The 57,671-nt window shown below is 49.3% G+C and carries 34 protein-coding genes (1 of these 34 running past the window's edge); 30 read left to right on the top strand and 4 right to left on the bottom strand.

The window, feature by feature from the left end:
- The 20 genes from AC0YNS_RS05900 to AC0YNS_RS05995 form a co-directional block, all read left to right on the top strand.
- A partial coding sequence (locus tag AC0YNS_RS05900; RefSeq protein WP_475780118.1) for a chitobiase/beta-hexosaminidase C-terminal domain-containing protein occupies positions 1 to 1,942 on the top strand: 1,942 nt, incomplete at its 5' end.
- A 105-nt stretch (positions 1,943 to 2,047) separates the two neighbouring features.
- The gene (locus AC0YNS_RS05905) at positions 2,048 to 6,496 is read left to right on the top strand and encodes a sugar-binding protein (RefSeq protein WP_475780119.1); all 4,449 of its coding nucleotides are present in this window, start codon (positions 2,048 to 2,050) and stop codon (positions 6,494 to 6,496) included.
- A 196-nt stretch (positions 6,497 to 6,692) separates the two neighbouring features.
- Entirely contained in the window at positions 6,693 to 8,534 is a 1,842-nt protein-coding gene (locus AC0YNS_RS05910) for a cache domain-containing sensor histidine kinase (protein ID WP_475780120.1), read from the top strand.
- The gene (locus AC0YNS_RS05915) at positions 8,512 to 10,131 is read left to right on the top strand and encodes a response regulator (RefSeq protein WP_475780121.1); all 1,620 of its coding nucleotides are present in this window, start codon (positions 8,512 to 8,514) and stop codon (positions 10,129 to 10,131) included. The genes AC0YNS_RS05910 and AC0YNS_RS05915 overlap by 23 nt, the downstream gene beginning before the upstream one ends.
- A gap of 89 nt (positions 10,132 to 10,220) precedes the next feature.
- Complete coding sequence (locus AC0YNS_RS05920) at positions 10,221 to 11,630, top strand: extracellular solute-binding protein (RefSeq protein WP_475780122.1); 1,410 nt, start codon at positions 10,221 to 10,223, stop codon at positions 11,628 to 11,630.
- Positions 11,631 to 11,665: 35 nt separating this feature from the next.
- Positions 11,666 to 12,541 carry a carbohydrate ABC transporter permease gene (locus AC0YNS_RS05925; protein WP_475780123.1) on the top strand — a complete coding sequence of 292 codons (876 nt, stop codon included), beginning with the start codon at positions 11,666 to 11,668 and terminating at the stop codon, positions 12,539 to 12,541.
- Positions 12,541 to 13,860, top strand: a complete 1,320-nt coding sequence (locus tag AC0YNS_RS05930) for a carbohydrate ABC transporter permease (protein ID WP_475780124.1) — start codon at positions 12,541 to 12,543, stop codon at positions 13,858 to 13,860. The genes AC0YNS_RS05925 and AC0YNS_RS05930 overlap by 1 nt, the downstream gene beginning before the upstream one ends.
- 174 nt (positions 13,861 to 14,034) lie before the next feature.
- Complete coding sequence (locus AC0YNS_RS05935) at positions 14,035 to 15,648, top strand: response regulator transcription factor (protein WP_475780125.1); 1,614 nt, start codon at positions 14,035 to 14,037, stop codon at positions 15,646 to 15,648.
- The gene (locus tag AC0YNS_RS05940) at positions 15,645 to 17,381 is read left to right on the top strand and encodes a sensor histidine kinase (RefSeq protein ID WP_475780126.1); all 1,737 of its coding nucleotides are present in this window, start codon (positions 15,645 to 15,647) and stop codon (positions 17,379 to 17,381) included. The genes AC0YNS_RS05935 and AC0YNS_RS05940 overlap by 4 nt, the downstream gene beginning before the upstream one ends.
- A 169-nt stretch (positions 17,382 to 17,550) precedes the next feature.
- The gene (locus tag AC0YNS_RS05945) at positions 17,551 to 18,501 is read left to right on the top strand and encodes an ABC transporter permease (RefSeq protein WP_475780127.1); all 951 of its coding nucleotides are present in this window, start codon (positions 17,551 to 17,553) and stop codon (positions 18,499 to 18,501) included.
- 9 nt (positions 18,502 to 18,510) lie between these two features.
- Entirely contained in the window at positions 18,511 to 19,410 is a 900-nt protein-coding gene (locus AC0YNS_RS05950; protein WP_475780128.1) for a carbohydrate ABC transporter permease, read from the top strand.
- 289 nt (positions 19,411 to 19,699) lie between these two features.
- Complete coding sequence (locus AC0YNS_RS05955; RefSeq protein WP_475780129.1) at positions 19,700 to 21,706, top strand: type 2 periplasmic-binding domain-containing protein; 2,007 nt, start codon at positions 19,700 to 19,702, stop codon at positions 21,704 to 21,706.
- A 147-nt stretch (positions 21,707 to 21,853) separates the two neighbouring features.
- Positions 21,854 to 26,683, top strand: a complete 4,830-nt coding sequence (locus AC0YNS_RS05960; RefSeq protein WP_475780130.1) for a CBM35 domain-containing protein — start codon at positions 21,854 to 21,856, stop codon at positions 26,681 to 26,683.
- Positions 26,684 to 26,928: 245 nt separating this feature from the next.
- Positions 26,929 to 30,144 carry a chitobiase/beta-hexosaminidase C-terminal domain-containing protein gene (locus AC0YNS_RS05965; protein WP_475780131.1) on the top strand — a complete coding sequence of 1,072 codons (3,216 nt, stop codon included), beginning with the start codon at positions 26,929 to 26,931 and terminating at the stop codon, positions 30,142 to 30,144.
- 189 nt (positions 30,145 to 30,333) lie between these two features.
- Complete coding sequence (locus AC0YNS_RS05970; RefSeq protein ID WP_475780132.1) at positions 30,334 to 31,977, top strand: glycoside hydrolase family 140 protein; 1,644 nt, start codon at positions 30,334 to 30,336, stop codon at positions 31,975 to 31,977.
- Positions 31,978 to 31,981: 4 nt separating this feature from the next.
- Positions 31,982 to 34,426 (top strand): glucosidase family protein, encoded by a 2,445-nt coding sequence (locus tag AC0YNS_RS05975; RefSeq protein ID WP_475780133.1) that lies wholly within the window; start codon positions 31,982 to 31,984, stop codon positions 34,424 to 34,426.
- Positions 34,427 to 34,707: 281 nt separating this feature from the next.
- The gene (locus AC0YNS_RS05980; RefSeq protein WP_475780134.1) at positions 34,708 to 36,015 is read left to right on the top strand and encodes a glycoside hydrolase family 140 protein; all 1,308 of its coding nucleotides are present in this window, start codon (positions 34,708 to 34,710) and stop codon (positions 36,013 to 36,015) included.
- A 42-nt stretch (positions 36,016 to 36,057) separates the two neighbouring features.
- A complete protein-coding gene (locus AC0YNS_RS05985) occupies positions 36,058 to 38,178 on the top strand; it encodes a hypothetical protein (RefSeq protein ID WP_475780135.1) in 2,121 nt (706 codons plus the stop codon).
- Positions 38,179 to 38,327: 149 nt separating this feature from the next.
- Positions 38,328 to 38,924, top strand: coding sequence for a TetR/AcrR family transcriptional regulator (locus tag AC0YNS_RS05990; RefSeq protein WP_475780136.1), 597 nt, complete (start codon positions 38,328 to 38,330; stop codon positions 38,922 to 38,924).
- 21 nt (positions 38,925 to 38,945) lie between these two features.
- Positions 38,946 to 39,395, top strand: a complete 450-nt coding sequence (locus AC0YNS_RS05995; protein WP_475780137.1) for a DoxX family protein — start codon at positions 38,946 to 38,948, stop codon at positions 39,393 to 39,395.
- Here AC0YNS_RS05995 and AC0YNS_RS06000 read toward each other — a convergent pair whose 3' ends face one another.
- Positions 39,396 to 40,049 carry a cupin domain-containing protein gene (locus AC0YNS_RS06000; RefSeq protein WP_475780138.1) on the bottom strand — a complete coding sequence of 218 codons (654 nt, stop codon included), beginning with the start codon at positions 40,047 to 40,049 and terminating at the stop codon, positions 39,396 to 39,398. It abuts the gene before it with no gap.
- A gap of 198 nt (positions 40,050 to 40,247) precedes the next feature.
- Between AC0YNS_RS06000 and AC0YNS_RS06005 the strand changes: the two genes are divergently transcribed.
- Entirely contained in the window at positions 40,248 to 41,333 is a 1,086-nt protein-coding gene (locus tag AC0YNS_RS06005; RefSeq protein ID WP_475780139.1) for an AbrB family transcriptional regulator, read from the top strand.
- Between the two features lie 38 nt (positions 41,334 to 41,371).
- Here the strand turns inward: AC0YNS_RS06005 and AC0YNS_RS06010 are convergent, their stop codons facing one another.
- Together AC0YNS_RS06010 and AC0YNS_RS06015 are read right to left on the bottom strand one after the other, a co-directional pair.
- Positions 41,372 to 42,565, bottom strand: a complete 1,194-nt coding sequence (locus AC0YNS_RS06010; protein ID WP_475780140.1) for an oxalate decarboxylase family bicupin — start codon at positions 42,563 to 42,565, stop codon at positions 41,372 to 41,374.
- A gap of 98 nt (positions 42,566 to 42,663) precedes the next feature.
- The gene (locus AC0YNS_RS06015; protein WP_475780141.1) at positions 42,664 to 43,650 is read right to left on the bottom strand and encodes a LacI family DNA-binding transcriptional regulator; all 987 of its coding nucleotides are present in this window, start codon (positions 43,648 to 43,650) and stop codon (positions 42,664 to 42,666) included.
- 277 nt (positions 43,651 to 43,927) lie between these two features.
- Here AC0YNS_RS06015 and AC0YNS_RS06020 point away from each other — a divergent pair, with 277 nt between their 5' ends.
- From AC0YNS_RS06020 to AC0YNS_RS06045, 6 genes are all read left to right on the top strand, one after another.
- Positions 43,928 to 46,378, top strand: a complete 2,451-nt coding sequence (locus tag AC0YNS_RS06020; protein ID WP_475780142.1) for a GH116 family glycosyl-hydrolase — start codon at positions 43,928 to 43,930, stop codon at positions 46,376 to 46,378.
- Between the two features lie 143 nt (positions 46,379 to 46,521).
- Positions 46,522 to 47,784 carry a DUF5050 domain-containing protein gene (locus AC0YNS_RS06025; RefSeq protein WP_475780143.1) on the top strand — a complete coding sequence of 421 codons (1,263 nt, stop codon included), beginning with the start codon at positions 46,522 to 46,524 and terminating at the stop codon, positions 47,782 to 47,784.
- A 151-nt stretch (positions 47,785 to 47,935) separates the two neighbouring features.
- Positions 47,936 to 48,610 carry an NAD-dependent epimerase/dehydratase family protein gene (locus AC0YNS_RS06030; RefSeq protein WP_475780144.1) on the top strand — a complete coding sequence of 225 codons (675 nt, stop codon included), beginning with the start codon at positions 47,936 to 47,938 and terminating at the stop codon, positions 48,608 to 48,610.
- A 16-nt stretch (positions 48,611 to 48,626) separates the two neighbouring features.
- On the top strand, positions 48,627 to 49,388 hold the full coding sequence (locus tag AC0YNS_RS06035; protein WP_475780145.1) for a DUF5692 family protein: 762 nt from the start codon (positions 48,627 to 48,629) through the stop codon (positions 49,386 to 49,388).
- Positions 49,389 to 49,666: 278 nt separating this feature from the next.
- Positions 49,667 to 50,761 carry a GxGYxYP domain-containing protein gene (locus AC0YNS_RS06040; RefSeq protein ID WP_475780146.1) on the top strand — a complete coding sequence of 365 codons (1,095 nt, stop codon included), beginning with the start codon at positions 49,667 to 49,669 and terminating at the stop codon, positions 50,759 to 50,761.
- Positions 50,762 to 50,791: 30 nt separating this feature from the next.
- Entirely contained in the window at positions 50,792 to 52,183 is a 1,392-nt protein-coding gene (locus AC0YNS_RS06045; protein ID WP_475780147.1) for a carbohydrate-binding protein, read from the top strand.
- 51 nt (positions 52,184 to 52,234) lie between these two features.
- Here the strand turns inward: AC0YNS_RS06045 and AC0YNS_RS06050 are convergent, their stop codons facing one another.
- Positions 52,235 to 54,580, bottom strand: a complete 2,346-nt coding sequence (locus tag AC0YNS_RS06050; RefSeq protein WP_475780148.1) for a helix-turn-helix domain-containing protein — start codon at positions 54,578 to 54,580, stop codon at positions 52,235 to 52,237.
- Between the two features lie 272 nt (positions 54,581 to 54,852).
- Here AC0YNS_RS06050 and AC0YNS_RS06055 point away from each other — a divergent pair, with 272 nt between their 5' ends.
- From AC0YNS_RS06055 to AC0YNS_RS06065, 3 genes are all read left to right on the top strand, one after another.
- On the top strand, positions 54,853 to 55,770 hold the full coding sequence (locus AC0YNS_RS06055; RefSeq protein ID WP_475780149.1) for an ABC transporter permease: 918 nt from the start codon (positions 54,853 to 54,855) through the stop codon (positions 55,768 to 55,770).
- A gap of 18 nt (positions 55,771 to 55,788) precedes the next feature.
- On the top strand, positions 55,789 to 56,667 hold the full coding sequence (locus AC0YNS_RS06060; protein ID WP_475780150.1) for a carbohydrate ABC transporter permease: 879 nt from the start codon (positions 55,789 to 55,791) through the stop codon (positions 56,665 to 56,667).
- 63 nt (positions 56,668 to 56,730) lie between these two features.
- Positions 56,731 to 57,671: the 5' portion of an extracellular solute-binding protein gene (locus tag AC0YNS_RS06065; RefSeq protein WP_475780151.1), read on the top strand. The gene runs 640 nt beyond the window's last position; 941 of the gene's 1,581 nt are visible here — the first part of the coding sequence; its start codon is at positions 56,731 to 56,733; its stop codon lies off the right edge, out of view.

Below are 57,671 nucleotides of genomic sequence, written 5' to 3' on the forward strand. Positions count from 1 at the left end.
TGCAACCTACACGATTACACCTCCGGCAACTGTGGCAACACCAACTTTCTCCCCGGCCGGCGGCTCTTACACCTCCACGCAGTCAGTGACGATTACGACGTCAACATCAGGCGCAGCCATTCGTTACACGACAGACGGCAGTACGCCGACAGCAAGCTCGACACTTTACAGCGCAGCCATTAACGTAGCCTCGACACAGACGATCAAAGCGATCGCAATCAAGTCGGGCATGACAAACTCGGCAGTAGCAAGTGCAACCTACACGATTACACCTCCGGCAACTGTGGCAACACCAACTTTCTCCCCGGCCGGCGGCTCTTACACCTCCACGCAGTCAGTGACGATTACGACGTCAACATCAGGTGCGGCCATTCGTTACACGACAGACGGCAGTACGCCGACAGCAAGCTCGACGCTTTACAGCGCAGCCATTAATGTCGCCTCGACACAGACGATCAAAGCGATCGCGATCAAGTCGGGCATGACGAACTCGGCAGTAGCGAGTGCAACCTACACGATTACGACCGGAACAGGCGCGCAGAACGTCCCTGCCAAAATCCAAGCCGAAAGCTACAGTGCGAAGAACGGGGTGGGGTTGTTCACTTCGAGTGTCGGTGATGTATATGTCGGCAACACGCTGCCTGGCAATTGGATGGAGTACAATCTCAACGTCCAAACCGCCGGCTATTACAATGTTACATTCCGTGTTGCCGCTCCGAGCGACCAGCGGAAATTCGAGCTTCGCAATTCCGCAGGCACGGCCCTCGCGACAATGACGTTCAACAATACGGGCGGATGGGAAGCTTGGACGACGATTTCCGTTACGCTGAATTTTGCTTCGGGCAATCAGACGCTCCGGATCCATAGCTTGACGGAAGGCTGGAACATCGATTGGGTGGATTTTGCCTATTTGACGCCTCCTCCGGCAGGCCCGATCTCCGTCACTACATGCGGTGCCACGGCCAATGATGCTACAGATGATCTGGCTGCATTCAATGCATGCGCTGCGCAGGCGAAAGTATTCGGAAGAGTGCTCTCGATTCCGGCAGGCAATTTCAATCTCAGCGACATCATTACCTTTGACGGCGTCAGCGTGAACGGTGCGGGCAAGACCGTAACGACGTTGACCTCCACGAACCCGAATCGCGGCTCGATCGATGTCAAAGGCGACAATGTCACGATCAGCAACTTCAAGCATGTTTATGCGACTGTCGTTCCGCGTGGCGACGGCAACGACACGAAGAACAGCTTCACGCTCCGAGGCGCTACGCATTTTACGATCGATAACATTTGGGTCTATACAGCCAGTACTGCAGGCATTCTGGTTCGCGGCGGCTCCAATGGCACGATAAAGAACAGCACGGTCGAGAATACGAATGCCGATGGCATCCATATGACGAACGGCGCCTCTTTCATTACGGTGGAATCCAATCTGGTGAAAGGCGTAGGTGACGACTGTATTGCGGTGGTCAGTTACACGCCGGATGGTCCGCGGGATCATGACATAACGATCAAAAACAATGATGTCGGCTACAACTCCCAGGCTCGAGGTATATCCGTAGTTGGCGGCGCAGATGTTCTGATCGAAGATAATCTGATCAATAACACCGAAATGGCGGGTATTTATATTTCCGTCGAGGCGGAATGGAACACGGCCGATGTAGACCGCATTACGCTCAATCGCAACACGATTGATCACACCGGTCTGCGCATCGCAAACGGTCATCCGAATGTGCTCGTGTATTGCTCACAAGGCAATCTGAATTCCGTAACCTTTACCGACAACATCATCAAAAATGCGGCAAGCGGCGGGATCGGCGTATGGGGCGGAGGGTACATCGGCACGATTACCTTCAATACCAATACCGTTACGAATTCTGCCGGCGCAGCGACGACGTTCCTGGCGGGCACGATTGTGTTGAACGGAAATACAGGCTTCTAAGGATGGGAACAACGCTCTCCGCTTGGCCGCTGAGGCGGAGCGGAGAGCGACAATAGATTCCAAATACAGGGTTCAGCCGTAATCCGAATTAGGAGGGTATCAAACATGTCAGTAAGAAGGAAAACATTGCCCGTGCTGCTAAGCTTGACGCTGCTGTTTGGCTTGTTGACCACAGTTGTAGGCACGAATTCGATGGCTTATGCAGATGAAGCCTTTAACGTGCCAGGGAAAATCGAAATCGAGGATTATGCGCAAATGAGCGGGATTCAAACGGAAGCGATACCTTATGCGCCGGATGAGACTTACATTGGATGGACAGACAAAGGCGACTGGATGGATTACGATCTGAACGTAGAGCAAGACGGACGCTATCGTATCGAAATGCGGGTAGCGAGCCCGCTTACCACTTCTCAGCTGCAAATCCAAAATGCGGCGGGCGATGTAAAAGCAACTGTTAATATTCCCTATAGGGGTGAAGCGCCGGATGGTTGGTTTAACTGGACTACCGTCAGCGCAGATGTCAATCTGATGACAGGAGCTCAGAAGCTGCGGGTCTACGTCCTTAGCGCTGGCTTTAATATAGACTGGTTGGACATTACTTATCTGTCTGAGCCTATACCCGAAGAACCTACGGGTCCGACGTTACCTCCAATCGTGCCGACGCCACTTTCGAATATTCCGGGCACTTTAGAGGCGGAAAGCTTCAGTGTTGCGAGAGGTGCCGAGAAGACGACTTCCGCAGATACGGAGAATGGACAGGCTGTTACCTTCGGACATGAAGGCGATTGGATCGATTTCCCGTACATCAATGCCGATTCTGCCGGAACTTACGAGGTTTCCTTCCGAGTTGCCAGTGCAGAGGATGCGAAGCAGATGAAGCTGCTTAATGCCTTTGGCGATGAATTAGGTGCCATTAATGTTCCGAACACAGGTAGTGCGGATTCCTGGCAAACGGTAAAGGCCAACGTTGTGCTGCCTGCCGGCATCCAGACGCTGCGTGTCAGTTCACCGACAGGCGGCGCTGCGCTGGAGCAGCTGAGGTTTACGCCGATCACGTTGATTGACGGCACGGTACCGATGCCTGCGAATGCACTAAGCATTGAAACATGCGGCGCAACGCCGAATGATATGACGGATGATACGGATGCCATTAAAGCATGTATTGCACAGGCCAAAGAAGAAGGGAAGATCGTCTTCGTTCCGGCAGGCGCATTCATTTACAGCTCGATCATCCTGCTCGATGGCGTGGATTTGACGGGTACAGGTCCTAATTCCAAGCTTCACAGCACGAATCTGGCAGAACAATGTCTCCAGCTTACAGGCGAGGGCACAGATGTGAGCCATATCCAGCTGACAACCGTCACGGCTACGCAGCGATTGTCCACGGATGTGTCCGCGCGGATTTATGTGGACCCGAACGCGAACAATTACAGCATTAAGAATACGGTTATTGATGGCGCATCTTCTGCGGGCATCATAAACTTCGGGTCAAATGGCGTTATCAGCGGCAACACGGTGGTAAACACACTCGCGGACGGCATTCATATTACCGGTTTATCCCACGATATTGTTATCGAGAACAACATTGGTCGCGATAACGGCGATGATCAAATCGCAGTCGTTTCCTACGAGAAGTTTGGCAGTTGGGTGAAGAATGTGACGATTCGCCATAACGATGAAGCAGGCGGTCTCGCGCGCGGGATTACGATCTCAGGCGGCGAAGTCATGAATGTGGAGAACAATCGAATTACATCCACCGGCGGTGCGGGGATCTACCTGGCTTCCGAAGGCAATTATCAGACGTACACCGTGAAAGATACGGTTGTGAAGGGCAACACAATCGTAAACGACAGCACGAATGGCTCTGTTCCGGAGAAGGGAGGCATTCGGGTACAAGCAACGAATAAACAGCCTTCTATGCAAAATGTCACCATCGAGGACAACATGCTCTTTGGATCCAATGATACAGGTATCCTAATTGTCGGTACTGCAGAAATCGATGGTGTGGCATTTAAAAACAATGTGATCGAGAAGCCGAAAGGCTACGGTATCAACATTGTTAAAACCGTCATCGGTTCATTGAGCTTCGCTGGCAATACCGTTATTGAACCAGGGAAAGCGGCATTCTCCAATCAAGCAACCGGTGCGAACGTAATAAGCGATATGGAGAATGAGGGTCCGGACGGCGGCGGTACGGAAAACGACTATGTGGCCGTGAAAGGAAAGCCGGTTATCGATGGTCAGATCGACAAGCTGTGGCGGTATTCCACCAAACTCCAAATGGGCAACACCGATAAAGGTACAACGGGAACGGCGAAGATTGCATGGGATGAGGATGCAATCTACTATTTGTTCGAAATGACAGATACGACGCCATTTGCGAAAGCGGTTGATGAGAAGAACGATTCGGTTGAAGTGTGGGTCGACGAGCTTAACCGTAAGAACGGCGCACGCACAATTGGTGATTATCAATTGCGACTCGATATCAACGATGTTTTATCAACGGCGAGCGGCACGGACCTCACGAAAGTAGAACACGCTGTCGTAATGATCAAAGATGGATATATCGCGGAGTTTGCCGTACCGTATACGGCGCTGACGCCGGAAATCGGCAACGTTATTGGCTTTAATGCCAGCGCGAACGATGACGAAGATGGTGATGGCCTGCGCAATGATTACATCAGCTGGATCGATAAGAATTTGCCATATTGGGCAGACACCAAGGTATATAACGAGGTTGAACTGGTCGGCACGCCTGCCAGCAGGCTGCCTAAGGCTACCAAGGGCAAGCCGGTGATTGACGGCGAAGTAGATGGATTGTGGACCTATTCAAGCTCGCTTCAAATGAGCGATACGCCTAAAGGCACGACAGGCAAAGCGAAGATCGCTTGGGACGAGGATGCGCTTTATTACTTGTTTGAAATGAAAGACAGCACGCCGTTTGCGGAGGCGACCAATGAGAATAACGACTCCGTCGAAGTTTGGGTGGATGAGCTTAGCACAAGAAACGGCGCACGCACAATCGGCGATTACCAGCTTCGTGTCGATATGGAGGACGCGATTACAACCGCATCTGAACTTGATTTGAACGGTACCCAGCATGCGGTTAAGAAAACAACGGATGGCTACAACGTAGAAATCGCCGTTCCGTTCACTGCATTATCACCGCAGATCGGCAGCATTATCGGCTTCAACGCAAGTGCGAATGACGACGAGAACGGCGACGGTCATCGAGACAATTACATCAGCTGGGTAGATAAGAACCTGCCGTATTGGGCAGATACCAAGGTGTACAACGATGTGGCATTAGCAGCGGGCAGCACGCCAAATCCAGATCCGGCGCCTAGCACAGGTGGTTTATTCTGGCCGCCTTCCGCAACGATCACACAACAGGATGGAGCCGTCATCGTTGTTCCAAGCACGAATGTGAACAACGCTGCGCACTCGCTGACAGCTGCGATCAGTTTATCGGATTGGGAGAAAGCTCTTGCATCCGCTAAAGCTGGCAATTCCGCGCTTATTATTAATCTGAAGGGCAAAGATGACCTGCAGAATTATGAGCTTACTTTGCCAGCCAAGTCACTAAACGGATCCTCAGGTATTCAAGCTATCATTCAAACGAATGCAGCAACGGTTACGCTTCCCGGAAACATGTTCAAAGCAAGTGAGTTGACAGCTGCAGATGTGACAATTCAGATCAAGAAGGTGGATGCAGCAGGCCTAGCGGATCAGCTTCGTGAATCAATAGGCGCTCATCCGGTCATTTCTCTTGAAATGCAGTCAGGCAGCAAGACGGTCGCCTGGAATAATCCTGCTGAAGCCGTGACGGTGTCAATTCCTTATTCGTTAACGGCGGAAGAGCTGCAGAATCCGGAGCAAATCGTCGTTTGGTATATCGATGGCGATGGAGCCCTTCATTCGGTGCCTAATGGCAAATACGATGCGAAAGCAGGCACAGTCACTTTTACTACAACGCATTTCAGCTTGTACGCAGCTGCTTATGTGAAACCGGTGTTCACGGACATAGCCTCCTTAAGCTGGGCCAACAAGCAAATTAACGCGCTGGCGGCAAGAGGCATCGTAACGGAGAGTGAAGATGGCAGGTTCAGTCCTGCAGCAAACGTAACGCGGGGCCAATTTGCTGCAATGCTCGTCAAGGCGCTCTCGTTATCCGGCGAACCGGGCGAACAGTTCGCCGACGTGTCCAAAGATGATGCCAATGCAGAGTCGATCCTTATCGCCAGAAGCCTTGGCATTGTGCAAGGGACAGGAGCGAACCTCTTCAATCCGGATGGATTCTTGACGCGTGAGAATATGGCCGTCATGGCTGATCGAGCGCTCGAGATCGCAGGTAAACAACCTTCCGCAGCAGATGGGGCAGCACTCTTGAACGGCATGAAAGACGTGAATCAAATTGCTGCCTACGCGAAGGAAAGCATGGCACGGTTAGTTGCGGCAGGCTTCATCCAAGGCTATAATGGGCAGCTTTCGCCTAAAGTGCCGGCGACTCGCGCGCAAGCAGCGGTGTTCGTTTATAATCTGTTAATGAACTAATGGCTAGCTAAGCATGATGTAGTTTCGCTTCTAAATAGAGGTTGTCTCTCGTTCTCATCGGAAACGGTGATAATGAGGGGCAGCCTCTTCTAATTGAATTTAATCCCTTTATTGCCTAAATCTATTATAATGAGTTCATATTGTGTGAGGCTCGAAGCTCGCAATCTTGCAGGTAGTAGCATGGAGGAGGGCATTTGTGAAAGCGCCAACATTTCTGCTCGCAATCATTCGTTATTTCCAACGATCCATCTATCGTAAAATCTTAATCTCCTATTTGCTCATCATCGTGCTTACGGTGTCCTTTCTCGTTATGGATGTCTATTTCCGGACAGCCAGCGACCTCAAGCGCCAGTCAATCGAAACGACGGAATTGCTTACTCAGCAGTCGTCGGCCACGTTATCCTCTTATATGAACAATGTGAAGAGCTTTGCTTGGAACTATTTTGGCGATACGAACTTTCAGCAATTTGTTAGTCACATGGGTCAAGATCCGGAATCACTTAGTTATTACAACAGCAAGTTTATGAAGTTTGTTAATGATAATCCGATCATTTCGTATATCTATGTGAACCAATTGGAAGGTTTCGGCATACGATCAGGCCCTTCCTCGAACGACGTTACCGATATCGAGCAGGCAAGGCTGACAGCTATCGCCATTAAGCTCTCCGGCAAAGGGGCTTGGGTGCAATCGGACATGTACGATAAGTCTGAAGATGCGGTTGTGAAGACCGTTACGTTCGTGCAGGCGATTAAGAGCATATCGATTAACTCTCCGGGACCGATTATTGGCGTCATGATGTACGGGCTGTCCAAACCAGAGCTGGAAGCCTGGCTGCAGAATACAGAAGGCAGCTTCGGGACGAAATCATATGTGCTGAGTCAATCGGATGGGACCATCATACAGTCGCTAGCGAAGAACGAACCGCCGATTGGGCTTACGGCTGCGCATATGCAAGTGATTCAAGGGAAGAAGAACAGCGGTCATTTCTACATGAACGACCATGAGGGAACCAATCTCGTTGTTTATAAGAAGCTGCCGGGTACGGAATGGGTGCTTGTCTCACTTGCACCTAATAAGCTGCTGTTAAAGCCTGTCAGTGATTTTACGAAGCGGATGGCCTTAATTGTTGCCCTTAGTCTGTTAGTCTCGATGGTGCTCGCGAGTATTTTCTCATCGAGGACGGTTACGCCGTTAAAGGAGCTTAGCAAAGGGATGAAATCGATCGAGTTCGGCAATTACGATGTCAGTATTCCAATTCGAGGGATCGATGAGGTGGGTTATTTAAGCGGGTCTTTCAATCGGATGGCCAAGGAAATCAAACGGCTGATTATGAAGGTGTATGAAACGGAACTCGTAAAGAAAAATGCAGAGATAAAGTCGCTGCAGTCGCAGATCAATCCGCATTTTCTCTATAACACATTCGGCGTGATCGATAGCTTATCCAGTATGGGCGGCGATCCGAGAATTTCTTTAATCACCAGATCACTCGCGAAAATGTTTCGATATAACATCAGCGGAAACGATATCTCAACCTTGGCGGCCGAGATGGAGCAGATTCGGCTGTACTTGTCGATTCAGAAGATTCGGTTTGACAGCCGTTTAGCCTATTCGGTTTATTTGCAGGAAGGGCTTGAAGAAGTTCCGATCCCGAAGCTGCTGTTTCAGCCGTTGGTCGAGAACAGCATCTTACATGGCATCAGTAAGCGAATCGAAGGCGGCACGCTTCGGATTGAAGCGTCAAGCGAAGATCGGGAACGCATACAGATTAAAGTGTGGAACACCGGCGAACCGATCAGCGATGACAAGCAAAGGGAGCTGCGGATGCTGCTGGCATCAGACGCTAGAAGCACCGAAGCCGATTCCGAGCGTTCGTCCGTCGGGTTAATGAATGTACATAACCGGATCCGGCTACTGTATGGGGCCCAATATGGCATTAAATTCGAGAGCAGCAAGGAGCTCGGCACGTCGTTCACCCTTACCATTCACTCGACATTGCCCGAAGGAGGGAATGACTTTGAAGATTATCGTGATAGATGACGAACCGATTATTCGGCAGGGGGTCATTTATAAAATCAATCAGTCCGGTTTGCCGGTTACGGTTGTCGGCGAAGCCGGGGACGGTATATCCGGTATGGCGCTCATTCGCGCTTTAAAGCCGAATTTGGTGCTCACCGATATTCAAATGCCGGAGATGAGCGGGCTGGAATTGATCCGCCAAGCGAAGGCATTTGACTCGCAGCTGGAGTTTATTATATTGAGCGGCTATGACGAGTTTGAATATGCCAAATCAGCCATTCGATATGGAGTCAGCCATTATTTGCTCAAGCCTGCTGAAGATGAAGAATTGGTCGAAGCGATGACGCAAATGCTTCAGAAACAGGAAGAAGAGGACTGCCGGCAGAAGTCGTTCTCCGAACTGAAGCTGCTAGAGAAGTCAAGTAAGGAAATTGCAAGGCAGCAGGCACTGACGCAGTTTATCGAGCATGGAGACCGTTCGATGGATGTGGAAACGATTGCTGAACTGAGAGGGGATTGCTCCCATTTTGCCACTGTAGTATTTGTGTTCGAGCCTTTCGAATTGCCGCATTTGTCCTTCGTCGAGGGAGAAGAGAATCTGCTCTGGTACGCGCTCAGGAACATTATTACGGACATATTCGCGCGCTGCGGCATTCATGGGACATTATTTCAACATGCGCTTCATCGCAATGAGCTGGTATTTGTTCTTGGCACTAGAATTGCGACTGAGCGCACTGCCGCTGCAGGAGCGATGCAAGAAATTCTTCAGGGCATTCGCAAGTTTATGAAGCTTGAGCTTACGGTTGGCATTGGGCCTCAAGTGGATCTGATTGAGAAAGTGCAGGAGTCGTACCGCGAGGCAAAGCTGCTCATTCGTGACGCTGTCATCCACGGCAGAAGTCGAATCTATGTGTATGACGCAGCAAGACCGAAGGGGCAAATCCGTAAATCGATTATCGGCGAGGAGGATAAGCAGCTCGTAGGCCAGTGGTTGAAAGATTGGGATGTCGAGAAGCTATACCGCTGGATGGACAGGCGTGTTGGGGCAATCGTCCAGGATGCCGATTCTTCGTATATCCATCTGGAATGGTTCTGCATGGACCTTCATCTGTTGTTTCACAAAGTGGTGCTTGCCAATGCCATTGATTCGGAGTGGACAATCGGGGAAACAGAGGACCTGCTGCAATGGCTGCAAGAGGCGTCGCATTGGAGTGAAATGTTGGCGCATATGAGACGATCCGCGGCTAATATCATTGGTCATTTGACGAGAAATACAGATCTGACAGGGAAGGACACCATTGAAGCGGTTCGGATCTATATCGAATCCCATTACGCGGAGGCGGTATCCTTGCAGTCCATCTCGGATCGTTTCTTCATTCACCCCAATTATTTCTCCAAGCGGTTCAAAGAGAAGACGGGCAGCAGCTTCATCGAGTTCCTGACCTCCATTCGCATGAGAGAGGCGTCGTCACTGCTGCTGAACAGTGATCTGCTCGTACATCAGATTGCCGAACGGGTCGGATTCGAGGACCCGGCTTATTTCGGCAGCGTTTTTCGCAAGCATTTTGGCGTCTCGCCGAAGCAGTTTCGGGAAAGGGATAGCTTAACATTTTCATAATGGATGCGTAAGATATTCGCTTAAATTCTCATCACGGAGAACCTACAATTAGAAGTGTCAAGTACACAATGATCGAGGGGGAAACCAGCTTGAAGCAGGCTTCAAAGGTTACCGCGATTTCCGTCATGATGGTGGCATTTGCACTTGTGATTACCTCATGCGGATCAGGTAATTTGGCTAACGAATTTAACGATGCGACCGATGCGGCAGCCAACTCGAATGGTGTTCCTTCTGCGTCATCGAATGAGGATATCGAATTGGTAGAAATTACGGTATGGGATAAGCCGCATGCGGATGATGCGGACAAGTCGCTGAGGGAGCAGCAATTTACTGCTTTTGAAGCAAAATATCCATATATCCAAGTCAACCATGTGGAGCAAACCAAGGGCAAGGAGCGGGAACAGTTCATGACGGCCGTAGCCGGCGGCGAACAGCCGGATGTCTATTACAATGCATACCCGGATATGGCGCCGTACATTGCGCAAGGCATAACAGCGGACATTACGGAGCTGTGGAACGCTTATCCCGATAAAGACAAGTACTTGTCTTCCGCTCTGGATGCAGCAACCGTTGACGGCAAAATCTATGGCGTACCCAGCTCAATGTACGTAACGGCACTGATGTATAACAAGAAAATGTACAGAGAAGCCGGCCTTGATCCTGAGGCAGCATTCAAAGACTGGAATTCGTTCGCCGAAGCAAGCGCCAAGCTGACCAACCGGACCAAAGGCATCTATGGCAATGCTATTCTCGGCACGGACTGGGCGGATTGGTTCTTCGAGTATTATGTGTGGCAGGCAGGCGGCGACTTAACGGAGAAGCAGGAAGGTGGGGCAGTTAAGCTAAACTTCACTTCGAATGCCGCCGTACAAGCGCTGCAATATTACAAAGATTTGAAATGGACGCATAAAGCGACGCAGAAGAACGTTGTCCAAAGTCTTGATGACAATCAGAAGGACTTCTACACCGGACATGCCGCTTCGACGTTGGCCGCTTCGGACTGGATCGGCAGCATGATTTCCAAAGGGATGGACATTGCCGATATCGGTTTTGCCGCTCTACCTGCAGGACCTTCAGGCAAATCCCCCTCTCAAGTCGGCGGGAGCTATTTGATTATTAATCCGAAGGCTTCCAAGGAAGTACAGCAGGCGGCATTTACTTATGCGACTTATGTAACGTCCAAAGAAGTTATCGAATCGCAGCTTCAATATGCGAAGGATAATGGTCTGTTTCCGAACCTGCTTTCGGTCCGCTCCGACGTCGATGTGACGCAATATATAGACGGTCTTTCACCTGATTTGGTGACAAGCGTTCAGAATGCGGCAAAGGAAACGCATGTGGAATATTTCTTGAAATCCAGCCTTAGCCCCTATGTGGTGAAAGCAATTCAGAAGATCCTGCTAGACTCGAACGCAGATCCGAAGAAAGAGCTTCAAGCGGCACAAGATCTGGCGCAGAAGGAAGTTGTGGACCCCTACAATGCTGCGCTCAATCCATAAATCGACCGATGCCCAGAGAAGGAGCGGATCAGACTATGAAGATGAGGATAACGATCCGCTGGATGCCGGTGCTATTCCTGTTCCCCTCTGTCGTTTGCTATATGCTGTTCAAATATTACCCGCTGCTTCACATGATTTATATCAGCTTCTTTGATTACAGCATCGTGAATCCGCCGGGTCCATTCATTGGTTTGGACAACTACGTTCAGTTTCTGCGGACGTCTACGTTCTGGTTTGCCGTCAAGAATACATTTATGTTCTTTCTGCTGTACATGGCGTTGACCTTTTGGCTGCCGATTGCGCAGGCATTATTCTTAAGCGAGATTCGCAGGGCGAACGGTTTCTTCCGATTTCTCTACCAGCTGCCAACGATCGTTCCTCTGGTAGCAGGCGTATTGGTTTGGAAATGGATGTACAATCCGGATTACGGCTTGCTCAACTATTGGCTGTCGAAGATCGGGTTAGGCCCATATTTGTGGCTGAGTGACTTGCATATGACGAAGCTTGCCATCGTATTGCCCGGATTCTTTGCCAGCGGCGGCATTTCGCTTCTGCTCTACTATTCTGCAATTCGATCCATCCCCTTGGAAATGCTCGAAGCGGCAAAAGTAGACGGGGCAGGCCCTTGGAGACGGTTGTGGACCATGCTTCTGCCGAATATCAAATTCATTGTCATTATCAATTTCGTCTCCTTCATGTCCGGCGTTCTCCTGGCTTACGACAACATATATGTCATGACGCAGGGCGGACCTGCAGGCAGCACAACAGTGGTATCGATGCTGATTGTGAACACGGCGTTCCAGCAATCCAAATTCGGCATCTCCGGAGCAATGTCGCTGTTTATGTTCCTGCTAATTGCGCTTCTTACGTTCGTGCAATATAAATGTTCAGCTGAGAGGGAGGGTGCTTGATGAAATCGCCTCGAATTGCGGAGAAAGGACAGAGAGCGCTGAAGATGACCGCTTATGCGGTCACGCTGTTCTTCACCATCTCGGCGATCGTTCCGATTCTCTGGATGATGGTTTCTTCGCTAAAGAACGAGACCGACATTCAAGCATATCCGCCTAGATGGCTGCCCAGCATCCCGCAGGCGATTCGAATTACGATCGATTATTCGGGCTATGAACAGAAGGATGCACTGTTCTACGAGAAGGAAGCGATGATGGCAACGTGGTACCCGTGGATGAAGAATATCCGAGAAAATATCGGTGAAGTGAGTGTAACGGGAATTCGGAAAGGTAAGCTTCTCTATGGATCTCGCACCATTTCATCCAACTTCCATGTTGGACAGCCAACTGTTACACCATCAACCATGTTCAATGCGAAGATGATTAATTTGAAGCTGCCGATTATTCGGGAGAAGGGACTTTCCGACTTTAGGTGGTATGGGGATAGAGGGAAGGCTGCTTCCTTTGCGAAAGAGGATGGCAAATTGCACGCTGCGATTTCTGCGAAATTCAATCTTTTCTTCGACTCTACTGCTTTCGTGACAGGCAGAGTTGCGTCGATTACCGAATCGCCCAGCTATATGCGGGTGTTTGACAGCTACTTGTCTCTGAATAAATTAGCCCAAGACGTCTCGGGGACGCTCGGTTTCTTTCAATATTTCAAGAACAGTGCGATCATAACGTTTGCAAGTGTGATGATGCAGCTTATTCTAGGCGGGTTAGCTGGCTATACCTTGTCGCAATTAATTAGCAGCAAACGGTGGCAGCTATTCTGGATCATGTTCTTTCTGGCGACGATGATGATTCCGGATATCTCGCTGCTGCTGCCGCTCTATTTGCTAATGAAGGACCTACATTTGGTGAATACGCTGCTGGCAGTTATATTACCTCACTCGGCTTGGGGCATCGTGGTATTTCTGTTCAAAGGTTTCTTTGATCAGCTGTCTCGGGAGCTGATGCAAGCGGCTAGAGTCGACGGCGCGTCGGAATTTCGTACCTTTACTCAAATTGTCATTCCTCTCTCTGTACCGATATTCACCGTCGTGGCGGTCATGACTTTTATTCCGGTTTGGAATGAGTTTGTTTGGCCGCTCGTCGTAAACAATTTGCCGATTAATTGGACGTTTACCGTTGCGCTGAATAATCTGCAGAATCGTAGCGGCGTCCAGCAAAATATGATCATGGCGAGCTCCTTCGTCTCCATGCTTCCACTGCTAATCGTGTTCGTGACCGCGCAGAAATACATCGAGAAAGGTGTCGCGTACTCGGGTGTGAAAGGGTAGATGGTGAATAGAAAAAGGAAACGGAATCCTTGAGAATTCAAGGATTTTTTGTTTGCTTCTTGAATCGAACATGCATTTCCAAAGATGCAGCACCTCCAAAAACATCTTGCTATTAAAACGCTTTCACTATATTTTTATGGTAATGCATAGAAAAGGGTTTTGAGGGGGACTAGCATGTATCGAATGTTCATCGTGGATGACAACAAGTACGAGCGCAATGGTCTTAAAAATCATATTGATTGGGCATCGCTAGGCATTGAAGTGGTGGCAACTTTCCCGAATGGCGCGGAAGCGCTGGAGCGAATTGATGAACTCAAGCCGCATCTCATCGTAACCGATATTGCGATGCCGATCATGAACGGGGTACAGCTGTCCGAGCAGATTTATCAGCGTTATCCTGACATAAAAGTCATCTTCATCAGCTGCCACAGTGATTTCGAATTCGCCAAGTCAGCCGTCGATCTAGGCATTTATGGTTATGTCCTCAAACCGATTATCGCGGATGAGCTCGTCACAGCGGTCAAGAAGCTTGTCCATGATATCGATATCAAGCATTCGCAATCGATGGAGAAGGAACGCATGCTGCAGCAGCTGGAGATGATGCTTCCGCTCGTGCAAGAGCAGTTCTTCAAGGAGCTGCTGCTCGGCAATTTCCACAATGAGGCGGATATTATCAAACGGATGGCGTTCCTCAAGGTTGCCGTTCGGCCGCATGACCGGATCCATGTGCTGTCGATCCAGCTTCATGAAGCGGAAGAGCAAGCCACCGATCATGGCGTGGCGGATGCCTATTTCGTCTCCTACTCCGTCAAGAGAAGCATTACCTCCTTAAGCACGGGCAATCGTTATATCTATCCGATTCAATTTTCCCCCTTGGATTATGCCGCCATTATTTTCGAAGCTGATGATGAAGACAACATGATGAATACAGCCGTAGAGATCAGCATGGAGATTAGCAGAAGAGTCGAGCTTACGGCCATCACCGGAATCAGTAAAGTTTCCGAAGAAATCGCAGCTATTTCAACCCTTTATAAGCAGGCCCAGAAAGCCGTCCATACCCGGTTCTACAGCGGCAGCAACCCGATTATTACCTATGAAGAAATCGAAGATCGCACGGATGTCCCATTCGAGGATCTGCCGAATCTCGAAGCTGTTTATCAGGATTTGAAAACCCTAATGATCTATAGCACCGCAGTGGATGTAAGGGAGTTCGTAGACAAATATTTAGGCGAACGTGTATCTCGGCATGATGCCAATTATGTGAAGAACTTTGCTTTCATGGTTGTGAATATTACGCGGATTATTCTGCAGGAAGCCAATCAATCCTTCCGCGATCTGGCCGAGGACGACCTGCTGGTCTGGAAGCAATTCAGCCAGCCGGATACGCCGGTCAATGTCAGCGAGAAGATTTACCAATGGCTCATGACCATTATCGATCGGTTATCGGAGAAGAATACGAGCAAGAATACGAAGGTTGTCGACACGATCAAGGATATCATCAAGACGAAGTACCACGAGCAGATCACGATCGAGGATATCTCGAAATCGGTCTACTTAAGCGGCAGGTATGCCAACGCGCTGTTCAAGAAGGAAGTCGGCAAAACGATCTTCGACTATGTCATCGAAGTGCGAATTGACGCGGCGAAGAAGCTGCTCAAGGACAAAGACAGCAGAGTAGCTGCTGTTGCCGAAGAGGTCGGCTACATGAATACGTCGTATTTCTGCCTTGCATTCAAGAAGAACGTCGGGATGACGCCTGCTGAATACAAGAGCAAGGTTGTCTTATGATCGGGAAGCTGACGTATCGCCACAAAATCGCCGCTATCATATTCGTGTTCGCTTTTCTGCCTATGATCATTCTCGGTTCCTTGATGATTCAGAAAGTGTGGAGCGCCAAGGTGAAAGACATTATTAACAAGAATGATATTCAGCTGACAAGCAGTGTGAATGGAATCAACAACCTGCTGTCCTCGAACATGGATAAGCTGATGGCCATTAATAACAACTTCTACATTTACAATTATTTGGATACCAAGACGGATCAGAACCTCGTAGGCGTTATGAACTTCAGCGACTATTTGCAAAGCGTTATTACTGCGATGAAGTCCGATAATCCGACCGTTAACTTTCAGATCTATTCGATTGAAGATACCGAGTATGACGGTGATTACTTAAGAAGCATACAGAACCTGGAGAATGTGCGAGAATCGCCAAATATGAGTTTGAAAGATGAAATTCTGCACAACGATGATTCCCAGATTCTATGGAAATATCGGACGATCAAAGCCAAATTCAGCGCCGAGGAAAACACTTATCTGTTCGGTTATAAGAAGATTATGTCGCTTGGTACTCCACTGGCCATCATTGAATTGCAAATTCCGGTGCAGCAAATTTCACGATTCTTTACTTATGATATTCCGGCTGGGAGCTACATCGTTTACGAGGTCGATGGGAAGAAACAATGGGTAAAAGGCGGCGGACTCGAAGCGGTTCCGGAGGGGAAGCCGGTAAACGACTATTATCTGATCAAGAAAGAGCTTAAGCCGGGCATCGGTGATGTTTCCATGTTTGTTCCAAAAAGTCTTGTGCTGCAAGAGTTAAGAGGTTATTTGATCACTGCTCTTATTATTTTCATCCTGCTCATGGGAATTCTCTTCGTTACCGTCGAGATGGTTTCTTACTTCTTGACCAAGAAGCTCGAGGCACTCTTCAGGAAAATGAACACAAATGTCGAGAGCTTAATCAGCAGCGATAGCTTCGTGCCATTCGAAGAAACCGAGGATGAATTCGGGAAAATGGGCCGTGTATTCTACGAGCTGACACTGCGAATTAAGGAGTACTACCGCCAAATTACCGATTATGAGCTGGAGAAGACGGTACTGGAGACACAGCTGCTGCAGGAGCGGTTCAATCCCCATTTTCTGTACAATACGCTCTCGACCTTCAGATGGATCTATAACGACCCGAAGGTTCATGAGGTCGTGGATTCGATGGTGAAGTATTACCGCATTGCCTTGAACAAAGGAAGCAGTATCATTACGATCGAGCAGGAAACGGAAATGATCCGGGAGTATTTGCGCCTGCAGATGTTTGCCTATGGCAATGAATTTGAGTATGACATTCACATTGAGGGTGACACTGGTCAGCAGCTGGTACTCAAGAATCTGCTCCAGCCGATTGTGGAGAATGCGTTTCTGCATGGGATAAGCGGACGTGAATCAGGCGGTCTCATTACGATTCGGGTCAGCACTAATGACGATAACGAAACGATCCGCTTCGAAATTGCAGATAACGGACTGGGTATGGGACCTGAGAAAATCAAGCGAATACTGGATGGAACGGAAGAAAGCAAATACAGCGGCTATGGGATGAAGAATGTTCGCAATCGAATGGAAACCTATTACGGCTCAGGATACGGCCTTGAAATCGAAAGCGAACCCGGACGAGGGACGAAGGTCATTCTTACGACACCGTCCAATTACAAGGCTGATCGGATGGATGTCAAATCCATTTCAGCGTAATAAACGATGACCTTATTCCGACCACCATATCGGGATAAGGTCATTTTTGTGAAAATAAGGAGATCCTTATTCTGTTATTTGTAATCCGTATTTTTACTATTTCCATAAATGAAAGCGTTCTATAATTCAATCATACAAGAGAAAAGCTAGTGACGAGAGAGGAGGGAATATGTTGAAAACGATTGCAACTCAAGTGCCTATGAAGAGAACGGTACGCGCCAGACTGCTTAGAAACATTCAGACGAATATGTTTGGTTACCTGCTAATGCTGCCTTCCATCGTTTTGACCTTCATATTTTCCTACTTGCCGATGCCAGGATTATTGTCAGCCTTTCAAGACTACAATATGTTCGCCGGATTATGGAAAAGTGATTGGGTTGGATTGGTGCATTTCAAGGAAATCTTCCAAATTCCACTGCTGTGGGGCTCCATTATTAATACGCTGAAGCTGAGCGTACTCACCATTATCGTCGGATTCCCGGCGCCGATCTTACTGGCGCTCATGATAAATGAGTTGAAGAACGGCTTGTACAAGAGAAGTGTTCAAACACTGACGTATTTGCCTCACTTCCTATCCTGGATCGCAGTAGTTGGACTCTGCTACTCCTTCTTCGACTCCTACGGACCGCTGAACGATCTGCGGGTTGCCATGCTTGGACCGGATACGGAGAGGGAAATGTACTTGTCTCAGCAAGGATTATTCCTCCCCTTGCTGCTGCTGCTAAGCGTGTGGAAGGAAGTCGGCTGGGGAACGATCGTATATCTCGCAACGATAACATCGATTGATCCGCATCTCTATGAAGCCGCAAAGATGGACGGTGCCAATCGGTTCAAACAGCATCTGCATATTACATTGCCGGGGCTGAAGCAAACGACGATTCTACTGCTGCTCTTTACGCTCGGAACGCTGTTCGCCAGCAATTTCGAGCTCGTGTATGGGATGCAGAACGCATTTATTAACTTCGATGTTATCGCGACCGTTATCTTCTCCTCGGGTATTCAACAAGGCAGCTATTCCTTAGCTACTGCGGTTGGATTCGCACAAGGATTGGTCGCATTGCTGCTAATCATCATTGCAAACAAGATAGCCAAGAAAATATCAGGCGTATCGATATGGTAGGAGGTCCGGATGAGTCACGAATCTAGTGCATACAAACTATTTAAATACGGGAACATCAGCCTCCTGTTCATCTTGGTCGTAGCGATGATATTCCCTTATGTGAATGTACTCGCGGTAGCCTTTAACGATCCGATGGATTCGCAATTCGGAGGTATCACCTTCTGGCCGCGTGTGTTCACGATTGATAATTTCAAAGTGCTGCTGAAGAATAAGGATGTCATTACAGCAACCGGCATATCGGTACTGCGGGTGATCATCGGAACGCTTATTGCGCTGGTCGTCCAATATATGTGCGCCTACGCCTTTACGATAAAGGACTTCAAAGGTAAAGCAATTGTCCTGATGTTCCTGATGATCCCGATGTATTTTAACGGTGGACTGATCCCGCAATACCTGCTCTTCTCCAAAATGCACATGCTGAACAGCTTTCTGGTTTACGTACTTCCGGTTTCGTTCAGCTTATACAACATGGTTATCATCCGGTCATACTTGTACAGCATCCCGGGAAGTCTTGCAGAATCTGCACGCATTGACGGTGCGAATGAGTTCATCATTATGTTCCGAATCTATGTCCCATTGTCCATGCCGATTATCGCGGTTCTGGCCTTATGGAGTGCGGTGGGTCATTGGAATGATTGGACGACAACGCTGTATTTTATAACCGACAAGCATTTGTATACGCTTCAATATATTCTGATGCAAATCTTGAGGGAAGGCGAGAGAGTATCGAAGCTTATGGAGGAAGCAATCCGAATGGGTACGATGACAACGAGCACGCCTCGCCAAATGACACCGGCCGCGATTCGGGCAGCTAATATCATTATTACAACCATCCCGATTGTCATTATCTACCCATTCCTACAGAAGTATTTCGTACAGGGCATTACACTCGGAGCCGTGAAAGAGTAAACGAGTATAGCAGGTCATCTATTAAAGGTGGTGAGGCCTACAGTTGTCTGTGATAAGGTAGTAATGGGGATTACAAGTATTGGAGATTAAGGGGATCATACATTGGCAAGGCCATGAAAAAGAACATATCAAAAGAGCGAAAGCGGGCTAATCTGTCGCCAAACCTACTAGCCGGCCGATCTCATGAATATGTTCTCGAGATTGTAGCACTTCTATTATCGCATATCTTTACAAGCTCATTCCATACCTAATTTGATCAAACGGCTACATAAATAAGGGAGGATTATGTGTGAAGAAGAAACTTTCAACAGGCGTACGCCTATCGCTGACAGCAGCATTGTCTGTGGCCATGCTGGCGGGCTGCTCGAATAATAATAATGAACCAGCTAAGAACGATACAAGCGCTGCCACAAATACGAATAAGGAAGCTGTAGCAGACAATACAACGAATGCAGCGAACACGACTGAAAATGCAGCTCCGGCCGAGCAATTCTACTATGATATGTATGATAAAGTAACAGACAGCTCGGACTTCCCGGATTGGAAAGGGAAACAGCTGAAATTGAAAATGTGGTATTCTCACGGTACAGGCGAGCCTACTCATAATTCAGCAGAGCAAGACGTTGTAACCCCAGAAGCAAAGCGGGTTACCGGCGTTGAGATCGACCAAGAAAACTCCTTCGATAACGGCGGCCAGGATTTGAACGTGAAGATGGGCATGCTGAACGCGGCCAACGATTGGCCGGATATCGTAATGAGCTCGGATACGACAGCATTGGCTGACCTTGTAAAGGCAGGAAAGGTATACGATTTGACAGAAGTCATCTCCAAATATGCTCCAAACCTGGCGAAGAGAACTCCATTCGACAAGCTTCCAAAAGTGCTGGAAAATATTACGGTCAAAAATTTGGATGGCAAAACCTACGGCTTCCCGCTGGAACTCGGCGATCCGGACAACACGTTGAAAGTGCTTGATCCATCCTTCGTAAGTCCAAACTCGCAACAAGGACCAGATGGTATGGGATCAATCTGGGTACGTGATGACCTGCTGAAGAAGCTGTACCCAACAGCCAAATCGCAGGATGAAATCGATGCCTTGTACGTGAAGAATGGCGGCAAGTTTTCGAGAGAAGAGCTGTACGATGTGCCAATCAAATCGAAGGAAGATGTCTACAAGTTCCTTTATGACATGCAGGCGCTGATCAAGAAAGAAGGCATTAAAGAGAACGGCAAGCCAGTTGAAACGACCTATGCTTTTGGCGGCGGCGACAACTGGAGCACGCTGACGATGTTTCAAACGTACTTGAACCGTCTTCCTGCTAATAACAACTACTTCACCTATTATGACAAACAAACGAAAAAAGTAGAGTTCATGTTCCAACAAGATTGGTTTAAGGATACACTTCTGGAATTCAATAAGCTGGTTCGTGATAAAGTAATGGATCCTAAATCGCTGCTTGAGAACCAAGCAACGCATACGGAGAAAATGAATAACGGTCAATATGCGGTAGCTTATCTGTGGGATACTCCGGATGCGAGCGTATTGCAAGCAGCTGGCAAGAAATTCAGATACAGAAAGCTGTTCATCGATGCACCGACGAATACCGATAAGTTCATCTCCCCAACCGGACCTAGCGGCAATAACCAAAGCATCTTGATCTTCAAAGACAAAGTAGCGGAAGAAGATTTGCCGCAAATCGTGCATTACCTCGATTACATGATCTCTGAAGTCGGCGAGAAAATGTACACTTGGGGTCCTAAGAGTGCAGGCTTGTTCGATGAGAAAGACGGCAAGCGCGTATTTAAGGATAAAGACCTTGAAGATGCAATGGTGTACAACAAAGACAATGGTGCCAACAATAAGTATAACCTGCATAACAACAGACTCGGTTCCTCATCGAAACAATGGCCGCCATACCCAACTTACATGTGGGGCGGTTCCAGTGTGACACCTGGCTATGCTTACGACAGAGTGTTGTCCCCAGCCGATGGCTTGAACTTCTTTAACCCAGGTAACTTGCCTAACAATACAACTTCAACAATTACGACAACGGTTAAAGTTGACCCAGCGATTTGGAATTTCTTTGGTCCGGTAGCTAGTGCAGATAAGTTCTGGAAGGGCAGAGATGCATTCGAGAAAGCACTGACCAAAACAATGGCTGCGAAAGACGATGCACAATTCGAAGAATTGTGGAAAACGTTCAGCGACATTGCTACGAAGAATGGTGCAACGGATCAAACGCTAAAAGAAATCAATGATTACTTCTTGAAAGGCAACGAAGGTATGTTGCCGTAACGCATAGCTTCTTAGAATAACGCTCCCTGGCTATATATGAATTTATCGTTCATGTGTAGTCAGGGATCTCTTTTGCCTTTTTTCGTGAAAATGGCTTTAAAATCGCCCGTGAGTGAAAGCGATTACAATTATTTAGGAGGTTTGATCATGTCCGCATTGCAAGGAAATAAGAAGAAGCTGCTGCGAGCTGCAGGCTCCACGCTGCTGGCAATGACGATTATCGTTCCTTTTCTCGCTCCTATCGAGAAGGTCCAAGCCGAAGAGCTGGGTTATTATGTCGGCGGTGCCAACGCCTCGGACAGCAATCCCGGAACATCCGCCGAGCCGTTCGCAACGATTCAGAAAGCAGCCAGTGTAGCCGCGGCCGGCGACACGGTATTGATCCGCAGCGGGACTTATCGGGAGACGGTTACGCCTGCCAATTCCGGAGCCGAAGGCAGCCCGATCGTGTATCAGCCTGATGGCGATGCGGTTGTGACAATTAGCGGTTCAGATGTTGCAGATGGTGACTGGTCCGTCTATCAAGGTAATATCTATCAGAAGACGATCTCGCTTCCGGTAAACGGCTATAACGATCATATGACAACGAACGATACGCTGATGGCGAACCAAGTGTTCGTCGATGGCAAAATGATGATCGAAGCGCGCTGGCCGAACGTATCGAACTCGGATGATTTGATGAATCGTGCGGATTGGAGAGAAGCGAAGAATGGGACTTGGGCTTCAGTAGGCACTGGTATGACTGTCGATGACACGGCTATTCCAAATATCGAAGGCGGCTGGGTTGGCGGACAAATGTGGATGACAGGCTGGTTTATACCGTCGACCGCACAAATAACGGCTCAGACCGGCACGAAGCTGACGCTATCGAAGAATACGGTTGAAGCATTCCGTGATTATTACTATCTCACAGGTAAACTAGGCGCGCTCGATAGTGCGAAGGAATGGTTCTATGACGGGACGAAGCTCTATTTATGGGCGCCGGATGGGAACAGCCCGTCCAACGTTGAGGTAAAGAAACGTAATTACGCTTTTGACTTAAACAACAAATCCAATATCACAATTAACAACATTCATGTAGAAGCGGCTTCATTGGTGACGAATGGCAGCAGCTCAAACATCACCATTGACGGGCTGAAAGCCAAATATATCAACCACAGCGTAACACTGCCAGGTCCGGATTTGACCTATTCTCACTCGGATGAAACCGGCATTAGACTGATTGGTGCCGGAAGCAGCATCAAGAACAGCGTTATCGAGTACAGCTCCGGAGCGGGTATCGTACTCGGTGAAGGCAATTCGGCGAACAACAACTTGGTTCATGATATTGCCTATGATGGAACCTATGCGAGCGGTATCGTTCCGAAGCCGTTTACCGGCAATCAGATCATTACGCATAACACCATCTACAGAACAGGCCGTTCCAGCATCGACATGTACAACAATCCGAATGTAGAGATTGGCTATAACGACTTATACGATTACGGGTTAGCCAATATGGACTTAGGTGCGGTGTACTCTTCCAGATCCTCCGATCTAACGGGGACGCGAATTCACCATAACTGGATTCATGATAACAAAGCACCTTATAATATCCCGGATACCGGTATCCAAACCGGTGTTTACCTCGATCAAGGATCGGGTCCGGCACAAGTCGATCACAATGTCCTCTGGAATAATATGATTGACTATTACAACCAGCATGAATTTGGTGAAGGCAAGCCCATCAAGATTTTTAATACCTATAACAATACGTTCGGTTCAATGGCAACAGCGTCTTACACCACTTACACAAGCCCGGCGATCGATGTGAATCAGAATAACATTCACCGTGATGCCATTCTTTCCGTAGATAATGCGATTAATACCATCAGACAAAAGACAGATCCTAAATTCGTCAATGATGGTCATGGCGGGCTGAAATACCGCCTGAAAGCAGAATCTCCTGCCGTGGATCATGGCGGTATTGTTGCCGGCGTAACGGATGGTTTTGTAGGGACAGCTCCCGATATCGGAGCTTACGAGCTGGGCGGCGATGAGTGGGTACCTGGCTATACGGCCGACGGTTACGTACCGACTTATTACGCTACAGAACAACCGCTCGAACCAACACCTCAGCCTCCGACGCCTCCTCCTGTGCTTGGCATGGTTACGATCGATGATGCAGAGACAGGGACCGGTGAATTGAAATATGAGTTTGTCGGCACTTGGAATTCAAGCGCAAATGACAAAGCATATATGGAAACCGATCATTACAACAACAAAGCTGACGATTATTACCAAGTAAAGTTCACCGGAACACATATCCGCGTGTACGGGGAGAAGAACAACGGCTTCGGTATTGCTGCCGTTTCCATTGATGGCGGACCGGAAACATTGGTCGATACGTATAGTGCGACGCGGTCGGTTAATACATTGCTATTCTCCAGCGAGACACTTCCGCTCGGCAGCCATACGTTGAAAGTCCGACTGACCGGAGAGAAGAATATAAACTCCGGCGGAAATTGGGTAACTGCCGATCGCGTAGTCGTAACTACGGGAACGGTGACGGTGGATGATAATGAGATTGGTACAGGTCTCTATAAATACGAGTTCGTAGGCGGTTGGAATTTGAGTCCAAACGATCAAGCATATATGGAAACAGACCATTTCAGTGGAACTACAAACGCTTACTATCAAGTGAAATTCAACGGTACGCAAATTCAAGTATACGGGGAGAAGAACAGTTCATTTAGTATTGCGGCATTCTCTATTGACGGTGGCGAAGAAACGCTGGTTGACAGCTACAGTGCTGCAAGAATTGTAGATACGCTGCTTTACACCAGTGCGGAGCTGCCTAAAGGCGAGCATACGCTGAAGGTCAGATTAACCGGAACGAAGAACGTGAACTCGGGAGGTTACTGGCATACAGCGGATAAGGTTGTCGTTATTCTAGGTTCTGTTGATGCACAAACCGCAACCGTTGACGATGATGACACCGGTACAGAAGAGAATCAATATGAATTTGTCGGCTCTTGGAATGCAAGCGCGAACCTCGAAGCTTACCTTCAAACCGACCACTTCAGTGGAACAGCAAATGACTATTATCACGTGAGATTCACGGGTACACAAATTGAAATGTATGGCGAGAAGAACGATGCCTTTGGTATTGTCGCCGCATCTATTGACGGCGGTCCTGAAGTACTGATCGATCTCTATAATCCGACACGTAAAGCCAATACGCTGCTTTACACAAGCCATACGTTGTCTAACGGAAGCCATACACTTAAAGTCAGAATTACCGGACTTAAGAATGCATTATCGAAAGGCATCTATACAACGGCAGACCGTGTTGTTATTACGAGCAGTGATATTGAGGCTGCGCAGACATTAACGTTCGACGATACGGATACTGGTACGGACGAGAATCAGTATGAGTTCGTAGGCTCTTGGAATGCAAGCGCGAATGGTCAGGCTTACTTGGAAACCGATCATTTCAATGCAACAACGAATGAATACTACCAATTTAAATTTACGGGTTCCCAAGTGAAAGTATACGGAGAGAAGAACAATGCCTTCGGTATCATTGCGGTCTCCGTGGACGGCGGACTCGAAACGCACGTTGACTTGTATAATGTTTCTCGCAGTGCCAATACGCTGTTGTACACAAGCCCGGGCTTACCGCTTGAGCAGCATACGGTGAAAGTGAGAATTACCGGTAAGAAGAATGACAACTCTGGTGGCACTTATACGACCGCTGACCGAATAGTCATTACAACCAGCGGAGCGATTGATGAGCCAACGCCTACAACGGTACCTGCACCGGAAGATCCAACGGATCCTACAGATCCGACAGATCCGCCGGCACCGACTCCAGAATCGGCTCCGGACCCAGGGGTGGTCTATGAAGCTGAGGCTGCTTTACTTGAAGGCGGTACTGCTGTAGCTACCAACCATGACGATTATACGGGAACAGGCTTTGTGGATAGCTTTAACGGTCAAGGAGCGTCAGTAAGCTTCACCGTGAACACCTTTGCGACCGTAACGAAGGATGTTACGCTTCGTTATGCCAACGGTGATTCCGATATTCGGTCGCTCAGCGTTTATCTTAATGGCGTCAAAATCAAACAAACGAGCTTGATGGGTACCGGCGGCTGGGATGGTTGGGGTTACAAAACCGAGCAATTGGTCCTGCAAGCAGGCGAGAATACCATTACCTACAAATACGACGCAGGCGATACGGGTGCTGTAAACGTCGATAACATCAGCATTCCATTGGATGCGAATCAAGAACACGCACCAGGCATGAAGTATGAAGCGGAACTTTCCGCATTTAGTGGGAATGTCAAAGAAAACACCGATCATCCCGGTTATTCCGGTACCGGATTTGTTGACAGCTTCCACGGAGATAACCCATCCCTTACCTTTACGGTTAATGCAGCTGCGGCAGGCAGCAAAGATGTGACGATCCGTTACGCTGACGGCGACGATGACAGAACGTTGTCTGTATATGTCAACGGAACGAAGCTGAAGCAAGTGCATTTCTCCGGCACCGGAAACTGGGATACATGGGGCAATCGAACCGTGAAGCTGACACTTGCCGAAGGAGAAAACACGATCGCCATTAAGAAGGATGCCGGCGATACGGGTCTCATCAACATCGACTATATCAGCATTGCAGGTGAGGAAGTTATTGAGCCGGAACCGACAATTCCGTTTGAAATCATAAACGGAAGTTTAGTTGGTAAGAAAGGGTTTACGGCAGCAGTGACCGTCAAACCGGTTGGACAGCATTCTGGTAATGAAATTATCGTATTTGAGCTGACAAAGAAAAACGGCAAGAAAACGATAAAAACCGTAACAAAAGATATTACGACTGAGCAGCAAGTGTCAGTGGTTTTCAACGAGAATGGGCAGCATTACACGGTGAAAGTGTATGTGAAAGGTGAAGACGGAACATTGCTTTCGGAAGCGTCCGTATTTGTGCAGAATGAATAACTAAGTTATCAAGCTTGTATAACAGGTTTTACCGGGAGGGCTGTGGTCGTATTTGTAAGACTATTGCCCTCCCGTCATTATAGTTAACTCCACCTAAAGGGGGTGAATAATGAACCAGCTTTCTTCGAGATTCCAGAAGAAGTAAGCGCTTCCGTACGCTGCATGTGAGAGAGTTCGGTAATGTGGTAGTTTTACAATGGAAGGCCAAGTGAAGCATAACATCATTCGAGGGGGATTATGTGCGTATGAACTTTTCAATGAAAAGCAGCAGCTTTCTTCGCAAAATGGTCTTATTGGCAATGACTGCAACAATCAGCATTCCTTTTATTTCTCCTCCACAGCAAGTAGAGGCGGCAGGAGCCACCTTTTACGTAGGCGGAACCGGCGCTTCGGACAGCAATCCGGGCTCATCCTCGCAACCTTTTGCGACCATTCAGAAAGCATCGACCGTTGCGACAGCAGGTGATACCGTTAAAATCCGTACCGGTATCTATCGCGAGACGATCACACCGACGAATTCCGGTTCCGCCGGTAATCCGATTATTTATGAGCCGGACGGCGGCGCGGACGTTACGGTAAGCGGTGCCGATACGGCAGATGGCGGCTGGTCGGTACACAGCGGCAGCATTTACAAGAAAACCATTACAATGACTAACGGCTACAATGCCAATATGACGAACAATACAACACTGCTCGCGAACCAAGTGTTCGTGAACGGGCAAATGATGATCGAAGCCCGCTGGCCGAACCTGCCGGACTCGAACGATCTGTTTAACCGTAATGATTTCCGCAACGGCACACTCGGTACATGGTCGACAACAGGGGCGCAAACGGTAAATGACTCCGGCATTCCGAGCATCAGCGGCGGCTGGGTAGGCGGCACGATGTGGGTGAACGGCTGGTTTATCTCGCAAACCCGTTCCATCACGGCACAAACGGGAACGCAGCTGACTGTGTCCGGTGGCATCATCGGCGCAGATGACAGACTTCGCAAGTTCTACTACTTAACGGGACGTCTTGGAGCGCTTGACGTAGCGAAGGAATTTTTCTATGATGGCACGCAGCTCTATCTGTATGCGCCGGGCGGAGGAAGTCCGACGAACGTAGAAGTCAAGAAACGGAACTACGCGTTTGACCTGAGCGGCAGATCGTATATTACGATTCGGAATTTGAAACTGTTCGCGGCTTCCATTACGTCCAATACGAGCAGCACGAACATTACGCTTGACGGACTGAATGCGAAGTATATCAATCATGGGGTTACGATTACGGATTCTGACCTCACGTACACGCATACAGGTCAAGTGGTAACCGGGGTAGGTACGGGAATTCGCTTGATGGGTGCGAACAGCATTATTCAGAACAGTGAAATTGCGTACAGTTCCAGTGTCGGTGTTGCGCTTGGCTCGAACACGACAGCTTATAACAATAAGATCCACGATATTGATTATGAGGGAACATACGCAAGTGCAGTTATGCCTGTAGATGGCACGAATGGTCAGACTATTACGAACAATACCATCTATCGCACCGGACGTGCGAGCATCGATTTCATGAACAGCCAGAACGTTAACGTCGGCTACAACGATATGTACAACTTCGGCATGCTGAATATGGACATGGGAGCGATCTACTCCTCCAGAGACTATGTTACCGATGGTTTGCGTATCCACCACAACTGGATCCATGACTCCTCCGCTATTTCGACGGGAGAAGGCATCCAAGTCGGTATTTATTTTGACCAAGGCTCAGGTCTGGCGCAGATCGATCATAATGTCCTCTGGAACAATGTAGTTGCGGATATTTATATCCAGCATACTTCTGCTGTCGATGTTCAGAAGATATTCAACAACACGCTGGCGACGTCAGGCTATGCATCCTATGTGACCTACTCCAACGAAGCAACGGATAATATGAAAAATAATATTTTCCGCGATGATGTCATCAACTACAATCCATCGACGACTTCGATCTTCCAAACGACTAATCCGCTGTTTGTCGGAAGCGGGACTAGCGGATTGCAATACCGCATCACGACTTCGTCTCCGGCCAAGGACACCGGGGCAGTCATCTCCGGCGTAACAGACGGTTATGTTGGCACTGCACCAGACATTGGGGCTTATGAGTTCGGCGGCACGGATTGGGTTCCGGGATATGTAGCTCCTGTTTCAACCGTGGCAACACCGACGTTCAGTCCTGCGGCGGGAACGTACACTTCTGCACAGTCGGTTACGATTTCGAGTTCGACTTCCGGAGCAGATATCCGGTATACAACCGATGGAAGCACGCCGACAGCTTCTTCGACACTGTACACAGGTGCTGTCAACGTCTCGTCATCTCAGACCTTGAAGGCGATTGGCATCAAGTCGGGAATGACGAATTCAGCAGTTGCTACCGCGGCCTATACGATTAACCTGCCTGGTACGACTACAGTGAACGATACCGTAACAGGTACGGGGCAGAACCAATTCGAGTATGTCGGATCGTGGGGTTCTGGCGCGAGTACAGGAGCGTACATGAATGATGAGCACTATTCGGGGAACACGAACGACTACTATCAATTCGATTTCACAGGAACGAAGGTAGAAGTATACGCACAGAAGTATAATTCATCCGGTATTGCCGCCGTTTCGATTGACGGTGGAGCGGAAACGAATATCGACCTCTACAATTCATCGCTTCTTCTGAATACGCTTATTTACACCAGTCCTACACTGACGAGCGGCACGCATACCGTGAAGCTTCGCGTAACGGGCACGAAGAATGCCAGCTCGTCGAGCTACTGGCTTGTTGCCGACCGCATTGTCGTGACAGCCTCAGCAACACCTGCGGCTACACCGACATTTGGTCTTGCAGCAGGCACGTATAGCGGTACACAATCGGTCTCGATTTCAACCGCAACCTCCGGCGCTGATATTCGTTACACGACGAACGGCAGCACGCCGACAGCTTCTTCAACGCTGTACACCGGTCCGGTCAGCGTTTCGTCCAGCATGACGCTGAAGGCGATTGCCGTCAAGTCCGGCATGTCGGATTCGTCCGTAGCAAGCGCTGCGTATACGATCACGACGACTGTCAATGATTTCGTCACAGGTACAGGTCAGAACCAATTTGAGTATGTTGGCTCATGGGGTTCAGGTGCAAGCACTGGCGCATATTTGGATGATGAGCATTACTCCGGCAATACGAACGATTACTATCAGGTGGATTTCACAGGAACAAAGGTAGAAGTGTATGGCCAGAAATACAACTCTTCGGGTATGGCGGCGATTTCCATCGACGGTGGCACTGAAACGACGGTGGATCTCTACAATGCGACGCTGCTCAAAAATACATTGATCTACACAAGTCCTACACTCTCGAGCGGCAGCCATACCGTTAAGATTCGCGTGACCGGAACGAAGAACGCAAGCTCTTCCTTCACGTGGGTAGTAGCGGACAGAGTACTCATTACGAACTAATGATGTCGCTTCCAAACAGTCAGCCGCGTTGATGCGGTTGGCTGTTTTTTTGTTTAATCACATTTCCAGATTGCAGCATAAGTCAGCCGTATATTCACTATTTTCCGTGATAGCGCTTGCACTAGAATAGAGTTGGCGACAAGGTGCACTTGTAAGTAAGCGGGTAATATTGAAGAGGAGGTGACGGGCTTGAACCGCAAGGTGGACACGAGAGTATGGGAATGCGCAGAGCTGGTTTTCAAAGCGGCAGAAACCTATGATAATCCTTTCCTGGAAGTGGAGCTGCGTGCCGAGTTTGTCGGTCCTGATGGACAGTTGCTGATGATTCCGGGCTTCTGGGACGGGGGCAATTTGTGGAAGGTCCGTTTTGCTCCGGTTACTGCTGGGGAATGGCATTATACAACGAGTTGCTCCGATCAAGCGGATGCCGGGCTTCACGGTTGTACGGGCCTCGTTACGGCCTCCGTTTGGCAAGAAGAGGAGCTTCAGCATAATCCGAATCGAAGAGGCTTCGTGCGCATCCATGAATCGGGCAGATGGTTCGAGTATGGGGACGGCACACCGTTCTATTGGCTGGGAGATACGTTATGGTCCGCGCATACCCTGCGCTGTGACTTGAAGAAAGCGCTTCCGACTTACTTGGAAGATCGCAGAAACAAAGGCTTCAATGTCATTCAGCTGGTTGTCGGCCATCCGACGGCAGACCAATTCGGCGAAGAAACGAGCAGCTACGTCAGGTATGACCCGGAGTATTTTCTTAATGAAGGCGGAGCGCCATATCTGGAGCGGTATACGCTCATCAATCCGGCTTATTTCAGCCATCTGGATTTGCGTATACGCCTGATGCTGAACATGGGATTCGTGCCATGTCTGATGGCCATGTGGGGCCAGGATTTGCAAGGGATTAAGGTGGAAGGCGGCAAGCGATATCTCCGTTATCTAGTTGCTCGTTATGCTGCATTCAACGTGATGTGGTCCCCGGCAGGCGAGTATCTGTTCACGGATGATGTGGAAGGCTGGCGCGAGCTGGGAGAAGAAATTCATCGCTGCGATCCATACGGGCATCCGACCTCTGTACATTCCGTTGCCCCGCACAGCGGAAGTCGTCATTACCATGGGGAAGAGTGGTACGATTTCAACCTCATTCAAGTGGGGCATGTGCTCGGATTTAAGAATTTTATGGAGATGCTGCCCTATCTCGATTACCGGATGCAGCCGCCGAAACCATCGATTATGAGCGAATCCTGGTATGAGAATCATCCAAACTGTGTGCTGGATGACGGCGTACGCATTAACGATAAACACATTCGGTTCGCCACTTACGTTCCGCTGCTGCAAGGCTGTATCGGGCAGACGTATGGCGCACATGGAATTTGGTCCATATATAACGGGGAGCAGAAGGATAAATGGACGGATCGGATGAGACCGGATTTGTGGAAAGAGGATTTAAACCTGCCCGGATCGGGACAGATGAAGCACGTGCGGGATCTCATGGAAACGGTCAATTGGTGGGAGCTTGAGCCCCATCCGGAGTGGGTGAGTACGGTGGCTGAGAGCAATGTGTATTGTGCTGCCATTCTGAGGGAGCAATACATCATCTATTGTACAGGCGGTCAAGCTGCGGTACCTGTTCTAGTTATGATTATGGGTGCAAAAAAAGACGGTGAAACCTACGCGGGGCAATGGATGAATCCACGTACGGGAGAATGGCATGCAGTTGAGGTCGAGGACTTCCAGTATCACGGCTACGGCAGCGGGATGATGTGGCGAACGTTCACACCGGATCAAGAGGATTGGATTCTCAGCATAAGACGAGTTAAAGAGGAGAACTGACAAGATGAAGACTTATAGCGTAGACAGAGGCGTAATCGAAAGCGAGAAAGGCATCCCGGAATCGCCGAGATGGTTCTCGGACAGTCGGATGAATTTTCAGATCAATGAGAATGCCGTCACTCAAGTGAATTATCATAATCCGCTTGCCATCCGCGGATGTAACACGATATTTCTGCAGCGGTTATGGGATGGGTTTAGACATTTCGTCGAACTTGACGGTGTGACACATAAGCTCCCCTATACGAATTCCAAGCTATGGCCATTTGGCGTCGAATCCGAGTGTGAGGTTAACGGTGTAAAGCTTCAACATCGGATTATGGCCGTAGAAGAGTCAATCGTATTTCAAGTGACTACGCCTCAGGAGCTCCCGCTTTCTTTGCGATACAAGATGGAGTTCTACAAAGACTTTGCTTTAATCCCGGCTGATTCGCAGGATTTCCGGTTCAGCGCCGGCGGCACAAGCCGTGTGTGGCAGGAATGGTCTTATGATGAGGCAGCCAGTCTGCTGCACGGTTCCTTCCTCGAAATACAGAAGGAGAGGGAAGCTGGCCATCCCGATGACATTAATATCAATAATCCGGATGTGAGTAAATACGACCGGGAGGAGCCGGTTCCGCTATTTATTAGCATTGGCGCGGATTTTCCGATTGGCTATTCGAAACGGCCGCTCAACTCGAAGTACATTCTTACTGGCAGCGAACCGTTGGAACCTAACCGGACTTATAGCTTTATCATAAGTTTTGATTGTGAGAAGGAAGCGCTGCTGAATAAAGCCTATGAGCTGTCAGATGGTATCGAAGAATCCGTATCGAAGCAATTTGCTCGTTATGAACGTATTCGGGAGCGTTCGCCGATTCTTAACAGTCCATATGAAGAATTGAATAACTTTATGAGTTTGATTCCACTGTATCACGAATCCTGCAAAGTTACGGATGTTCCCGGGGCCATTAAAGCGAAGAACAAACAGTACTGGGTATGGGGCTGGGACGGCATTACGAGCAATTATGCCTCGCTATATTGGGGCGATCAATCGTTTATCGGCGATATGCTTCGCTTCTACGAGGAGACGGCAGATGCGGAGTGGGGCATTGCGCACAGCTACCGCCATGATATGACTTTGAACAGTGTCAGCGCCCTTCCGGCGCAGAGCATGTATATTTCGCTGCTTCAGCAGTATTATGCGACAACGGGGAATAAGCAAGAGGTGTTGGACCGCTATGATTTTGTAAAACGGATCTTCAACCTGATTCTGACGCGCGAGGTGCAAGGAATGGGCTTCTGCGAAGGGGCTTCACTGTTCCCGGATTTTCCGGCGTTCATGCAAGAAACGGGTACGAGCGATATTAGCAGTCTGAACAACACGATCTTCTATTGTGCGGCTCGTTCGATGGAATATCTGGCAGAGCTTGTAGGTGATCAGGAGACCAAAGAGCGCGCGAAAGCCGTCTTCAGCGGAATTGAGAAGAACTTTCTACCGCTGTTCTATGACGAAGAGAAGCAGTTCGTTGTCAGCTCTATCGATTCGGTGACGCTGCAGAAGCGCAATTCGTATAACTCCAATGCGGTCAAATGGGAGAGCCATTATTTAAGTGATTTGATGGACGAGGTGAATGCGGGAGCTCTTGAATTCTTCGCGAACCATATCGTCTGCAAAGCGGGATTGCGTGAAATTCCGGTCTGGTCGGATGCCTTTGATATGGACGCTAATCAGCTGCACTGCTGGTGGCCGGTGACCGGTGAGTACTTCATGCAGCTGGTCAATGACGGCAATCGCCCGGATCTGATTGAACAATGGATTGGTTGGGTGAGCTATTGGACCGGGAAGCTGACTTGCCCGGAGGGCATCTCATGTTATATCGATACGGCTGAGCCGGACGTGGACCGCTGGAATACGGAGAATGGCACATGGCATGCCTATTCCATGCGAGGCTGGTATCAAGCGGCTATTCATGGCGTGGTCGGCGTTTCCATGGAAGCGGGAGGCTTAACCTTCCATCCGTATGCCGGGGAAGAGATGACGCTCGAGGGGCTCTATTATGGTGAACAACGACTAGATATCGCGATGATAGGTTCGGGTCCGTTCTTGGAGTCGATTGAAGTGGATGGTCAACTGCTCGAAGCGACTAATAAGCTGCCTGTGGATGTTACCGGCGCGAAAGTAGAGGCGGCTTCGAAGATAACGGTGCGCCGAGTTGCAACTAACCCTTACCCCGTATCCATTCAAAAAGCATTCGGCATCGAGCTATCGAATTACTCCTATGTGGACGGCGTCATTCGCGCGCAGATGGAAGGTGCGGGAACGAGCAGACTGAAGCTGATCGCGCAGCGAGAACCCGTCGTCACAATCGGGGGCAGGAGCGCGAGCGTGCAATATGATGCAGCAGCGGGCAAGGCAACGGTGGAAGTGGATTTGAAAGTCGGGCAACGTGAGGAATTAGTTATTCAGTAGATCGACTCTCAGCTTGCGAGCACGGGCCAAATGATGCTGAGAGTCGATAAATCCGACTCTCAGCACGCAAACACCGGCGAAATGATGCTGAGAGTAGCAAAAACCGACTCTCAGCACGCAAACTAACCTGATAGTGATGTTGCTGGCAGCTGAGAGTCTTCCAGCATAGGTAAGCGAGGTGCAGGAGCAGGACCTGCGTGCGAATATCGCGCAAGAAGCCCACCCAGAGGTCTACATGCTAGCGAAATCAGCGAATATCGTGCAGGAGGAGATGTACGCCAGTGGCAATTAAGGGGTATTTGCAAGTAGCGGCTGATCAGCGGAGCTTCCAAGACGGGGAGGGAAAGCCGGTTTTCTGGCTGGGGGATACGGCTTGGGCTTGCCCGGGCCGAGCGACCTGGGAGGAATGGGTTGACTACGTGGATGCCAGGTCCGCGCAAGGTTTTAACGTGTTACAGCTCAACTCACTTCCTCAGCATGATGCGTATCAGCCGATTTTTCGAGAAGGCCGCCAACCATTTGCTCTGTTCAAAAAGGAGAGCGAGGATGGTCGGATCTTCAACTGGGATTATGAGGCTATTCAAGCTGATTATTTTGACATGCTGAAGAAAATGATCGCGTATGCCAACGGCAAAGGGATGGTAATTGCGCTGATCGTGCTGTGGTTCGAGCATGTACCGAATTCACGGCTTGATGTGATCCCCGTTCATCCGGGAATGACGGTGCAGCAGGCGATCCGCTACGGAACTTTTCTAATAGAGAAGCTGGAAGAGTTGAATATCGTATGGATCGTCAGCGGTGACGATGAATTCAAAGGTGAGGGGGTCGCAGCCTTCTATAACGAAGTCGGCATGGCAATGAAGGAAGCCGAGCCGTATGGACGACTGATCACGACCCACCCGGTGCATAAATCCGGCGACACGTACCATCATGCGAGCTGGCTTGATTTCAATATGGTGCAAAGCGGTCATGGGCTGAATCAGGACTATAATCTGGGCCTGATTCGTGAGGAATGGGATAAACAGCCGCCTAAACCGGTGCTTAATGCCGAGCCATGTTACGAGCATCATCCCATGAGCGGACGTGAACGGCGCTTCGACCGATACGGGGTTCGGCGCGCCGGCTGGCGAAGCGTGCTGGAGGGTTCGTCAACGGGCATTACTTATGGTGCCTATTGGATTTGGAACTGGGCGAAGAGCGGTGAAGCTCCACTGAACGGAACCCCATCACCATACAGCTGGAGAGATGCGATGGAGCTGCCCGGTGCCTTAGATCTGGTTCGTATGATGCAGCTGCTGACAGCTTTGCCATGGTTCGAGCTCAGGCCAGCATCAGAGCGGTTACGCAGTACGCATTCTTGTACAGTATCGGTGGCATGCACGGAAGCAGGCAGTCTACTGCTGGTTTATTTGCCGGAGAAATGCGAGATTCGTCTGGATTTAACCGGGCTCGAAGTGGAAGGGAAATCGGTAATCTGGTGGAGTCCGGAGAACGGAGAACGAATAGCGTCGACAGCGGGTCATCTCGACAGCAATGAATTTATAGGCAGTTCACCCTTCGAGAAGGATGGACTGCTAATCATTAGTTAACGCGGGAGCAGCAAGTGCTGCAGGAGAGAAGGGGAAGGTTACATGTACTCAGCGCCGATTATGTTATTGCTGGATACCAGCATGACAATGGATCATCAACGCATTCGGCTGGCCGTTTCGGATATTAACGAGAAAGGCTTCGATACGGTTTGCGTGGAGTTTCGCAACAATATCTATGATGAATATGATTCGCAGGGCAAGGCAGCGATTCAAGTTGTTTCAGAGGAATGCACGCGGCTTGGCCTCCAATTTCTGATGATTATGCCAATGCTCGGGCCAAACATAGTCAAGGAGCATCCGGAAGCACGCCAATCTTGGGCAGTCGAGCACAGCGGTCAAGTCATTGATAGTCGGTTTTCCATAGCCATTAAACGCGTGCATAATGTCGGATTCGTGAATACCGATCCCAGAGTCCGAGGGGTTGCCAAAGCGTTTCACATCATCAGAGATGAAAGCGGTCGCATCGTCGAAGCCTTCGACATTACGGACCAGATTACATTCACCATCGACATGAACATCGAGACAACACTCGCCGGTACTTGTGAGCAGGACGGAGAAATTCTAGTATACGCAAGGTATGATACGGATTATATGGATTTTGCATATAGCGGGATGCACAAATCGGTAGATTCGTTCTTGGAGCAGTATGAAGGCTTGCCGCAGGACGGTTATGCCATCGATGAATTCGGAGCGGGCAGCAGATCGAGCGAGGATGTTTATTTTGTCGGGGGTCATTTTCTTGCCGCGTTTGAAGCCAAATACGGCTATGATTTGCTGGACCGGATCTACCTGCTGAAGAATGAAGCGATCGATGCTTGTGCGGGAAACGTACGATACGATTACTATCAACTGACGATCGACCTCACGTACGGCTTGCAGAAATATGTCAAAGATCGCTACACGGAGCGTTTCGGCGACAACCTGTTCGGCGGCTTCCACAGCACATGGTGGGGAGAAGGCAATTCAGGGGATTTATGGGCAGGAAATATCGATTATTTCAGACTGACGGATAACTTGAGCGGCGGGTTTGTAGATGCGCAATTTGATGCCGAGCGAACGATGGTGTCCATGACGATGCTTGCTGAGTCGCTTGCCAAATATTCTTCGAGTGGAAAAGCCTACAATATGTGCTGGGATCGAAATACGACGAAGGAGAAACTGGACTATTACCAGCGCCTGCTGGCTGTGCGCAATGTGAGATGGGTCGGTCATGCGTACGGATACGTCGGTCCTTATGGCCCCGGATATCCCGATCACAGTACTTGGGAGGATACGAAGGTTTGCCTTGAACGGCAGAAAACCTTCCAGCAGTTTATTGGAAAGGCAATCAGCAGACCGAAGCTTGCGATGATGTATGTGTGGGAATCCGTTGCGTTCTTCAACAATGAGTACATGCATTACCACAGGCTTAGTATGAAGGCAGTTCTCGATAAAATGATGCAAGAACATTACGAAATCGATTTGATTCCGACGAGCGAAGCCGATTTGGAGCGGTATGATGCCTTAATTGTGCTATGGCCGACCATGATGCCGGAGGCTGCATGGGAATCGATTCAAGGTTATGCCGCAACGGGCAGAAGAGTGATCTTCATCGGTCCGCCGGCACAGTGTACAGTGGAGGGCCGCGACATTCGCAGCGAATTCGAACAGTTAACCGGCGCTCAGAGCGGGAGCCCATTCGCTGGCAGGCTCTATAACGGCGATTATGAATACGTCGAATGGGATATTTGGTTCGCCAAAACCAAAATCGACATGAAAGTCTTCCCGCTAACGCCGTTAGATGGCGAAACGACGCTGGTTCACGATGGTGACATCATAGGAGTCAGCAAATTGAATGTGGAATACTTCTCGTTTGAGATGCCGCTCACGTCGTATTTTGAAACGTTATTGGCTACGCTTACGCATGCACGTGAGCTGGATCTTCCTCCGGATCTACTCAGCAAAGTATCTTACGATGGTGAAAATGCTGTCCTCTCTATGACAGGACGATGGGGAGCGCGAATCAACTGCAGCTTTACCTTTAGAGGGAATACGATTGCAATTGCAGATGGCGTTCTCGTTGGCATTCGCTTGGAAGGGAACCGTGTAGTCGAGATCATTAGCGATGCGGATTGTACGATTGAAGTGAATGGCAGCAAGAGGGAATATGTGACGATTGGGTAGAGAATCGAGCGGTGAGGCCAGGCATTATAAAAAAAATGTTTGGTCTCTGCTTTTACCCTATTTACAAACCGATGGTCGGTTTATATAATAAGAGCAACAGCCAACAAATGGAAATGCACAAACCATACACCAACATGGAGGTATCCAATATGAAGCAAGAGGAACGCAGGGAGCAAACCATTCGCTTATTGCTGGAGGCGACTAAATCCCTTGTTCGAGAGAAGGGCTGCTCATCGTTAACGTTGAAGGACATCATGGAACGGTCGGGACTATCGAAGGGGGCCATCTTTCATTATGTGAAGAGCAAGGATGAATTGTTTGCCTGGGTGCTGCTCGAACGGCTTGAGGAAACGAACAACCGATTTATGAGCGAGGTGGGTAGAAAAGGCGGCGAGTTTGAAGGTCCGATGGGGAGTATTGCCGGTCGCTTAAACAGTTTGGAAGAACAGGATGACGTTACAAACAAAGTATTTGTTTATTTGCTTGGCAAGGAGGAAGAGCAGGCTGTAGCCGAGGCACTGAATCAATTCTATGAACGGTCTGTTCAGCTGTCTCGCAGTTGGATTACCGCCGGGCAGCAGCATGGCGTAATCCCGGAAGCCATCGATGCGGATCGTACGGCAGAGCTGTTCGTCTTACTCTCGTTTGGACTGCGAGTCCGCTCTTCATTCTCCATCGTGAGCGGTCATTTCAATGCCGAACATTTCATTCAGTTTATTGCCGGCATGCTTAAACCTACTAATTAATAACTAGGAGGAATGTGTATTATGGCACCTTTTATCGTATTGGCAGGTTCATGGTTCTTGTTTCGTTGCTTGGGATGGGTAGGCTTGTCCTACTTTGACGGCTGGCAGACGCCGCTTCAAGCAGCGGTTGCCCTTATGCTGCTGCTGACTGCGTCCGCTCACTGGGGGAGCAGGCGGCCGGATCTGATTCGGATGGTCCCACCGTCGTTCCGGAAACGAGAATGGCTCGTGACTGCAACCGGATGGCTGGAGCTTGCAGGAGCGGCAGCTATTCTCATTCCGTTCGTCGCTCCTGCCGCATCCGTTTGCTTAGCGCTCCTCTTCGTGGCTATGTTCCCGGCGAATGTACGCGCGGCAAGGGAGAAGCTTACGATCGGCGGCAGACCCGTGCCGGGACTTGCGCTGCGGACGCTGCTCCAGCTTATTTTTATCGCTGCCGTTCTGCTTGCCTCGCCTGTTGTTCAATTCTAATTAATACTGATACCAGCCATTTCCGATGACGGAGCGCTTCGGACCGGTATAGCCGGTTACAGGTACAGGAATACTAGGTGCCGCCGCTGCCACGCCTTGCACCATTTGTCCTGTTTTGTTGCAATCAGCCGGCGGGCCAATAAGTACGGTTTGCGTAATTGGCGCCAGCGTTTCCTTCACCATGGCTTCGTTAAGACAATAGGTATGTGCGAGCACATTCGCCGGAGTCAGTCTCAGCAGATCAGATCCCCCAATGAACTGAGGTACCGGTGCGTCGAATATGGCTAATACATGGGTATTATCCATCGTTGCGACTTCGTAATGCCACCATCCCTGCGGAACATTGACCACCTGTCCCGGTTGGCTGATAGGGAAGTTGAGCAGCTCATTCGTAAAAGGATTGATTAACGAGACAACCATCGCACCGGAGATCAGATAAACGAGTTCTGCCGCATTCTGATGATAGTGGGGCTCGATGACATTTCCTTTGCTCATGAAGATGTCCAGAAGCGATACATCGACGAGCGTATTCAACTGTTGATTGGATAACGTATTGATGTAGTTGCGGCCATCTTTTCTAAACGTGGTATTGTTATTGAGATTATAGGTGAATTGGACAGACGGGGATGTGTAGTCCATGTATGAAACCGTCATAGCTCTCCCTACTTTCTTAGGTTAAATAGGCATTTGGCATGGGATATGTTATGACGGCAGCGGCAAGAAGGTGTTTCCGTTTTAAAGAATGCATCGTCTTCAAAGTGGTCGAACACGCCTTAAGGGGCGTTTTTTTGCGTAATAGATGTACTCGTTGTATGGTAAGTAGATGTTATAGAAGCAGGAAGGTGTTAGTTAATGTGGAGTGCGCTGCTGACGGCACTGATTGGAGGATTTGCATTTAAGCTGATGCATGCCCCGATTCCGTGGCTGCTCGGACCGATGATTGCGGTGTTGCTTGGAACAAATCTGCTAGGCAGAACCTATAAATGGCCGATGCAAGCGCGAAATGCCGGCATGATCATCGTTGGGTATACGATCGGTCTGTCGATGACAGCGGAAGCGCTGAGGGAGATGTCCTATCAGCTGCCGTCCATGACGCTGATGATCGTGTTATTATTACTATTTTGTACGGGAATCGCGTATCTCGTCTCGAAACTATCGCATACGGATTTCAAAACAGCGCTGCTAGGCAGCGTGCCGGGGGGGTTAACACAGGTCCTTGCGCTTGCGGAAGAGACAGAAGGGGTTAATCTGACGGTCGTAACCGTGACGCAGGTCATCCGGCTGATGATGATCATTATTTGCGTGCCGCTTCTCATATTTAATCCGATCTTCGGCCAAGCGCATACGGATGGAGCAGCGGCAGTATCGCAGTCTATAGCAGCCGCAGCTGCTGCTGATTGGAGCGGATTGTTTCCGAACATTCTCCTCTTCGCTCCGGTAAGCGTGGCTTGCGCTGTTCTAGGCAATAGGGTGAACTTTCCTACCGCCTATTTGCTCGGACCGGCTCTGGGAACGTCGATTCTACAGCTCAGCGGATTACATGGTCCGGCGCTGCCCTCACTCCTCATTGATGCAGCTCAATTCATGATCGGAACTTATGTAGGTCTCCTCCTGAAACCGCAACAGCTGCCGAATAAGCTTCGGACGATTTCGCTTGCGCTTGGAAGCGGGATGCTGCTGATTCTAGGCGCCTCTGCATTCGGATTCGTACTGACGAAGCTTCATCCGATTTCCATGCCTACAGCACTGCTCAGTCTCGCACCGGGAGGCATGGATCAGATGGGCATCATCGCGCATGAAATTCAGGCGGATCTGTCGATAGTGGCGGGTTATCAGCTGTTTCGCACCTTTTTTATTTTCTTCGCCGTTCCGCCGCTGCTTCGGATGTTGTTCAATTACAGCTTAAAGAAGCGAAAGAAGCAGGAAGAAGAATTATAGTCAGTTTCAGCCAAGACGTTCCGGAGGCGGCGCGAGCCTTACTTCGGGTAATAAGTGAAGCCCGGAAATTTGACGACAGCTTGCTCTTCTTTGCGCAGCGCGTCCAGCACCGTAGGACCGACATTCAGATTGCTCCCAACGAGGCTTCGAGGCGTAAGTGCCATCCATTGATTGAGCGAAATATCTTCGAACCGATCGCTCTTGAATATTTCAAGAAACCAGAGGGAGTTGCTGCCTGTATTCTGAATGTAATGGCCGTTCGCGAAAGGAACATAACCGACGTCGCCGGCTCTGTAATCAAAGGTCCGCGCTGTACCGTTCCCGGCAAACACGGTCATTCTTCCTTGACCGGTCAAATAATATTGCCACTCATCATTGTTGGGATGCCAGTGCAGCTCCCGCATGCCGCCGGGTTCAATTTCAACGAGTGCCGCAGCTACGGTTCGTGATATTGGGAAGTTGGTGGAGTCCACGATTCTGACATTACCACCTGATGATTTGACCGGCGTCTGGGCGAGTAAGCTGTGCTTGAAGGTTAGCGGCACGGTGCCGTATGGGGATTGAACGGCCTGATCCGCAATAGGACCTGGAATATTATCTTGATAAATGTAAACCTGTTCGTCTGGAATGGCGTCAAATGCACTTTGCGGTACGCCGAAGTTGGCGGACAACACGTCTTTGGGCGTATGAGCGAACCAGTCGGAAATGGTCAAGGTGTTCAAATCCGAGAAGCTCCCGTCATCGAAGACGAGCAGAAATTCGCAGCCTTCCTCTAATCCTTGAATGGAATGCGGCAGACCCGCCGGAAAATACCACAGGTCTCCCGGACCGACATCAGCAATGAAATTTCGCCCCTGCCAGTCCATGGACGTAATGCGCGCGCAGCCCCGTATCATATAGGACCATTCCGCTTGTTGATGCCAATGCAGCTCGCGAACGCCACCCGGTGTCAGGGCCATATTCACGCCGGCAAGTGTTGTTGCAATTGGCAGATCACGCACGGTAATTTCACGCGACCAACCGCCATGATTGAGCTGCATATGGGTATCGGAGAACGACATTTTCAAATTCGGCACTAAGCCTGCATCCGTTGCAGGAGGTACAAGCATATTCGGATTCTCCATATCTCTCATAATATCGCGCGGTCCTAAGTCGAGACCGCCTGCGCCATCGCTTCTGATCGGCTGCGGAATAACAAAAGGCTTCCTATCGTCCGGGGTAGGATTAGTCATGAACGCGATTCCTCCTATACTTTATCCTGAGTACATCCCCTATAAGTATGAGCGACAGCCTGGCAAGAAGACCAAATTCACCCCGTCCCTGACAATAGCTAAAGCGAATCTCGTTCGATGATAGAGTAAGCTACATTCGTACGCTGAGGAATGTCCCGGCCTTGGATGCTGGCGATTAATTGTTCAGCGGCTTTGCGCCCGATCTCGTCGACGTGAAAATCAATCGTAGTCAGCGCAGGATCCACATAGTGAAGAATATCGATATTATCGAAGCCCATGATTCCTGCCTGCTCCGGTACCCGGATATGATTCGCCTTCAGAAACCGCATCATGTCAAGGGCGTAGACATCGCTGCTGCATAGAATTGCGGGCTTCTCATCAGATTCCGATAGTAGCTGAAGCATGCTTTCCATGTAATCATAGTCCGTAATTACGGTATAACGGATATCCGGCAGCTCGGCACAGGCTTCGAGAAAGCCTTTAAGACGCTGCTCCGGAACGTAGATATTGCTCTTGCCCTTATAACGCAGCGGCGGACTTACGTACAGAATACGCTTATAGCCTTTGGAGCCGATATGGTGAACAGCAGTCTTCATCGCTTGTTTGTCATCGATCCAGACGAAAGGCACCTTAGTCGATACCCGATTGGCGAACGTGACGATCGGAACGCCGGATTGCTTCAAGAACGTATCGAACGTCGTGCCCATATTAACGGGTGACAGCGCAATGCCATCGACCTTGCGGTCCAGTAAATTGTTGATATATTCCATTTCAAGCGCTTTGTCCTTGTTGGTCAGCACAAGATAGACGAAATAACCGTGTCTTCTTGCTTCCGCTTCGAAAGAGTGGAACAGCTGCGAGAAGATGCGGTTATACACGTCGAAGAGCACGATGCCAAGCGTCTTCGTTTCTCCTTTGACCAAGCTTTGAGCCAGAAAATGCGGTCGGTACCCCAGTTCGCCGGCAACCTTCATAATCTTCTCGCGAGTAGCTTCATTGATGCCGGGACGGTTATTTAGCGCACGATCGACCGTACCCCGAGTTACTCCGCACAGCTCCGCGATTTGTTTGCTTGTCACTTTCATCAGCTTCCGGCAGCTCCCGACTTTGGATTCATAGTTTTGCGATAATCGTAGTATAAAATGAGGGCTCCGGTCAATCCGTTCATGTGCACGGTGCGCGAAAATTTAAGGTGTAACCCACCAATAATAGCGTTTACAAAAATATACATGGCTGATACAATTAGAATCGTTCACGTGCACGGTAATGCCGTGCATGCCAAATGAATAGTCAATTCCATCTTGCGAACAACACAGCACTTATAGCGGAACCATAAACGAGCCTACAAGGAGCGATCGACAAATGGTTTATTCGAAAGCGCAATTATTCGATTCATCAGGGCAGCGCACGTACTCGGAGGAAGCGAAGGAAGCGGCTTTTCTGCTGGGCGGCATCGGAACGGGTAATATCTCGATCGGCAGCCGCGGCGAGTTTAGAGATTGGGAGATTTTCAATCGCCCGGGCAAAGGCGATCTGCTGCCAAATACGTATTTCTCCATCTGGGCGAAGCAAGAAGGCGAAGCACCTGTCGCGAAAGTGCTGGAGTCGAGACTGCCGCTGCCTCACAGCCGCTCGCATGGCTACCATCCGATTACAGGCGCCGGGCTTCCTCGTCTTGAGAAATCAACGATGCGCGGTGAGTATCCGCTCGTTTGGGTGGATTTTGAAGATAAGGAGCTGCCTGTACAAGTTTCGCTTGAAGCCTTCACGCCGTTTATTCCGCTGAATACGAACGATTCCAGCATTCCAGGCGCGTATATGACGTACACAGTCACCAATACATCGGATAAAACAGTTGATGTTACGATTGCAGGCTCGCTGATGAATCCAATTGGCGGCATTAATTATGACTCATTCGGTAACTTGGATGTACGGAATACCGGCGGGAATTTCAACGAGTTCCGTGAAGATAACGGATTCACCGGCTTGAACTTCACATCGCATGCATTTGGTGATGGGGAGCTAAACTACGGCAGCCTTTCAATGGTAACGACGAATCCGAAGGTAACTCATAAACGCGCATGGTTTCGCGGCGGCTGGTATGATTTTCTGCAGGAGTTCTGGGATGATTTTGTCCAAGATGGTCAGCTTAATGATCTTGGCTACGATACGCCTTCCGAGAAGAACCGGACGGATACCGGCTCCCTTGGCGTATGCGAGACGTTGGCGCCTGGCGAGACGAAGACGTTTGGATTCGTGCTTGCATGGCATTTTCCAAACCGCGTCAATGGCTGGAATGATCATATATGCGTGAAGGAAGAAGGACGGCAAATTACGCAGAATTACTACGCCGGCTTGTTCGATAGCGCTTGGTCTGCAGCCTCTTATCTGGTGAGCAATCAAACTCGACTGACGCAAGAAACGAAGCTGTTCCACAGTGCGCTGTTCGAGTCCACGCTACCATCGCATGTACTCGACGCACTATCGAGCAACATCACGGTGCTCCGCAGCCCGACCTGCTTCCGGTTTATTGACGGACGGTTCTTCGGCTACGAGGGGTGTTTCGATCATCAAGGCTGCTGCGACGGAAGCTGCACGCATGTATGGAACTACGCGCAAACGCTTGCCTTCCTCTTCCCAGAGCTTGAGCAGAGCATGCGTAGAACAGAGTTTCTGACCGAAGTCGAAGAAGACGGCAAAATGAATTTCCGTGCATTCAAGATGTTCCAGTCCGAGTGGACGTGGCAAGGAACTTCTGCGCCTGCCGCAGCCGACGGCCAGATGGGCACGATCATGCGCGCCTATCGCGAATGGAAGCTGACAGGCGACGATGATTTCCTCCGTGAGCTGTGGCCTTCGATTCAGAAGACGTTGAATTATGCGCCGCTGCACTGGGATACGGATGGCGACCTCGTGTTTGATGGCGTGCAGCATAACACCTATGATATCGAATTCTATGGACCGAACCCGCTTACCGGCGTATTCTTCTTAGGCGCGCTTCGCGCAGGGGCTGAAATGGCTGCTTATCTCGGCGAAGAGGAAACTGCGAAGAAGTATGCGGCTGCATTCGAAACGAGCTCCAAGCGACTTGATGAGCTGACTTGGAACGGCGAGTACTATGTGCAGCGTCTGGAAGACGTGGATGCACATAAGTATCAGCATGGGATTGGTTGTTTGTCGGATCAGCTGCTCGGCCAGCAGCTTGCACATCTGTACGGGCTGGGTTATCTGCTTCCGAAGGAACGTGTGCAGAGCGCGATCCATGCGGTGTTCAAGCATAATTTCAAAGAGGATTTCTACAACCATGTCAACTGCCAGCGGACGTACACGCTTAATGATGAGAAGGGCTTAGTGCTGTGCTCTTGGCCGGAAGGCGGCCGTCCGAAGCTGCCATTCGTGTATTCCGATGAGGTGTGGACCGGTATCGAGTACCACGTGGCTACGCATTTGATCTATGAAGGCTTTATTGAAGAAGGGCTTACGATTGTAAAAGCGGTACGCGACCGTCAAGACGGATTCCGCCGCAGCCCTTGGAATGAGGTCGAGTGCGGCCATCATTATGCAAGGTCGTTGTCCAGCTGGGGACTTCTGATCGCGCTTAGCGGCTTCGAATTCGATATGGCTCGCGGTGAAATGAAGTTTAAGCCGGTAATTAACGAGGAGAATTATACCGGCTTCTGGAGCACCGGACGTGCGTGGGGAACTTACAGCCAGAAGCAAACTGATGGCGAGTATGAGGTCGACGTGAAGGTGCTGTACGGCGATGCTTCAGGCGTGAAAGTTTATGCAGGCGACAAAGAGTTTACCTTATAGGAAGCTAGCGAAGGCTGTCTCAAAAGTGCAACTTATGACTTTTGGGACAGCTTTTTTATGCAACAATCTATTCGGGGCTTCGTCTAGAAAGGAAAGGGTCGCTGTTTCTCCCTATTCATTCCAGTAGACGAGGTGTTCGAATCATGAAGAAATGGTTGATCGGTACGCTGGCATGCACATGCCTCATAAGCTCGGGGAGCAGCTTCGCAGCAGCAGCCGAGGCGCAAGCTGCTGCTACTGCCATCACAGTTACGGTAAACGATCGCAGCATAACGTTTGATACCAAACCAATGATTGATCATGGAACCGTATTTGTCCCGCTTCGTTTTGTCGTGGATGAGCTTGGCGGCCAAATTGCAGGCTGGAGCAACAATGAAGTAATCGTCACGAAAGGAACCACAACGATCAGCATGAAGATTGGTTCCAAGAAGATAACGATTGATGACAAGCAGCTCGAGCTTCAGGCAGCGCCTAAGTTAATGGATAGCCGAACGCTCGTGCCACTTCGTGTTCTCTCGGAGGTGTTCGGGGCCACAGTCCTTTACGAGAACCATCAAGTTCACATCCACACAGCTATTTCGGAGCCTATCTATGGCAATTCTATCGGCAATCTCAATAACGGCGGCTGGTATGTGAGTGACTTAGAATGGATCTATTACAACAATCAGAATGATAGCGGAAGGCTATATAAAGAGAAATATGACAGCTCGGAGAATCAGCTGGTCAGTGACGACAAGTATATTGGGGCTTTGAATCTCGTTGGCAAGCAATTGTACTACACAAGCGACAACAAGCTCTTCAAGTGTGATATCGATGGGGCGAACCGGACGCTTGTGCATGATTTTGGGCTGGGGGCAAATCTGGTATCCGTAGTCGGAGATTGGATCTACTATACGCAGGGCACCTATATGTATAAGCCGCTCTATCGGATGAAGCTGGACGGAACATCAATAGAGCTGCTCGAGAAATATCAGGTATCCAGCATCGCGGTGATGAACGGGAAAATTTACTATACGATCGAAGCGCAGAAGTTATTCGTGATGGACGCGGACGGGCGCAATAAGAAGAAGCTGCTCACGGGGGATTACATCACATGGGTCGAAGTGAAGGGACAATCGCTGTATTTCAATTTCAAAGGGAAGTTGTATACGATGCACACAGACGGTACGGCATTAACGAAAATTTCTGATCTGGATGCGCGCAATATTAATATTCAAGGTAATCGGCTCTATTTTAGCAACTATAGTGAATACGGCAAGAAACTATATCGGCTGAATCTGCTGGATCATACCACACTGAAGCTTAGCGATGATAAAGTCTATTATGTGCATATTTTGGATAAGAAGCTGTTCTTCTATAATCCTGATATCAGAGTCGTTGAAGAGATCGAGATCGAAGGGGCATAATAAGCTGGGCAGGGAAACCTGCTCAGCTTTTGCTTATGTCGCGCAATCTTGACGATCGACACGATCATCCTAGCAATCTACTGTTCAGCGACCGTTAAATTTGCTATCGTTGGTAGATACCAAGGTGAAGTAACGAGAGGGGGATTTCATATTGAAAGTACTGCTATTCGGTGCAACGGGCATGGTAGGGCAAAGCGCTCTTCGTGAGTGTCTCGTAGATCCACAAGTTACGGCGGTCACCTCAGTTGGACGGAATGTGACCGGTCAGATGCATGACAAGCTGATCGAGATCCAGCAGGCGAATCTACTCGACCTCTCTGCAGTCGAGAAGCAATTAACGGGCTTTGACGCTTGTTTCTTCTGTCTTGGCATATCGTCTGCGGGAATGAGCGAGGAGCGTTATACGGCGATTACCTATGATCTGACGCTCAGCGTGGCGAAGACATTGGCGCGATTGAATCCGCAGATGACGTTTATCTATGTGACGGGCAGAGGTACGGACAGTACGGAGAAAGGCCGCAGTATGTGGGCTCGTGTTAAGGGCAGAACGGAGAACGAGCTGCTGAGGCTGCCGTTTAAAGCGGCTTATATGTTCCGGCCGGGCGGGATTATACCTCGGCATGGCGTGAGGTCGAAGACCAAGCTTTATCAAGCGATCTACATCCTGATGAGACCGTTCTATCCGCTGCTGGAGAGAGGGTTCAAGAGCGCCATGACATCATCGGATAAAGTCGGACGCGCCATGATTGTCGTCTCGCAGCGGGGTTATGCTACTCCGTTCATTGAAAGCGATGATATCAATCGAATAGCTTCCCAACATATATGAACTGCGAGGAATTCCGATGTCGATGAAGCCGGCACAGCTTCCACAATCCATTCTGTTTGAGATCATTCTTGCTGTAATTATCGGTGGAACGGTCATTACCGCATTCTTACCGCTTTATGGGAATGGCATCATTAATGTCGTCGTTCCGATCGTTATTTTATTGGCCTTGAAGGCTGATTTTTTTGAAAAGATCAAACTTTCCACCCTGCTGATCGGCCGAATTTTGGTAGTGGTGACCTTCTTGGGTTTCTTCCCGGATAATTGGCTTGTCCCAACCATTGTATGGTTGCTGCGCATCAATATTTTGGAAGCGACATTGACCGATTACAAGAATCGCAGTTATTACAACGTTATCTCAGGCATAGCTTTGATCGCTTCATCCTTTGTTCTTCAAGGAGAGTGGCTCGGAACGTATTACGTCACGACAAACGAGGCCATGATCTATTGGGCGATTGCCTACACACTATGGAATTGGAACTTTGTCATCTATAATTTCAAGCAGCAGATCGGGTTCTACCATATTGCGGTGCTTATTGCCCCCATGCTGATTGTGCTCGGAGCTTGGAATCCGGGATTATGGCTAATCATGCGGGCTAACAGTTTGACGGTTGCGGGGATTTTTCAAATTTCATGCAAAAACTACCTCGAACAGAATCTCCGGAACGATTCGCTCACTGCATTCATTGCAGCGGTTAAGCGAAAACCAACGCAGCTTATCGTGATGTTTGTCAATGTGCTGCTCTGTATTGTGACGCTGGTTCTTATCGGAATAGGTTAACGAGTCGAGTCGTGTCATGTGTCGAGAGAGTCCCTGAGACTTTCTCGACTTTTTTGTGCAGCCATCGCTATAAACCGTGTAATTCGTAGTCTCCAAGCTTCGAAAATATGATGAATCTATGGAAAACAGAGTTGCTCCGAAGGGGCTGTAAAATTATGATGTGAATATGTAAGCGCATACAATATTGCTCATTCCAGCACTGGCAGAAGGGAGAGGCTTGAAGGTAAATTGGCATTAGAAGAAAGGACCAACTAACCGAATCACAAAGGAGAATAACAATGAAGAAGAAAATGACGCTTATCATGTTAGCCTGCTCCATGGTGTTCACCTTGTTTGGTTTCAGTCTTACTGTAGATCAAGGCTCGAAAGCAGAAGCCGCCGGCTACACACCGAAGCTGCCCAAAATGCCAGCGACATCGGCTGTTATTGTTCTGGACATTACGAAGGACAAAAGCGAGCATTCGTGGGAATCCACAGAGGCGCTGCTGGCAATCACGACGATTCAGGGGATCGTCAATCGTACGAGCAGTACGAAAATTTACTTGGTAAACGCGCCGCAGAAATGGACGGGCATCTGGAATCCTCCTGCGACAGATCAGTGGGCGCTCGACGATGGGCTCGTACCCGGTACGAAAACATACCCGACACTGAATCAATCCAAGCGTTTCCCGGTACTCAGCTACTTGGTGCAAAATTACGCTTCTTATATTAAAGGAAGTGTATTGTACCCAAGCTTGTCCACGACAGTAAATGACAGCGCCGTAATGGCGGCGATCACGGCTGCAGCGCAAACCGATGCGATTCCGTTGTCTTCGGCCATACAGAGCTATTTGTCTACGACAGAGAGCAAGACGTATACCTCGCTTGCGGACACACGCGGCTTTGCGAATGAAATCGACGCATTCCGCTGGGCCAAAGCGAACTACTTTAATGCGAATACGACAAAAGCATTCGTCGCTAAGCATGGCTTTAAGTATTGGGGCGGCAGCCCGGCGCTTGTACCGATGACCTTCGACTATTATGTGGCGAGCAAAGCGTTTATCTACAGCCTTGACGCGAACAAAACCAATGAGAGGGCTGAGGTCGCAAGCTTGCTGAATACAACGAACTACCCTGCAGGCATACCGGTGCTCGGCGAGATTAATGGTGAGACTTCGGAGCTGCAGGAAATCGAGGATCGCGGTTATTTCTTCACCTTCCTAGATGGTGCGAATTACTCCGTCCATAGCTCGTACGCATCTGATCCTGCGACGTTTACGGCACCAACTGCTCCCGCAGCATCGACAATCGACAATAACGGTGTCTACGTTGCCTTCTATGTCACCGATGGCGACAACCTGAGTATTGCGGAGTATAATCACCATAACTACTAGCGTAATTCACCGTATAAAGGTCAAGTTCCGATGGGCTGGTCCTTGCCGCCGATGCTGCTTGATCTGTATCCGAAGAAGCTGCAGTGGCTGTCGGCGAACAATTACGCCAACAACTATGAGCTTATCGCCAATTATAACGATGGAAGCGCGCCAAATACGGCAGCAGGCGAAACGGCATTCACAACTGCGTATAAGGATTATATAAGCAATTCCAATGGGCTGTTTAGAACCATGAACTATTTTGATACTTCGGCAGCGTCGAATAGCCTCATTACTACTATTAATCCTTACTTCTCCATTCGCGGCTACCAAGGGGGAACGAACGGAAATCCTGTTTCTTGGTCTTCCATTGGTCAGATTCCGAATACAACGATTAGCGGCTCCACGCAATCCACTGCAACACCGCAAGAGATCGCCAATGCTGCCAAATACGTAGCCGATCAAACTGCTGCAGGAACGCCTGCGTTTGTCGTTGTTTCGGTTGGAGACGGCGGTCACTCGGGGGACCCTTCGGAGGATGCTGCACTAGCGAAGGCAATCATGCTTAACAATGCCGGCGGCCGAAACTATCATTTTCTAAGGCCGGTCGATTTAGCGGCAACTTGGAAGGCTTACTCCTCTCCAGCAGCACCTTCAGGCAATTATGAAGCAGAAAGTGCAACATTGACCGGTGGAGTAGCAACCTATACGAACAGCTATGCTTCAGGTGGATCAATTGCCGGCTCGTTCTATCAGGGAGGGGCAATCAGCTTTGCTAATGTCGTGTCAGGCAGTTCCGTGCAAATTCGTTATGCGAACGGCTCGACGGTTCAAGGGAAGGCAAGCTTGTATGTAGGAGGCACGGATGTAGCGCAAGTAACATTGCCGCCGACAGGAAGCTGGGATACGTTCGGCACGGTAACGATAAATGTTGCCGTAAGCGGAACGGTTAAACTTCAGATTGATGCCGATGATGCGGCGACAATGGGCGGAAGCTTCACAACAGCAGGCAATATCGATAAAATCACGGTTTCCGGCACGGGCGGAGGCGGCGGAGGTCAAACAAGCTTCGAGGCAGAGGCAGCTGCACTTGTCGGTGGAGCTGCAATCTACACGAACAGCGTTGCATCCGGCGGACAGATCGTCGGCAGCTTCTACCAAGGCGGTTCGTTGACATTCAGCGGAGCAGCGAGCGGAAGCAGTCTGACTGTGCGTTATGCCAACGGCTCGACGATTACAGGACGTGCAAGCCTCTACGTGAATGGTGTAGATGTGGCGCAAATCGTACTACCGACTACCGGAAGCTGGAATACGTTCAGTACGGTAACGGTGAGTGCAGCGGTTCAAGGCACGATTAAGATTCAGATCGATGCCGATGATGCGACTACGATGGGCGGCAGCTTCATTACAGCAGGTAATCTCGATAAAATAACGATCAATTAATGATGAAAAAGGATACAGCAGCGACTAACGTCGCCTTGCTGTATCCTTTTCTTATTTCACGGCCAGTTCATCTCGGACATGCTGGTTTTCTTTCCGATATTGCGCCGGCGTAATGCCGTAATTCTTCTTGAAGATCGCATAGAAGGAATTCAGTGCCGAGAATCCGGCATTTCTGGAAATTTCTTCAATTGTCCGGTTCGTATCAACGAGCTGCCGTTTGACTTCTTCGAGACGCAGCCCTGTAATGTAGTCGGACAAGGATTGGTTCATAATTTCTTTGAATAATGGCCGTAAATAGGGGACGGACATGCCCAGTGAATCAGCGACAAATTTGGATGAGAGATTCACATTGCTGATGTTGGATTCCACGATGTCGCGAATGTCATTCATTAATTTGGAATGGCGGTTTGACTTGGCATTCTGATTGGTCTCGAGCACGGAAGCGATTACCGAGTGCAGCCATTCCATAACGTTGCTGATTGTCTCCATTCGGTCAAGCTGCATCTCGATATGCGTGAAACTCCACAGATGCGGCTCGCTGTAATCATGCCGGATTTGACGGACGGTCTTGCCAAGGTTGAGCATGAAATGCGTTAATGCAAGTCTAGACTCGGAGTAAGAGTAAGGAACCAAATGCCCGACAAACTGCTCCAGATGAGAGATGCATTCCTCCTGATGGCCTAATCGCAGTTCAGACAATACGGCACGTTCCTGTTCTTCCGGATAAATATAGTCAGCGGCTCCCTCGTTCTGTACTTCAAGGAAGAAAACCTGCCCCCTCCCGCGTTTAAACCGCTCATTCGAACGTTCCACTGCATCCGAATATGCACTATGAAGAGAGGTGAAAGAATGACAGATTTCACTGATGACCACCGTAGCGGATAACGATAAATAGTGGTTGAAATGCGCTTGGATTTGATTGAGCTGCGGCAGTAAATCATTAGGCGCTACATCGCTCTCCAGATTGAACACAGCCGCGATATGATCGCCGTCCAGGCTGGAGGTTTCGATGAGGCGCGCTGCCGCAAGATCCTCTTTCACGATATTTTGCATCGCATATTTGATCAGACGCTGGTTGCGCGTGTTATTCGTTTCGCAGAAAGCCGTATAGTGGTCGATCCGGAATATGGCAGCACACAGACGATCCGGGTTCAACGAAATTTCCTGCTCCCGCAGCAGCTCCAAGATGCGATCGGAATGCTTCTCCGCCGGATGGAGCAGCAGCTCTCGAATGACGGATTCCTTGGATGCAAGCCGATTCTCCCGCCAATAGTTGGTTAGCTGACCCAACTGGCTCCTCTGGCGATTAAAGATTTGGGACAAATAAGAGAGTTCATTATCGGTCTGCTGATTCGAATCATCTTGCGTGAGACTGAGGCTGGCATGGTTCTTCTTCACATCCGCAATTAATTCCTCGAGCGGGGAGTAGATGCGCCGCGACAACCGCCAGATCGTAATAAGCAGGGCTAAGAAGAATACCCCATAGAAAACGAATGTTAAATTGCGCAGGAGATGTAAATGGTTGAACAGTTTGTTCTTCGGAATGAGCTCTGTCATCGTCCAACCCTTTATGCCTTGGAAAGGAATTTCGACATACGCGAGCAAGTAATCATCGCCGCCAATATCTACGTTGGTCCAACCCTCACCAGGTTCAGATAATACCGGCAGCTGTTGCATGACCGGCAGTGAATTGCTGCTTGTTACGAGCTGACGTCGCTCGTCGAAGAACGCGATTTCGTTCGCAGTCCCGCCGTTTTGGAATTCATTCCCTACATAGGAATGCAGCTTCTTCATATCGACGTTTAAGACAAAGGAAGAGATGGAGCGGTTCGTTTCATACGAAATAATAACAGACAGCAGGTTCTTGGGCGCGGGATGGCCAATCGGAAACTTCGTGAGCTGCCGCGGCAGAAACGATACATTATACACCTTGTCCGTCGCACGAATGTTCGTGAGCACCTCTTTGTCCCAGAAGCCTTCTATGGGGAGGAGTCCGTAATTGGAAGTCAGTACTTGATTCGTATAGCCGTTTACAATGTACGCGGAATCAATAAACGGGTTGTATTTCAGCACATCCTTGAGCTTCACCCAGATTTGATTGTCTCGATAAGCGTCATTGAAGTTCTGCAAGGCATACGTTTCGAAATCGGTATTTCGGCTCCAATTGATGGCATAAGTCGCGGTGGATTCGAGCAATGAAGAAGCAATGCTGGCACGTTCCTTCATTAATACAACGGAGTGGTCGCCGATCTCCCCGGATGCCGAACGCGAGAACATGGTATAGATGGAGAAAGTGCTGATCGTCACTGCACCTAAGCTGATGCTGACAAAATAGAGCAGGATACGCAAGTAGGTTTGTCGGTTCTGTAGGCGTAGTAATAGTCGTTTGCGTGCCAAGTTCTTTTCCCTCCGTAGGCCTTTATGCTAGCGCTTATTATAGCATAATCGTTGTCGGCTAACGCGAAAGACTAGCATTTCTTATAGCTCTCGTTTTATGACCTTTGTTTATCTGATGAATCTATGCTTTTCAGATGTAGTTTTCCGAGCAATTTAGATTCTTCTGTTCTTCCAGGCAATATTCATAAGAGGTAGGGCTTGATAGGCTTAGGTTGTACCCGAAACGATGAGGGTCAGACACAACGAGTGCTGCACGAAAGGAAACGATGAGCATGTATGCTAACTTATGGAAGACGATGAAGAAGAGCCCGTACTTATTTCTGATGGCGGTGCCCGGTATGCTGTTTCTGTTTCTATTCAATTATGTTCCTTTGTACGGAATACTCATTGCCTTCAAGAATTTCAATATTTCCAAAGGCATACTGGGAAGCGAGTGGGTAGGTTTCAAGAACTTCGAGTTTTTCTTATCCTCGGATAAGCTGCTTCTCGTCGTGAAGAACACGCTGTTTCTGAATGCCTTGTTCATCGGATCGACGACCGTGTTCGCGATTGCGATTGCCCTGTTGTTAAATGAAATCCGAGTGCAATGGTTTAAGCGCGTCTCCCAATCGCTGATCTTCCTGCCCTACTTCATGTCCTGGGTCGTCATCAGCATGATTGTGAATGCTTTCCTAGGCGGGCAGGAGCCTACCTTGAACCACTGGTTAATCTCGCTTCACTTGCCCGAAGTCAATTGGTATTTCAATGCGGAGCTGTGGCCGTACATCTTAACCGTCATCCGAGTTTGGCAAGGAGCAGGGTATCTGGCGATTATCTACTTAGCCGCCATCTCCGGCATACCGGAGGATATGGTTGAGGCGGCCAGAATGGACGGAGCCTCCCGCTTCCAAATCATGCGACGGATCACTCTGCCGCTGTTAACGCCTACCGTCTCCATATTGATTTTACTTGCGGTAGGACGGATTTTTAACGCCGATTTCGGGATGATCTACGCCATTATTCAAGATAATTCGATCCTGTTCCCGACTACGGATGTCATCGATACGTTCGTGTATCGATCAATGAGGCAGCTGCATGACTTCGGTATGTCATCGGCCGTCGGTTTGTTCCAATCGGTGATGGGTTTTCTATTCGTACTGCTTGCTAACGGCATCGTGAAGCGATTCTCGCGAGATTCCGCATTGTTCTAGAGAAGGAGAGTATGCAACATGAAAGAAAGTCGCGGCGATCAAACTTTTAAACTTATCTCTTACCTATTTATCGCGATGTTTGCCTTGTTTTGCCTGATTCCGTTCTGGCTTATGATTGCAGGCTCGCTTAGCACGGAGAAGGAGCTGCTGTTAAGCGGTTACTCGCTCATTCCGAAGGAACTGTCGACGGCTGCTTACGAAGCAGTACTTCGATCACCGGTTATTAAGTCCAGCTATATGGTCACTGCGTTTATTACCGTTACCGGAACGTTGATCGGTCTAACGATCAGTTCTATGCTGGCCTACTCCATCGCAAGCCGGCGGAATCCGCTGCGTAACGGAATCGGATTCTATGTGTACTTCACGATGCTCTTCCAAGGGGGCATGGTGCCGTTCTATATTCTAATGTCCAACTGGCTTCACTTGTCCGATTCATTATGGGCACTCATTCTGCCGATTGCGGTTCAGCCTTTCTATGTTTTCCTCATGGTTAGTTTCTTCCGGACGATACCGGATGATCTGGAGGAAGCGGGGCGAATTGATGGTGCTAATGAGCTGACGGTGTTCTTCCGCATCATCGTTCCGGTGTCGAAGCCGATTCTCGCTTCTGTCGGATTGTTCCTTGCACTGGCCTATTGGAACGATTGGTTTATGGGCCTTCTCTTCATCACCGACGACAGCAAGTTCCCGCTGCAGCTTGTGCTGCGCCGTTTGATTTCGAACATCGAAGCGTCCAAGCGGTTAATGCCTGCGGGTGCAAATTATGTCACGAACTTCCCAAGCCTCGCCGTTCGAATGGCGACGACGCTTATCACGATCGGGCCGATCGTGCTGCTGTATCCGCTGCTTCAGAAGTATTTTGTCAAAGGGCTGACGATTGGGGCCATTAAGGGCTAGACAGACGGCTGTTCCTGGGTTTAGGCTCAGTTAAGCGTATATAACTTAGAGGGGGATTTCGCGATGATTGCAACTAAGAAGGGGTTCATGAAACACAATAGGATGCTCGCCATGATGACGATCTTAATCCTGATTGCAACTGTACTCTCGGGCTGCGGCGGCAATAATGGTGCCAATACGCCTACTGCGAATGGGGCAGAAGAAACGAAGACAAACGCTCCAGCCAATGATACGGGCTCGGTTGAAACGGTAGAGGTGAAAGGATTATTTCCTGGAGATCCCCCGCAGGATTTTGACACCGTGCTCTCGGCAGTGAACGAGAAGCTGGCGAAAGATAACGTTGGCGTGAAATTAAACATTCAATTTATTCCATGGTCGGATTATGGCGATCTTGTTTCTGTCAAAGCTTCCGCCGGCGAAGATTTCGATATGTTCCTGGATGCACCGTGGCTGCACATGAACCAAATGATTACAAGCGGCTCGATCATTCCGCTGGATGAATATATTAACAGCGATAAAACACCGAATCTGGTTAAGGCCATTCCGCAGCAAATGTGGGAAGCGAACAAGTTCGAGAGTAAGATTTTCGGTATTCCGCTCGGTATCGCACAAGGGAAGATCAATGGTTTTGTCATTCGTAAAGACCTTAGAGAGAAATACGGATTAGGTCCTATCAAGAGCCTGCAGGATATGGAAGCTTTCTTATATAAAGTGAAAGAGAACGAGAAGGATATCACGCCATTCGGCATGAATGCAATGGATGCCAGCTTGCTCTGGGAGAATTATTTCTCCGAAACTTCATGGGAAGCGCTGAACAAATATATGCCGATCGGCGTATCGTTCTTCGTAGGCACTTCAGAAGGCAAGATTACAGCATTGACAGATGTACCGGCGTACAAATCCTTTACGGAGAAAATGACGAAGTTCTATAAAGACGGTATCTTTTCCAACAATATCGCACAAGAAGAGAATGCTCCTTCGCTCTTCAATCTGGGCAAGTTCGC

This window comes from Paenibacillus sp. J22FR21 (genome assembly GCF_056269135.1).

What these genes read in the sequence shown, in the direction of transcription:
- AC0YNS_RS06025 (WP_475780143.1), top strand. Translation starts at nt 46,522, where the DNA reads ATGAAGAAATGGTTGATCGGTACGCTGGCATGCACATGCCTCATAAGC.
- AC0YNS_RS05940 (WP_475780126.1), top strand. Translation starts at nt 15,645, where the DNA reads ATGATCGGGAAGCTGACGTATCGCCACAAAATCGCCGCTATCATATTC.
- AC0YNS_RS05995 (WP_475780137.1), top strand. Translation starts at nt 38,946, where the DNA reads ATGGCACCTTTTATCGTATTGGCAGGTTCATGGTTCTTGTTTCGTTGC.
- AC0YNS_RS06035 (WP_475780145.1), top strand. Translation starts at nt 48,627, where the DNA reads ATGTCGATGAAGCCGGCACAGCTTCCACAATCCATTCTGTTTGAGATC.
- AC0YNS_RS05905 (WP_475780119.1), top strand. Translation starts at nt 2,048, where the DNA reads ATGTCAGTAAGAAGGAAAACATTGCCCGTGCTGCTAAGCTTGACGCTG.
- AC0YNS_RS06055 (WP_475780149.1), top strand. Translation starts at nt 54,853, where the DNA reads ATGTATGCTAACTTATGGAAGACGATGAAGAAGAGCCCGTACTTATTT.
- AC0YNS_RS05975 (WP_475780133.1), top strand. Translation starts at nt 31,982, where the DNA reads ATGAAGACTTATAGCGTAGACAGAGGCGTAATCGAAAGCGAGAAAGGC.
- AC0YNS_RS05960 (WP_475780130.1), top strand. Translation starts at nt 21,854, where the DNA reads ATGTCCGCATTGCAAGGAAATAAGAAGAAGCTGCTGCGAGCTGCAGGC.
- AC0YNS_RS05935 (WP_475780125.1), top strand. Translation starts at nt 14,035, where the DNA reads ATGTATCGAATGTTCATCGTGGATGACAACAAGTACGAGCGCAATGGT.
- AC0YNS_RS06045 (WP_475780147.1), top strand. Translation starts at nt 50,792, where the DNA reads ATGGGCTGGTCCTTGCCGCCGATGCTGCTTGATCTGTATCCGAAGAAG.
- AC0YNS_RS06060 (WP_475780150.1), top strand. Translation starts at nt 55,789, where the DNA reads ATGAAAGAAAGTCGCGGCGATCAAACTTTTAAACTTATCTCTTACCTA.
- AC0YNS_RS05965 (WP_475780131.1), top strand. Translation starts at nt 26,929, where the DNA reads ATGAACTTTTCAATGAAAAGCAGCAGCTTTCTTCGCAAAATGGTCTTA.
- AC0YNS_RS06010 (WP_475780140.1), bottom strand. Translation starts at nt 42,565, where the DNA reads ATGACTAATCCTACCCCGGACGATAGGAAGCCTTTTGTTATTCCGCAG.
- AC0YNS_RS06005 (WP_475780139.1), top strand. Translation starts at nt 40,248, where the DNA reads ATGTGGAGTGCGCTGCTGACGGCACTGATTGGAGGATTTGCATTTAAG.
- AC0YNS_RS06000 (WP_475780138.1), bottom strand. Translation starts at nt 40,049, where the DNA reads ATGACGGTTTCATACATGGACTACACATCCCCGTCTGTCCAATTCACC.
- AC0YNS_RS05945 (WP_475780127.1), top strand. Translation starts at nt 17,551, where the DNA reads ATGTTGAAAACGATTGCAACTCAAGTGCCTATGAAGAGAACGGTACGC.
- AC0YNS_RS05925 (WP_475780123.1), top strand. Translation starts at nt 11,666, where the DNA reads ATGAAGATGAGGATAACGATCCGCTGGATGCCGGTGCTATTCCTGTTC.
- AC0YNS_RS06015 (WP_475780141.1), bottom strand. Translation starts at nt 43,650, where the DNA reads ATGAAAGTGACAAGCAAACAAATCGCGGAGCTGTGCGGAGTAACTCGG.
- AC0YNS_RS05930 (WP_475780124.1), top strand. Translation starts at nt 12,541, where the DNA reads ATGAAATCGCCTCGAATTGCGGAGAAAGGACAGAGAGCGCTGAAGATG.
- AC0YNS_RS05990 (WP_475780136.1), top strand. Translation starts at nt 38,328, where the DNA reads ATGAAGCAAGAGGAACGCAGGGAGCAAACCATTCGCTTATTGCTGGAG.
- AC0YNS_RS05950 (WP_475780128.1), top strand. Translation starts at nt 18,511, where the DNA reads ATGAGTCACGAATCTAGTGCATACAAACTATTTAAATACGGGAACATC.
- AC0YNS_RS06040 (WP_475780146.1), top strand. Translation starts at nt 49,667, where the DNA reads ATGAAGAAGAAAATGACGCTTATCATGTTAGCCTGCTCCATGGTGTTC.
- AC0YNS_RS06020 (WP_475780142.1), top strand. Translation starts at nt 43,928, where the DNA reads ATGGTTTATTCGAAAGCGCAATTATTCGATTCATCAGGGCAGCGCACG.
- AC0YNS_RS05985 (WP_475780135.1), top strand. Translation starts at nt 36,058, where the DNA reads ATGTACTCAGCGCCGATTATGTTATTGCTGGATACCAGCATGACAATG.